This is a genomic window from Pseudomonas sp. GW531-T4 (assembly GCF_017349615.1).
In the GTDB taxonomy this organism is placed as follows: Bacteria; Pseudomonadota; Gammaproteobacteria; order Pseudomonadales; family Pseudomonadaceae; genus Aquipseudomonas; species Aquipseudomonas chlororaphis_I.
The window spans coordinates 1-56,558 of sequence record NZ_JACMZT010000020.1; the positions used below are offsets into that span (position 1 = coordinate 1).

49 protein-coding genes and 2 pseudogenes (1 of these 51 running past the window's edge) are annotated in these 56,558 nt (G+C 65.3%); 27 read left to right on the top strand and 24 right to left on the bottom strand.

The annotated features are described in order from the left end of the window. The 5 genes from J4D28_RS17160 to J4D28_RS17180 form a co-directional block, all read left to right on the top strand. The coding region (locus J4D28_RS17160) for a sugar ABC transporter ATP-binding protein (protein ID WP_207246432.1) at positions 1–1,474 on the top strand (1,474 nt) is incomplete at its 5' end. A gap of 70 nt (positions 1,475–1,544) precedes the next feature. Then, positions 1,545–2,567, top strand: a complete 1,023-nt coding sequence (locus tag J4D28_RS17165) for an ABC transporter permease (RefSeq protein ID WP_207246433.1) — start codon at positions 1,545–1,547, stop codon at positions 2,565–2,567. Positions 2,568–3,009: 442 nt separating this feature from the next. Next, positions 3,010–3,414 carry a TraR/DksA family transcriptional regulator gene (locus tag J4D28_RS17170; protein ID WP_007923643.1) on the top strand — a complete coding sequence of 135 codons (405 nt, stop codon included), beginning with the start codon at positions 3,010–3,012 and terminating at the stop codon, positions 3,412–3,414. Positions 3,415–4,018: 604 nt separating this feature from the next. Then, on the top strand, positions 4,019–5,257 hold the full coding sequence (locus tag J4D28_RS17175) for a methyl-accepting chemotaxis protein (protein WP_404940523.1): 1,239 nt from the start codon (positions 4,019–4,021) through the stop codon (positions 5,255–5,257). Between the two features lie 130 nt (positions 5,258–5,387). After that, positions 5,388–5,606, top strand: coding sequence for a hypothetical protein (locus J4D28_RS17180; protein ID WP_009048476.1), 219 nt, complete (start codon positions 5,388–5,390; stop codon positions 5,604–5,606). A 20-nt stretch (positions 5,607–5,626) separates the two neighbouring features. On the opposite strand, the gene J4D28_RS17185 is transcribed toward J4D28_RS17180, so the two are convergent. Both J4D28_RS17185 and J4D28_RS17190 read right to left on the bottom strand, forming a co-directional pair. Beyond that, the gene (locus J4D28_RS17185) at positions 5,627–6,019 is read right to left on the bottom strand and encodes a hypothetical protein (RefSeq protein WP_016701792.1); all 393 of its coding nucleotides are present in this window, start codon (positions 6,017–6,019) and stop codon (positions 5,627–5,629) included. A gap of 66 nt (positions 6,020–6,085) precedes the next feature. Continuing rightward, on the bottom strand, positions 6,086–6,316 hold the full coding sequence (locus J4D28_RS17190; protein WP_016701793.1) for a hypothetical protein: 231 nt from the start codon (positions 6,314–6,316) through the stop codon (positions 6,086–6,088). A gap of 544 nt (positions 6,317–6,860) precedes the next feature. Between J4D28_RS17190 and J4D28_RS17195 the strand changes: the two genes are divergently transcribed. The 3 genes from J4D28_RS17195 to J4D28_RS17205 all read left to right on the top strand — a co-directional run bounded on the left by J4D28_RS17195 (position 6,861) and on the right by J4D28_RS17205 (position 8,639). Beyond that, positions 6,861–7,310 carry a hypothetical protein gene (locus J4D28_RS17195; protein WP_031286381.1) on the top strand — a complete coding sequence of 150 codons (450 nt, stop codon included), beginning with the start codon at positions 6,861–6,863 and terminating at the stop codon, positions 7,308–7,310. Further along, entirely contained in the window at positions 7,307–7,504 is a 198-nt protein-coding gene (locus J4D28_RS17200) for a hypothetical protein (RefSeq protein ID WP_009048479.1), read from the top strand. The genes J4D28_RS17195 and J4D28_RS17200 overlap by 4 nt, the downstream gene beginning before the upstream one ends. A gap of 118 nt (positions 7,505–7,622) precedes the next feature. Beyond that, entirely contained in the window at positions 7,623–8,639 is a 1,017-nt protein-coding gene (locus tag J4D28_RS17205) for an ABC transporter substrate-binding protein (RefSeq protein ID WP_016701795.1), read from the top strand. 96 nt (positions 8,640–8,735) lie between these two features. On the opposite strand, the gene J4D28_RS17210 is transcribed toward J4D28_RS17205, so the two are convergent. Both J4D28_RS17210 and J4D28_RS17215 read right to left on the bottom strand, forming a co-directional pair. Beyond that, complete coding sequence (locus J4D28_RS17210; RefSeq protein WP_103331376.1) at positions 8,736–10,871, bottom strand: TonB-dependent siderophore receptor; 2,136 nt, start codon at positions 10,869–10,871, stop codon at positions 8,736–8,738. A 201-nt stretch (positions 10,872–11,072) separates the two neighbouring features. Beyond that, positions 11,073–11,462: a DUF2946 domain-containing protein gene (locus tag J4D28_RS17215; protein ID WP_041986627.1), complete on the bottom strand. Its 390-nt coding sequence runs from the start codon at positions 11,460–11,462 to the stop codon at positions 11,073–11,075. A 97-nt stretch (positions 11,463–11,559) separates the two neighbouring features. Here J4D28_RS17215 and J4D28_RS17220 point away from each other — a divergent pair, with 97 nt between their 5' ends. Beyond that, positions 11,560–11,997, top strand: a complete 438-nt coding sequence (locus tag J4D28_RS17220) for a DUF3995 domain-containing protein (protein WP_009048483.1) — start codon at positions 11,560–11,562, stop codon at positions 11,995–11,997. Positions 11,998–12,133: 136 nt separating this feature from the next. Here J4D28_RS17220 and J4D28_RS17225 read toward each other — a convergent pair whose 3' ends face one another. From J4D28_RS17225 to J4D28_RS17250, 6 genes are read right to left on the bottom strand one after another with little or no spacing between them, the layout of a single operon-like run. Continuing rightward, positions 12,134–12,502 carry a Na+/H+ antiporter subunit G gene (locus J4D28_RS17225; protein ID WP_028682678.1) on the bottom strand — a complete coding sequence of 123 codons (369 nt, stop codon included), beginning with the start codon at positions 12,500–12,502 and terminating at the stop codon, positions 12,134–12,136. Continuing rightward, complete coding sequence (locus tag J4D28_RS17230) at positions 12,499–12,777, bottom strand: K+/H+ antiporter subunit F (protein ID WP_009048485.1); 279 nt, start codon at positions 12,775–12,777, stop codon at positions 12,499–12,501. The genes J4D28_RS17225 and J4D28_RS17230 overlap by 4 nt, the downstream gene beginning before the upstream one ends. After that, positions 12,774–13,262 (bottom strand): Na+/H+ antiporter subunit E, encoded by a 489-nt coding sequence (locus J4D28_RS17235; RefSeq protein ID WP_009048486.1) that lies wholly within the window; start codon positions 13,260–13,262, stop codon positions 12,774–12,776. The genes J4D28_RS17230 and J4D28_RS17235 overlap by 4 nt, the downstream gene beginning before the upstream one ends. Then, a complete protein-coding gene (locus J4D28_RS17240; RefSeq protein WP_103331375.1) occupies positions 13,259–14,944 on the bottom strand; it encodes a monovalent cation/H+ antiporter subunit D in 1,686 nt (561 codons plus the stop codon). The genes J4D28_RS17235 and J4D28_RS17240 overlap by 4 nt, the downstream gene beginning before the upstream one ends. After that, a complete protein-coding gene (locus tag J4D28_RS17245; RefSeq protein WP_003202835.1) occupies positions 14,941–15,285 on the bottom strand; it encodes a Na+/H+ antiporter subunit C in 345 nt (114 codons plus the stop codon). Before J4D28_RS17245 ends, J4D28_RS17240 begins: the two co-directional genes overlap by 4 nt. Beyond that, positions 15,285–18,203 (bottom strand): monovalent cation/H+ antiporter subunit A, encoded by a 2,919-nt coding sequence (locus J4D28_RS17250; protein ID WP_009048488.1) that lies wholly within the window; start codon positions 18,201–18,203, stop codon positions 15,285–15,287. The genes J4D28_RS17245 and J4D28_RS17250 overlap by 1 nt, the downstream gene beginning before the upstream one ends. A 245-nt stretch (positions 18,204–18,448) precedes the next feature. On the opposite strand from J4D28_RS17250, the gene J4D28_RS17255 reads away from it, so the two are divergent. After that, complete coding sequence (locus J4D28_RS17255) at positions 18,449–18,892, top strand: hypothetical protein (protein WP_103331374.1); 444 nt, start codon at positions 18,449–18,451, stop codon at positions 18,890–18,892. A gap of 1 nt (position 18,893) precedes the next feature. On the opposite strand, the pseudogene J4D28_RS17260 reads toward J4D28_RS17255, so the two are convergent. Beyond that, positions 18,894–19,911: pseudogene (locus J4D28_RS17260) on the bottom strand (DMT family transporter). Between the two features lie 15 nt (positions 19,912–19,926). On the opposite strand from J4D28_RS17260, the gene J4D28_RS17265 reads away from it, so the two are divergent. The 11 genes from J4D28_RS17265 to J4D28_RS17315 all read left to right on the top strand — a co-directional run bounded on the left by J4D28_RS17265 (position 19,927) and on the right by J4D28_RS17315 (position 31,220). Next, complete coding sequence (locus tag J4D28_RS17265) at positions 19,927–20,490, top strand: helix-turn-helix domain-containing protein (protein ID WP_103331379.1); 564 nt, start codon at positions 19,927–19,929, stop codon at positions 20,488–20,490. Positions 20,491–20,662: 172 nt separating this feature from the next. Next, complete coding sequence (locus J4D28_RS17270) at positions 20,663–21,865, top strand: SfnB family sulfur acquisition oxidoreductase (RefSeq protein WP_016701804.1); 1,203 nt, start codon at positions 20,663–20,665, stop codon at positions 21,863–21,865. 10 nt (positions 21,866–21,875) lie between these two features. Next, entirely contained in the window at positions 21,876–22,352 is a 477-nt protein-coding gene (locus tag J4D28_RS17275) for an acyl-CoA dehydrogenase (protein WP_103331373.1), read from the top strand. Continuing rightward, the gene (locus J4D28_RS17280; RefSeq protein ID WP_103331372.1) at positions 22,352–23,770 is read left to right on the top strand and encodes an LLM class flavin-dependent oxidoreductase; all 1,419 of its coding nucleotides are present in this window, start codon (positions 22,352–22,354) and stop codon (positions 23,768–23,770) included. The genes J4D28_RS17275 and J4D28_RS17280 overlap by 1 nt, the downstream gene beginning before the upstream one ends. A 166-nt stretch (positions 23,771–23,936) precedes the next feature. After that, complete coding sequence (locus tag J4D28_RS17285) at positions 23,937–24,926, top strand: AMP-binding protein (RefSeq protein WP_103331371.1); 990 nt, start codon at positions 23,937–23,939, stop codon at positions 24,924–24,926. Continuing rightward, entirely contained in the window at positions 24,923–25,699 is a 777-nt protein-coding gene (locus J4D28_RS17290; protein ID WP_103331370.1) for an ABC transporter ATP-binding protein, read from the top strand. Before J4D28_RS17285 ends, J4D28_RS17290 begins: the two co-directional genes overlap by 4 nt. Next, complete coding sequence (locus J4D28_RS17295; RefSeq protein WP_009048497.1) at positions 25,699–26,580, top strand: branched-chain amino acid ABC transporter permease; 882 nt, start codon at positions 25,699–25,701, stop codon at positions 26,578–26,580. Before J4D28_RS17290 ends, J4D28_RS17295 begins: the two co-directional genes overlap by 1 nt. A 4-nt stretch (positions 26,581–26,584) precedes the next feature. Further along, entirely contained in the window at positions 26,585–27,634 is a 1,050-nt protein-coding gene (locus J4D28_RS17300; RefSeq protein ID WP_016701810.1) for a branched-chain amino acid ABC transporter permease, read from the top strand. A gap of 26 nt (positions 27,635–27,660) precedes the next feature. Continuing rightward, positions 27,661–29,001 (top strand): ABC transporter substrate-binding protein, encoded by a 1,341-nt coding sequence (locus J4D28_RS17305; protein WP_103331369.1) that lies wholly within the window; start codon positions 27,661–27,663, stop codon positions 28,999–29,001. A 3-nt stretch (positions 29,002–29,004) separates the two neighbouring features. After that, positions 29,005–29,772, top strand: coding sequence for an ABC transporter ATP-binding protein (locus J4D28_RS17310; RefSeq protein ID WP_081361879.1), 768 nt, complete (start codon positions 29,005–29,007; stop codon positions 29,770–29,772). 14 nt (positions 29,773–29,786) lie between these two features. Beyond that, positions 29,787–31,220, top strand: a complete 1,434-nt coding sequence (locus J4D28_RS17315; protein WP_103331368.1) for an FAD/NAD(P)-binding protein — start codon at positions 29,787–29,789, stop codon at positions 31,218–31,220. A gap of 107 nt (positions 31,221–31,327) precedes the next feature. Here J4D28_RS17315 and J4D28_RS17320 read toward each other — a convergent pair whose 3' ends face one another. From J4D28_RS17320 to J4D28_RS17330, 3 genes are all read right to left on the bottom strand, one after another. Continuing rightward, positions 31,328–32,443, bottom strand: coding sequence for a Gfo/Idh/MocA family protein (locus tag J4D28_RS17320; RefSeq protein WP_103331367.1), 1,116 nt, complete (start codon positions 32,441–32,443; stop codon positions 31,328–31,330). A gap of 39 nt (positions 32,444–32,482) precedes the next feature. Further along, positions 32,483–32,632 carry a hypothetical protein gene (locus J4D28_RS17325; RefSeq protein WP_158250323.1) on the bottom strand — a complete coding sequence of 50 codons (150 nt, stop codon included), beginning with the start codon at positions 32,630–32,632 and terminating at the stop codon, positions 32,483–32,485. Positions 32,633–32,741: 109 nt separating this feature from the next. Next, a complete protein-coding gene (locus J4D28_RS17330) occupies positions 32,742–34,343 on the bottom strand; it encodes a serine/threonine-protein kinase (RefSeq protein ID WP_103331366.1) in 1,602 nt (533 codons plus the stop codon). A 411-nt stretch (positions 34,344–34,754) separates the two neighbouring features. Here J4D28_RS17330 and J4D28_RS17335 point away from each other — a divergent pair, with 411 nt between their 5' ends. Further along, complete coding sequence (locus J4D28_RS17335) at positions 34,755–35,516, top strand: alpha/beta hydrolase (RefSeq protein WP_103331364.1); 762 nt, start codon at positions 34,755–34,757, stop codon at positions 35,514–35,516. Positions 35,517–35,526: 10 nt separating this feature from the next. Here J4D28_RS17335 and J4D28_RS17340 read toward each other — a convergent pair. The 6 genes and pseudogenes from J4D28_RS17340 to J4D28_RS17365 all read right to left on the bottom strand — a co-directional run. Continuing rightward, positions 35,527–35,688 (bottom strand): annotated as a pseudogene (locus tag J4D28_RS17340) (hypothetical protein); the annotation flags it as partial. 311 nt (positions 35,689–35,999) lie between these two features. Further along, positions 36,000–39,731 (bottom strand): autotransporter domain-containing protein, encoded by a 3,732-nt coding sequence (locus J4D28_RS17345; protein WP_103331363.1) that lies wholly within the window; start codon positions 39,729–39,731, stop codon positions 36,000–36,002. 502 nt (positions 39,732–40,233) lie between these two features. Continuing rightward, positions 40,234–41,001, bottom strand: a complete 768-nt coding sequence (locus J4D28_RS17350) for an SDR family oxidoreductase (RefSeq protein ID WP_009048507.1) — start codon at positions 40,999–41,001, stop codon at positions 40,234–40,236. Between the two features lie 35 nt (positions 41,002–41,036). Then, positions 41,037–42,104, bottom strand: a complete 1,068-nt coding sequence (locus tag J4D28_RS17355; protein WP_028682694.1) for a phosphotransferase family protein — start codon at positions 42,102–42,104, stop codon at positions 41,037–41,039. A gap of 273 nt (positions 42,105–42,377) precedes the next feature. Continuing rightward, complete coding sequence (locus J4D28_RS17360) at positions 42,378–43,328, bottom strand: 2-hydroxyacid dehydrogenase (RefSeq protein WP_009048509.1); 951 nt, start codon at positions 43,326–43,328, stop codon at positions 42,378–42,380. Between the two features lie 328 nt (positions 43,329–43,656). Then, entirely contained in the window at positions 43,657–44,196 is a 540-nt protein-coding gene (locus tag J4D28_RS17365; protein WP_041986584.1) for a cysteine hydrolase family protein, read from the bottom strand. Positions 44,197–44,819: 623 nt separating this feature from the next. Here J4D28_RS17365 and J4D28_RS17370 point away from each other — a divergent pair. The 5 genes from J4D28_RS17370 to J4D28_RS17390 all read left to right on the top strand — a co-directional run bounded on the left by J4D28_RS17370 (position 44,820) and on the right by J4D28_RS17390 (position 51,567). Next, positions 44,820–45,302 (top strand): formate dehydrogenase subunit gamma, encoded by a 483-nt coding sequence (locus J4D28_RS17370; protein ID WP_009048511.1) that lies wholly within the window; start codon positions 44,820–44,822, stop codon positions 45,300–45,302. Next, a complete protein-coding gene (locus J4D28_RS17375; RefSeq protein WP_103331362.1) occupies positions 45,296–46,855 on the top strand; it encodes an NADH-quinone oxidoreductase subunit NuoF in 1,560 nt (519 codons plus the stop codon). Before J4D28_RS17370 ends, J4D28_RS17375 begins: the two co-directional genes overlap by 7 nt. Next, entirely contained in the window at positions 46,852–49,728 is a 2,877-nt protein-coding gene (gene fdhF, locus J4D28_RS17380) for a formate dehydrogenase subunit alpha (protein WP_103331361.1), read from the top strand. The genes J4D28_RS17375 and fdhF overlap by 4 nt, the downstream gene beginning before the upstream one ends. Further along, the gene (locus J4D28_RS17385) at positions 49,725–49,952 is read left to right on the top strand and encodes a formate dehydrogenase subunit delta (RefSeq protein WP_103331360.1); all 228 of its coding nucleotides are present in this window, start codon (positions 49,725–49,727) and stop codon (positions 49,950–49,952) included. The genes fdhF and J4D28_RS17385 overlap by 4 nt, the downstream gene beginning before the upstream one ends. Positions 49,953–50,286: 334 nt before the next feature. Next, a complete protein-coding gene (locus J4D28_RS17390) occupies positions 50,287–51,567 on the top strand; it encodes a serine/threonine transporter (RefSeq protein ID WP_009048515.1) in 1,281 nt (426 codons plus the stop codon). On the opposite strand, the gene J4D28_RS17395 is transcribed toward J4D28_RS17390, so the two are convergent. From J4D28_RS17395 to acnB, 4 genes are all read right to left on the bottom strand, one after another. Beyond that, the gene (locus tag J4D28_RS17395) at positions 51,549–52,208 is read right to left on the bottom strand and encodes an acyl-homoserine-lactone synthase (protein WP_038631835.1); all 660 of its coding nucleotides are present in this window, start codon (positions 52,206–52,208) and stop codon (positions 51,549–51,551) included. The genes J4D28_RS17390 and J4D28_RS17395 overlap by 19 nt on opposite strands. A 30-nt stretch (positions 52,209–52,238) precedes the next feature. Next, positions 52,239–52,964 (bottom strand): autoinducer binding domain-containing protein, encoded by a 726-nt coding sequence (locus J4D28_RS17400; protein ID WP_016701827.1) that lies wholly within the window; start codon positions 52,962–52,964, stop codon positions 52,239–52,241. 340 nt (positions 52,965–53,304) lie between these two features. Continuing rightward, on the bottom strand, positions 53,305–54,186 hold the full coding sequence (locus J4D28_RS17405; RefSeq protein ID WP_009048518.1) for an alpha/beta fold hydrolase: 882 nt from the start codon (positions 54,184–54,186) through the stop codon (positions 53,305–53,307). 358 nt (positions 54,187–54,544) lie between these two features. Beyond that, positions 54,545–56,558, bottom strand: the 3' portion of a protein-coding gene (acnB, locus tag J4D28_RS17410) for a bifunctional aconitate hydratase 2/2-methylisocitrate dehydratase (protein ID WP_009048519.1). The gene runs 587 nt beyond the window's last position; only the last 2,014 of its 2,601 coding nucleotides appear in the window; its start codon lies off the right edge, out of view; the stop codon is at positions 54,545–54,547.

Below are 56,558 nucleotides of genomic sequence, written 5' to 3' on the forward strand. Positions count from 1 at the left end.
CAACGTCAGCAAGGGCTTTCCCGGGGTTGTCGCCCTGTCCGATGTACAGCTGCGGGTGCGTCCCGGCACGGTGCTGGCGCTGATGGGGGAGAACGGCGCGGGCAAGTCGACCCTGATGAAAATCATCGCCGGGATCTACCAGCCGGACGCCGGCGAGCTGCGGCTCAAGGGCCGGCGGGTGAATTTCGAGACGCCGCTGGCGGCCTTGCAGGCGGGGATCGCGATGATCCACCAGGAGCTCAACCTGATGCCGCACATGAGCATTGCCGAGAACATCTGGATCGGCCGCGAGCAGCTCAACGGCCTGCATATGATCGATCACCGCGAGATGCACCGCTGCACCACGCTGTTGCTGGAACGCCTGCGCATCAACCTCGACCCCGAGGAACAGGTGGGCAACCTGAGCATCGCCGAGCGGCAGATGGTCGAGATCGCCAAGGCGGTGTCCTACGACTCCGACATCCTGATCATGGACGAGCCGACCTCGGCCATTACCGAGAAAGAGGTGGCGCACCTGTTCTCGATCATCGCCGACCTCAAGGCCCAGGGTAAGGGCATCATCTATATCACCCACAAGATGAACGAAGTGTTCGCCATCGCCGATGAAGTGGCGGTGTTCCGCGACGGCGCCTACATCGGCCTGCAACGGGCCGACAGCATGGACGGCGACAGCCTGATCTCGATGATGGTCGGCCGCGAACTCAGCCAGTTGTTCCCGGTGCGCGAGAAGCCCATCGGCGAGCTGCTGATGTCGGTGCGCGACCTGCGCCTGGACGGGGTGTTCGAGGGCGTGTCCTTCGACCTGCACGCCGGGGAGATTCTCGGCATCGCCGGGCTGATGGGCTCGGGCCGCACCAACGTGGCCGAGACGATTTTCGGCATCACCCCCAGCGACGGCGGCGAGATCCGCCTCGACGGCCAGCCGGTGCGCATCAGCGACCCGCACATGGCCATCGAAAAGGGTTTTGCCCTGCTGACCGAGGACCGCAAGCTCAGCGGCCTGTTCCCCTGCCTGTCGGTCCTGGAAAACATGGAGATGGCGGTGCTGCCGCACTACGCCGGCAACGGCTTCATCCAGCAGAAGGCCCTGCGCGCCCTGTGCGAGGACATGTGCAAGAAGCTGCGGGTCAAGACCCCGTCCCTGGAGCAGTGCATCGACACCCTGTCCGGCGGCAACCAGCAGAAGGCCTTACTCGCCCGCTGGCTGATGACCAACCCGCGGGTGCTGATCCTCGACGAACCGACCCGCGGCATCGACGTCGGCGCCAAGGCCGAGATCTACCGGCTGATCGCCTACCTCGCCGGTGAGGGCATGGCGGTGATCATGATTTCTTCGGAGCTGCCGGAAGTGCTGGGCATGAGCGATCGGGTGATGGTCATGCACGAGGGCGAGCTGATGGGCACCCTCGACCGCGGCGAAGCGACCCAGGAGAAGGTCATGCAACTGGCTTCCGGGATGTCCCTGGTCCACTAGCCGGCAAACGTATCAAGGCCATCGGCGAGCTGTGTTCGCCGCCGGCCATACAAGAAGAAGGTGAAGGCTTATGAACGCGATACTGGAAAACAAACCCGCGGCGGCGCCAGCCAGAACGCGCCGGCGCCTGCCCACCGAACTGAGCATCTTCCTGGTGCTGATCGGCATCGGCCTGGTGTTCGAACTGTTCGGCTGGATCGTGCGCGACCAGAGCTTCCTGATGAACTCCCAGCGCCTGGTGCTGATGATCCTGCAGGTGTCGATCATCGGCCTGCTGGCCATCGGCGTGACCCAGGTGATCATCACCACCGGCATCGACCTGTCGTCCGGCTCGGTGCTGGCGCTGTCGGCAATGATTGCCGCCAGCCTGGCGCAGACCTCGGACTTCACCCGCGCGGTGTTCCCGTCGCTGACCGACCTGCCGGTGTGGATCCGGGTGGTGGCCGGGCTGGGGGTAGGGCTGCTGGCGGGGGCGATCAACGGCAGCATCATCGCCATCACCGGGATCCCGCCCTTTATCGCCACCCTCGGCATGATGGTCTCGGCGCGCGGCCTGGCGCGTTACTACACTGAGGGCCAGCCGATCAGCATGCTCTCGGATTCCTACACGGCCATCGGCCACGGTGCGATGCCGGTGATCATCTTCCTGGTGGTGGCGGTGATCTTCCATATCGCCCTGCGCTACACCAAGTACGGCAAGTACACCTACGCCATCGGCGGCAACATGCAGGCGGCGCGGACCTCGGGGATCAACGTCAAGCGCCACCTGGTGATCGTCTACAGCATCGCCGGGCTGCTGGCGGGGCTGGCCGGGGTGGTGGCCTCGGCGCGGGCGGCGACCGGGCAGGCGGGCATGGGCATGTCCTACGAGCTGGACGCCATCGCCGCCGCGGTGATCGGCGGCACCAGCCTGGCCGGCGGCGTGGGGCGCATCACCGGCACCGTGATCGGCGCGCTGATCCTCGGGGTGATGGCCAGCGGTTTCACCTTCGTCGGTGTCGATGCCTACATCCAGGATATCATCAAGGGCCTGATCATCGTGGTGGCGGTGGTCATCGACCAGTACCGCAACAAGCGCAAGCTCAAGCGCTGAGCCCTGTGCTTCTGTAGGAGCGAAGCTTGCTCGCGATGGACTTCAACGATAACGCTTAGCATCTGATGCACCGCGGCGTATTGACGATTATCGCGGGCAAGCCTCGCTCCTACAGAAGCCTTGCACCACGGCAGCGGCAGGCCTTTTTCGGGCCTGCCGTTGCCGTTTGTCTTCTAAAAGACCCCGGCCGATGGAATTTCTTGTTATAAACGCACTCCGATAACCGCCGCCAAAGCCAGCCCTGGCGGGCTTTCAGGGCTTGTCGGACAAATTCGATGTCATTTCAGTTGCTGAGGCCTCAAACGGGCCTTAGACTGCCGCCCCTCGTAAATTGAGTGCCGGGTGGCGCTTGGAATGTATGGCGCCTTTCCGATGCCCCGAAAGGGGGCACGGAAAACAGCTTTAATTCGCCTTAATGCACGTATTTTTTATAGAGAAATCAATGACAAAGGAAAAGTTGCTGGCCATGCCGGCGGATGACTACATGAACGCCGAGCAGCTGGCTTTTTTCACTGAGCTGTTGCAGGCCATGAAGGTCGAAACCCACGAGCGCATCGAACAGAACCGAATCGCCATTGAGAGCCTGGACACCCCGGCCGACCCTGCCGACGCGGCTTCCGTAGAGGAAGAGCGGACCTGGCTGGTCAACGCTATCGACCGCGACCAGCGCATGCTGCCGCAGCTGGAGCAGGCCCTGGGCCGTATCGGCGACGACAGCTTCGGCTGGTGCGACGACAGCGGCGAGCCGATCGGCCTGAAACGCCTGCTGATCAGCCCGACCACCAAGTACTGCATCGAAGCTCAGGAACGTCACGAGCAGATCGACAAGCACCAGCGTCAGGCCTGATCGCCAAGACTTCTCCCCTCGCGGGCAAGCCCCACCCCAAGGTCGCCACTGCACCTGGGCTGGCAGGCTTGCCCGCGAGTCGTTTGTGGGCGCCCTGAAAGCCCCTCGCGCATTTCTATTGATCTGCTGCAAACCTGCGACTAATGGACCATGGATAATGGCTTTTTAGTGGCGTTCAATGCAGAGCAAATAATTAGAAAAACGTGGGGTAATCCAGATGACGCAAGACGGATCTTTGTCGGCTGCCACTGCGCAACCGCTGCCAACAGCCCAAGCCACCCGGCGCTGGCAGGTTCCAGCCCTGCAAAGCGGCGCCTTGCTGCTAGTGTTGTATGCCCTGTCCCAGGGGCTGCTTTCCTTCTACCTTGCCGTGCCGCTGATGCTGCTGATCGTCTGGCTGCCGCGCCTGGCCAGGCCCAAGGCCGCAGCGCCGGCGAGCAGCGTCGACAACGGCGAGATCGCCGCGCTGACTCGCGACCTGTCCTACAGCACCAGCCATAACGCACTGTCGGCCGCCGGCGTGGCCTATTCGGTCCGGCAACTGGCCGGGCGGGTGCAGTCGCAACTGGACTCGGCGGCGCGCATCGTCAGCAGCGCCGAGGCGATGATCCACACCGAGCAACTGGCCGCGCAGCTCAGCCAGCAGGCCCTGAGCGCCGCCAGCGAAGCCCATCGCAGCAGCGCCGAAGGCAGCGTGGTGCTGGGCGAGTCGATCACCCGCATGCACCGCCTCAGCCAAAGCGCCAACGACAGCCGGGAACTGATCGAGGCCTTGAGCCAGCGCAGCGAAGACATCCAGCGGGTGGCGCTGGTGATCCAGTCGATCGCCAGCCAGACCAACCTGCTGGCGCTGAATGCCGCCATCGAGGCGGCGCGGGCCGGGGAGCACGGGCGCGGGTTCGCCGTGGTGGCCGATGAAGTGCGCGGCCTGGCCGGGCGCACGGCCACCGCCACCGACGAGGTCGGGGTGATGGTCGGCGATATCCAGCAGCGCACTGCCCAGGTGGTGGAGCAGATCCGCCAGCTGTCCAGCGACCTGAACACCGGGGTGGAGCAGGTCGAGTCCACCGGCCAGCATTTGCAGAACATCGCCCGGCTGTCGGCGGGGGTGGAAAGCCAGGTCGGCGAGATCGCCCGCGGCGCCGAGACCAATCGCCAGCAACTGGACAGCCTGTTCCATGCCGTGGAGCAGGTGCGCGGCGACCTGGCGGTGAGCGACCAGCAGACCCGGAGCCTGGCCGAGGCGGCGGTGCAGATGGAAGGGCAGGCGGAGATCATCAGCGAGCGCCTGGCGGCAGTCGGCCTGGACGACTATCACCAGCGCATCTACGACCTGGCCCAGGAAGGCGCCCGACGCATCGCCGAGCAGTTCGAGGCGGACCTGGACGCCAGCCGCATCAGCCTCGACGACCTGTTCGACCGCAGCTACCAGCCGATCGCCAATACCCAGCCGGTGAAATACCAGACCCGCTTCGACCGCTACGCCGATCAGGTGCTGCCGGCGATCCAGGAGCCGTTGCTGGCGCGTCACGAAGGCCTGGTGTTCGCCATCGCCTGCACGCCCCAGGGCTACGTGCCGACCCACAACCAGGTGTTCTCGCAGCCGCTGACCGGCGACCCGCAGGTGGATACCCTGCACAACCGCACCAAGCGCAAGTTCGAGGACCGCACCGGCATCCGCTGCGGCAGCCACCAGCAGCCGCTGTTGCTGCAAACCTACACCCGCGATACCGGCGAACTGATGCACGATTTGTCGGTGCCGATCAGGGTCAAGGGCCGGCATTGGGGCGGCCTGCGCCTGGGCTACAAACCGGAGCAGGCTGTCGAGGCCGCGCGCGGCTGAGCCCGAGCGGGCCGGTCATTGTTACCGGCCCTGCAACGAAGCTGTGCAAGAGATGGCTTTTTCCCAGCATGGGAACTCATTAGTATGGCGACATTGTTAGCTAGCTAACTAGTTGCCAGGAGAAGTCCTCATGCAAAGCAAAGTCGATGTCGCAGTGATGATTGGTAGCGGTGTACCGGCCACCTTTCGCGCGGTCGGGCTGAATGTGTGCTGGGTCGTGCTGGTCAATGGCGAGCGCCGCGGCGCGCCGTTCGCCAGCCGGGAGGAGGCCGTGGAATGCCAGGCGTCCTGGCTGGCCCAGCTGGCGCGGGACAAGGCCGGACACCCGCTGTTCAGCCGTTCGGCCTGAGGGCGCAGGCATCCGCGCCTTCAGACCTCGCTGCCGATCACCGCGCTTTCGGCCTGGAACAGTGCCACCTGGGCCATCGACAAGGCGCTGCTGGCGGCCTGCGCCTGGGCCCGGGCGGCGGACAAGGCCTGCATGTGCGCGTCGGTGGCGCGATGCCGGGCGGCGCTTTGCACCATCGCCAGGCGCTCGTTGGCCTTGCGCAGCCGCTGCTGCAATTGCTCGATCTGTTTGCGCAGCAGCCTGATGCGTTTCTTTTTCGCTTCGAGCACGCCGTCGGGAGCAGCGTTGGTCGCCCGGGTGATCGCGGTGCGCAGGTCAAACGGATCGCTCGCCGGGCTTTCGCTGCCCGCCGCGCCTGGCAGGGCGAACTCGGCCAGGGACGGGAGGCGGGCAGGTGGGTTGAGGTCGATCATCATGGCGCTCTTTACAGGAAGGCTCGCCAATATGTCGGTCGGGCGCGGCAATCCTTTACCGCGGGCTCAGAGGTTCAGGGCGCCCTGGTCGACGGCCTGCTTGAGGGCGCGGGCGGCGTCCTTGGCGGCAGCTTCGGCCAGTTCCGCGGTCTTGAACCAACGGTCCTTTTCCACCTGGTGGTAGCGCACGGTGCGCAGCGGTGGCTTGGCGCGCATCACGATCACGGCCTGGAACTCGCCCTCGACGTCCCGGGCTTCGCCATGAATGAAAAACTCGCCTATATCGAATTCCGTCACGTCCGACTTTCCCCTGGAAAATATGCTGGTGAAGCTGGCCGGTGGCTGGCTTCAAGGTCGCGGCAGTATGGCAGTTGTTGCCCGTCGATGGCTGAGTTAAGTCACGCAAGTGGCTGACCGGCAGGATAAAAGAGGTTTTTTCAGCGATTTGCTCACGCATGGGTTGCTCTGAATACATAAAGTTGCTCTAGAATTGCCCCGGCAGTCAGAGATTGATGTTTACCTGCAGCACTCCCGTCCCATTAAGGGTGACGAAAGGATCGTGAGGTTTTCCGATCGACAGTGAGTGCGCAGCTTTCTCGGCGGGTCGGAACCACTTCTTCTGCGCTTGATGCGGGCCAAACGGTCCGGTAGTCCTTCCGGTTGTCCTGGGGAGGGGCGCACCGGTGTTTGCGCCTACGCGTTGGCGAGTGGTGCTTTTTCGGATTGTTTTCATGTGGAGTCACGGCGCCGGTTCGGCCGCCTTTTTCTGCTGTCCGTCGTTTACGCGGGCAGAGTCATTTTCAGTTTCGGGGATCTTTCCTTGGCAGTCAGTAATCTTGATATGCACGCGTTGTTCGTCCTGGGCGATTTGCGCGCAAAGTTGGTCAAACAGTTCCAGTCACGTTTCGTCTACATCACCGAACAGACGCCGGAAGGCATTTACGTCGCCGAAATCGACACCGAGACAGCGCTGGTCGTGGACGACAAGCCGCGCCTGGAACTCAAGGTCGGCGATCATTTCCGTGCGGCGGTCCTGCCCAGCCGTGAAGGCGGCAAGTTCGAAATCCGTTTTCGCGAGATCAAGCTGACCGTCTACGGCCTGGGCGAATACGCCTTTGTCAGCACCGCCGACGGCCACGCCATCCTGTTCAAGGAAGGCCACAGCGTAGTGACGGTGTTCGCCGCCAACCAGCAGTTGCAGGAAGGCCTGACCAAGACCCTGAAAGCCGTGACCGGCAAGGCCGCCAAATGGCGCAAGGGTGAACTGGTGAGCTTCAAGGCCAGCGAGTGAGCCGCGCCGAATTCCATCAGCAGCATCTTGCGCGCGCCCGCGCCGAGGCCCAGCGCCTGTTCGAACAGAAAGCCGTGTTGCAAGGCGCCTGGCTGGCCTGGGTGGCTTCGCAGCTGTATGTCCTGAAGCCTGCGGCATACGCCAGCATGGTGCGCCGCGAGTTGCAGCGCCTGCAGGAGCAGGGCGCAGACTGAAGTCCCCGTCGAAAGCAGGAACCTCTACTACAGTCAGATGACTTAAATAATCAGAGGCTTGCGGTCCCCGATCGCGAGACCATCCTGCAACGCTGTGAACGGCACAAGGGGCACAGGCATGAAAGGACTGCGGACACTGCTGGGCGGCGCGCTGCTCGGCCTGGGTATTTTGCTGGCGCCCGCCGGCGCTTGGGCGGCACCGGCGCCGATCCACTTCGCCGACCTGAACTGGGAAAGCGGCAGCCTGATCACCGATATCCTGCGCACCATCGTCGAGAAGGGTTACGACCTGCCGACCGACACCTTGCCGGGCACCACCATCACCCTGGAAACCGCGCTGGCCAACAACGATATCCAGGTCATCGGCGAAGAGTGGGCCGGACGCAGCCCGGTGTGGGTCAAGGCCGAGGCCGAGGGCAAGGTGGCGGCCCTGGGCGACACGGTGAAGGGCGCGACCGAAGGCTGGTGGGTGCCGGAATACGTGGTCAAGGGCGACCCGGCCAAGGGCATCAAGCCGCTGGCACCGGGCCTGCGCAGCGTCACGGACCTTGCGCGCTACAAGGATGTGTTCAAGGACCCGGAAAGCCCGGGCAAGGGGCGTTTTCTCAACAGCCCCATCGGCTGGACCTCGGAAGTGGTGAACAAGCAGAAGCTCAAGGCCTATGGCCTGACCGACAGCTATGTGAATTTCCGCAGCGGTTCCGGTGCGGCGCTGGACGCCGAGATCACTTCATCGATCCGTCGCGGCCAGCCGGTCCTGTTCTACTACTGGTCGCCGACCCCCTTGCTCGGCCGCTTCAAGCTGATCCAGCTGGAAGAGCCGCCGTTCGATGCCGAGGCCTGGAAAACCCTGACCGATCCCGAGCACCCCAACCCACGTCCCACGCGTTCGCTGGCCTCGAAGCTGTCGATTGGCGTGTCCACGCCGTTCCAGAAGCAGTACCCGCAGATCGCCGAGTTCTTCAGCAAGGTCGATTTGCCGATCGATCCGCTGAACAAGGCCCTGGCCGAGATGAGCGAGAAGCACACGCCGCCCCGGGAAGCGGCGCGGGCCTTTCTCAAGGCGCATCCGCAGGTGTGGCGGGCGTGGTTGCCCGGGGATGTGGCGGATAAGGTCAGTGCCAGTCTCGATTGAGAGATTGCGGTGAGAGTGAGATCGCTATCGCGGGCAAGCCTCGCTCCTACAGAAGTTTGCGTAACCCTGTAGGAGCGAGGCTTGCCCGCGATGTTTTTAGAAGCGGGTCTGCACCGCCAGTTCGAAGGTCCGTGGCGTACCCAGGTAGTAAGCCGGCGAGACATGGGCGAACCTGGCGTAGACCTCGTCGGTCAGGTTGCGCACCCGCCCGGTGATTGAGGTGTGGTTGTCGAGCTTGTAGGTGAGGAAGGTGCCGTACAGGGTGTAGGAGGGCACGGTCAGGGTGTTGGCCGTGTCGGCGTACACCGAGGCCACATAACGCGCATCGACCCCGGTCTGCCACTGCGGCGCCAGGTCATAGGTCAGCCACAGGTTGCCGACCCGGTCCGGCACGTTGGTCGGGGTATTGCCCTTGCGTGACACCACCACGCCCGCGGCGTTCTTCTCGGTGAACTCGTCGTACTGCGCATCGACCCAGGCGAAGTTGCCCTCGAGCAGCAGCTTCGGGGTGACCCGCAGCGAGCTGGCCACCTCGATGCCCTTGGAGGTCTGCTGGCCCACCGGGATGCTCAGGGTCGGGTCCAGCGGGTCGGTCACCGCGAAGTCCTTGCGCTCGATGCGGTAGGCCGCCAGGGTCGCCGAGCCGCGGCCGTCCAGATAATCGAACTTGCTGCCCACTTCCCATTGCTTGCCCGTGGAGACATCGAAGGCCTGGGTGCTGTTGTTGGGCTGCTCGGCGGCGGTGCTGTACTGCACATAGACATTGGCACTCGGGAGAAACTGATAGCTCAGGCCGACCCGGCCGGTGACCGGTTCCCAACGGCGCTTGAGGTGTCGTGGATTGCTCGCCGTCACCAATCGGTGGTTGGTCACGTCCAGGTCGATGTTGTCGTAGCGCAGGCCGGTGAGCAGCGCCAGCCGGTCGGTCAGGGCCAGGCGATTCTCGACGAACAACGCCTGGGTGGTGACCTCGTTGGTCTTGTCGGCGACAAAGCCCTGGCGGGTGCCCGGCAGGTCGTAGAAATGCCCCGGCTGGTAATCGTTCGGGTCGACGCTGTTGGCCGCCTTGACGTTCAGCGGCGAGTTGGTGGTGCGGTTGACCTTGTACTCGAAGCCACCGGACCAGGTGCTGTCCAGGCCGAAGATCGAGGTGTCGTGGCGCAGCTCGAACTGGTTGCCGTTCTGCTCACCCTGGTGCCGCACCTGATAGGCCGTGGAGCGGTTCACCGCGCTGTTGTCGGCGTTGTACTGGTAGGTCTCCAGGTTGCGGTAGTCGCGCTGGCTGTCCAGGTGATAGAGGGTGTTGCGCAGGCTGGTGCTGTCGTTGATCCGGTAGTCGACGATCGAGCGCACCCAGATCGTGCGCTGCTCGTAGCGGCCGTCCTCGACGTTGTAGTTGTTGAAGCGGTTGTGCTTGTCGATCTTCAGCTCGCCGGCCTTGGGGTTGAGCACCGGGGTGCCCCAGTACGGGCTGTCCTCGTGTTCGTCCTGGTATTCCACGGCCAGGGTGTGGGACAGGTCCGGCGTCAGGTCGCTGAGCAGGGAGAACGCCAGGCTCCAGGCATCCCGTTCCTGGCGGTCGATGTAGCCGTTGCTGGTGTTGTGGCTGACGTCGAGGCGGGCGTAGTGCTGCACCTCGTCGCCGGCTTCGCTGAGGGCGTGGTTGAGGCCGAAGGCGGTTTGCGTGGTGTCGTAGCTGCCGTAGCTGACCCGGCCCTCGATGGCCCGCTCCTGGCGGTCGGCCAGCTTGGTCACGTAGTTCAGCGAACCGCCCACGGAGCCGGCGCCGTTGACCAGCGAGGAGGGGCCGCCGAGCAGTTCGACCCGGTCATAGATCCACGAATCCACCGGCCGTGCCAGGCCGCTGGACACGTTGATGCCGTTGAACATCTGGGTGATCTGGCTGTTGCTGAAACCCCGGTAGGAGACGAAGCCGCCGAACCCCGGCGGGGCGCTGGCATTGACCCCGGGCAGGCTGTTGGCGGCGTCCTGGAAGTTCTGCGCGCCGCGCAGCTCGATGTCGTTGCGGTTGGCCACCGCCACCGAGGCCGGGGTCTCACGGACGCTCAGGCCCAGGCGCGAGGCCATGCCGCTGGACTGGTCGAGGGCCAGGCCGGGTTCGACGGGCTGGTCGCCGTCGATGGTGATCGGTGCCAGGTCGACGCTGGATTGCGCCCAGGCGCTGACGGACAGGCAGCCGCACAGGCTGGCCAGCAGGGGAATGTGTTTCATCGGTAGATCCTGAATTCTTGGCTAGGAAGCAGCCCGGGGTTCAGGGTCCGTACGAAAAGTCGGCGAGCGAAGGTCAGGCGAGCCTGCTTTTAACGCAGCATGGCCTGCATAGCGCGAAGGTGCTTAGCGCACAGTGACTTTCCGTACAGACCCTGACGCCGTGCATTGGCACGGGGCGGGCTGATGACAGGGGCAGAAGACTCAGGCGAAGGCGGGCGGCGCGCGCGGGTGGGCCGCGGGCCAGGTGAAGCGGGTGGGAATGTCAGCGGTGGCGCGGGGCGCCAGCGGCGGGCTGTGGTGCTGCGGCAGGATCGCCAGGGTCAGGCTGGAGTTGAACGCCGGGCCCATGCCGCCGGTGGAACACAGCGGGCAACCGAAGGCCTTGGACAGGGTCGGCAGCGATTCGTCGACCGGGTTGGAGGAGGCCGGTGCCTGGGTGCGCGAGTCCACCGTACAGAACTGGCCGCCGATCCCGTTGAGCTGCTGGCCGACCATTTGCCCGTGGCCGATGCTGCAGGCGAACACATTGAACAGGACGCAGCAATAGAGCATCCAGGCAATGAGCGAGCGATCGGTTCGGGCGAATTTCATGGGGCGGCACTTTACCATCGCAGGCGACGAACGTACTTACAAAAACGCGCGAGCGGGTCCATTCTTCAGCAACATTTTTTGCCATGGACGTTTGCATATGAATGTTTTGATCGCGCAATGGATGGCAGGAGCCTTCCTGCTGATCAGCCTGATCCACCTGTACTGGGCCGCCGGCGGCAAGCGCGGTAGCGAGGCGGCGATCCCCCAGGTGCCGGGCAGGACGCCGGGTGAGCTGGAGCCGGCGTTCAAACCCTCGGGGTTCGCCACCTTGCTGGTGGCGGTGGGCCTGCTGCTGATCGCGATGCTGGTGTGCCTGCGGGTGGGCCTGTACCTGCCGACGGTGAGCCACCCGGCGCTGCAATGGGTGATCAGCGCGATGGCCTTGCTGATGTTCGCCCGGGCCATTGGCGATTCGAACCTGGTGGGGTTCTTCAAGGAAGTCAGCGAGTCCAGGTTCGCCCGGCTGGACACCTTGTTCTATTCGCCGCTGTGCGTGGTGCTGGGGGCGGGGTTGCTGGTGGTGGCCTGGAACTGAGTGCCTCCCTCTTGTAGGAGCGAGCTTGCTCGCGAAAAAAGCCGGTTCAACGGATTCCCGCAGATGGTCCGCGTCATCGTTGACGTTCATCGCGAGCAAGCTCGCTCCTACAAAGGGCGCGTGTGGCGGGCATCCCTCAACTGCCGCTTTCGCGACGCCGGCTGCTGACCTCCGCCGGCACATCGTCGCCGGCCATGCGCTTGCGGAACAGCGCCGCCCGCGCCAGCAGCAGGGTGGTCACCGGCACGGTGATCGACAGCAGGATCGGAATCAGCCAGGCGTGCAGCACAGGCGCGGACTTCATCCCCGAGAAATACAGGATCGACGCCAGGGCCACGCACCAGGCGCCCAGGGTCGAGGCCAGGGCCGGTGGGTGCATGCGCTGGAAGTAGTCCTTCATGCGCAGCATGCCGATGGCGCCGATCAGGGCGAAGGCGCTGCTGAGCACCAGCAGGATCGCCACCGGTATCTCGATCCACCACGACAGTTCACTGACGGCATTCATTCGATCACCTCGCCACGCAGGAGGAATTTGGCCAGGGCGAAGGAGCCGACGAAGCCGAACAGGGCGATCAGCAGCGCCGCCTCGAAGTAGGTGTCGCTGGCATAACGGATGCCCAGCACCAGCATCATCAGCATCGCCAGGATGTACAGGTAGTCCAGGGCCAGGACCCGGTCCTGGGCCGAGGGGCCCTTGAACAGCCGGACCAGGGTCAGGACCATGGCCACGGAAAACAGGAACAGGCTGAGCAGGATCGCGTTCGTGAGCAGGGCACTCATTCGAAGATCTCCATCAACGGACGCTCGTAGGTCGTCTTGAAGTGCTGGATGAAAGCCGCTTCGTCGTCCAGGTCGAACACATGCAGCAGCAGGATGCTGCGGTCCAGGGACAGCTCGGACCACACCGTGCCCGGCACCACCGTGGTGATGGTCGAGAGCGCGGCCAGGCCGTTGGCGTCGCGCAGGTCCAGGGGGATCTTGACGAAGCGCGAGCGCGGCGGGCGGCGCCCGGCGTTGAGCACACCCCAGGCCACGGCCAGGTTCGACAGCAGCACATCGCGGCCGACCAGCAGGAACAGGCGCAGGATGGTCGCGGGGCGGCGGATGCGGATCGGCAGCGGGCGCAACGGCCGCATCATCAACGGCGCGCAGAAGCCCAGGAGCGCGCCGAGCAGCAGGTTGCCGGGGCTGACGGACAGGTTCAGCACCAGCCACAGCAGCCACAGCGCCAGCGACAACCAGGGCGCGGGGAACAGGCGCTTCATGGCCGCACCTCCTGCAACGCCGCCTGGGCCTCGGGGCTGGGGACCGCCCGGGTGCCGAGCACGGCCATCACATATCGCTGCGGGTCGTTGAGGCTGTCGGCGGCGGCCTGGGTAAAGCGCAGCAGCGGCTCGGCCTTGACGGTCAGCAGCATGCACAGCCCGAGCAGGGCGATGATCGGCACGCACTCGAAGCGCCGCAGCAGCGGCGACGGCCGTTCTTCCGGGCTCCAGAAACGCTGGATGCCCAGGCGCGAAAAGGCGATCAGCGACGCCAGGCCGGAGAGGATCAGCAAGGCCAGCAGGCCCCAGGCGGCGCCGGACAGCGGCGCATCGCTGGCCTGGCCCAGCCCGGCAGGGTTGAGCAGGGCGCCGATCAGGCTCAGCTTGCCGATGAAACCCGACAGCGGCGGCATGCCGATGATCAGCAGCGCGCAGGCAATGAAGCTCAGGCCGAGGAAGGCCATGGTCCAGGGAATCACCTGGCCGACCACGGCTTTGCGCTCGTCGTCGAGGTTGGTGCCCGGTGGCGGTTGCAGCGACTCCTGAGGCCGGGGCAGGGCTTCGGCCTCGTCGTCCAGGGGGATTTCGTTGGCCGAGCGCGAGCGCTCGATCAGCTCCGCCAGGAGGAACAGCGCGCTCAGGGCCAGGGTCGAGCTGACCAGGTAGAACAGCGCGCCGGCGATCAGCCTGGGCTGGGCGAAGCCAATCGCTGCCAGGAGGATCCCGGCCGAGACCAGGATGCTCAGGCTGGCCATGCGTTCCAGGCGCTGCGCGGCGAGGATCGCCAGGGCCGCGCAGACGATGGTCGCCATGCCGCCGTAGATCAGCCAGTCGCCGCCGAAGTAGGCCGAGGCCCCGGCCTGCCCGGAGAACAGCAGGGTCCACAGGCGCAGCAGGGTGTAGACGCCGACCTTGGTCATGATCGCGAACATCGCCGCCACCGGCGCGCTGGCCGCGGAATAGGCCGGCACCAGCCAGAAGTTCAGCGGCCAGATGCCGGCCTTGGCCAGGAACGCGGTGGCGAGGATCGCCGCGCCGGCGTGCAGCAGGCCGCGGTCGGCTTCCGGCACCAGCGGGATCTTCAGCGCCAGGTCGGCCATGTTCAGGGTGCCGGTGACGCCGTAGATCAGCGCCGCGCCGATCAGGAACAGCGACGAGGCCAGCAGGTTGATCGCCACGTAGTGCAGGCCGGCGGACACCCGCGCGCGGCCGGAGCCGTGGAGCATCAGGCCGTAGGAGGCGGCCAGCAGCACTTCGAAGAACACGAACAGGTTGAACAGGTCGGCGGTCAGGAAGGCGCCGTACAGGCCCATCAGCTGGATCTGGAACAGCGCGTGGAAGCTGGCCCCGGCGCGGTCCCAGCGGGCCATGGCGAACAGCAGGGCGCTGACGCCGATGATCCCGGTGAGTACCAGCATCAGCGCCGACAGGCGATCGACCACCAGCACGATGCCGAACGGCACCTGCCAGTTGCCCGGCAGGTACACGCCGACGGAGCCGGGCACGCCGGTCTGCTGGGTCCAGTACAGCAACAGCACGGAGATGCCCAGGCCGAGCATGCTGGAGAACAGATTGATCTTGGCTTTGAGCGGGCGATGTTTCTCGCCGAGCATCAGCATCACCGCGGCGGTCAGCAGCGGCAGCAGGATAGGCGCGACGATCAGGTGCGGCATCAGGCTCATTCCTTGGGCTCCCGGCCATCCACATGGTCGGTGCCGGTCAGGCCCCTGGACGCCAGCAGCACCACCAGGAACAGCGCGGTCATGGCGAAGCTGATGACGATCGCCGTGAGCACCAGCGCCTGGGGCAGCGGGTCGGTGTAGTGCAGCAGGTCCTGGGGCACGCCGTCCTTGATGATCGGCTCCTTGCCGATGAACAGGCTGCCCATGCTGAAGATGAACAGGTTGACCCCGTAGGACAGCAGGCACAGGCCCATCACCACCTGGAAGGTCCGTGGCCGCAGCACCAGCCAGACGCCGGAGGCCGCCAGCACACCAATGGCAATTGCAATGACTTCTTCCATCAGGCAGTGGCTCCTGTCTTGGCAAGGGATTTGGACGGGCTCGGCTTGTGCGCCCGCACCGACTGGTGCGCCAGCGCGGTGAGGATCAGCAGGGTCGAGCCGACCACCACGGCATACACGCCGATGTCGAAGAACAGCGCGCTGGCGATATGGATATCACCGAGCAGCGGCAGGTCCAGGTGCAGGGTGTGGGTGGTCAGGAACGGGTAGCCGAACGCCAGGGCGCCGAGCCCGGTCAGGGTGGCGAACAGCAGGCCGGTGCCCATCCAGCGCAGCGGTCGCAGGCTCATCTGGGCCTCGACCCACTGGGTGCCGGCGACCATGTATTGCAGGATGAACGCCACCGACATCACCAGGCCGGCGACGAAACCGCCGCCCGGCAGGTTGTGGCCGCGCATGAACAGGTAGAACGACACCACCAGGGCGATCGGCAGCAGCAGGCGCACCAGCACCGCCGGCACCATCATGAAGCCCAGGGCGGTGTCGCTGGCCTGGCGCGGGTTGACCAGGTCGGTGACCACGTCGGGCGCCAGCAGGCGCTGCTGGGCTGGCAGCTGCATGCTTTCCTTCGGTGGGCGGAAGCGTCGCAGCAGGGCGAATACGGTCAGGGCCACGGCCGCCAGCACGGTGATCTCGCCCAGGGTGTCGAAGCCGCGGAAGTCCACCAGCATCACGTTTACCACATTGCTGCCACCGCCTTCCGGCAGGGCGCGGCTGAGGTAGAACGAAGAAATGTCGTTGGGGGTCTGGCGGGTCAGCATGGCGTAGGACAGCACGGCCATGCCCAGGCCGACGGCGATCGACAGCAGCAGGTCGCGCAGGCGGCGGGCACGGGCCTTGGGCACGCTGCTCGGCAGTGGCGAGACGTCCTCGATCCGCCGTGGCAGCCAGCGCAGGCCGAGCAGGATCAGCACTGTGGTCACCACTTCCACCACCAGCTGGGTCAGGGCCAGGTCCGGCGCGGAGAACCAGACGAAGGTCACGCAGGTCATCAGGCCGCAGACGCTGACCATGGTCAGGGCCGCCAGGCGGTGGTACTTGGCTTGCCAGGCGGCGCCCAGGGCGCAGGCGATGGCCAGCAGCCAGAGGGTGACGAAGACGATGGAGCCCGGGATCTTCGGCCGGTCGCCCCAGCTCAGGCTGCTGTAGAGCATCGGGATCAGGCCGGCCAGCACCGCCACCAGCACCAGCAGGAACAGCTGGGTCTGCAGGCGCTTGGTGCTGATGTGCCGCTCCAGGCGCCGGGCCAGGCGCATCATGCTCACCAGGCTGCGCTCGAACAGGCGCTTGCCGTTGAAGCGGCCAATGAGCGGTGGGTAGGCGAAGTGGCCGCGCACCAGCGGGGCGCGCAGCAGCAGGTAGAGCACGATGCCAGCGGACATGGCGATCAGGCTCATGATGATCGGCGCATTCAGGCCGTGCCAGATCGCCAGGCTGTACTCCGGCAGGGTGCCGCCGACCACTGGCTGGGCGGCCGCGGCCAGCAGCGGGCCGACCATCTGCGCCGGGAAGATCCCCACCAGCAGGCAGGTGAACACCAGCAGCTCCACCGGCGCGCGCATCCAGCGCGGTGGCTCGTGGGGCGTATGCGGCAGGTCTTCGGCCGGTTTACCGAAGAACACATCCACGGTGAAGCGCAGGGAGTAGGCGACGCTGAAGGTCCCGGCGATGGTGGCGATCACCGGCAGGGCGGCCTCGACCCAGGCGGTGGAATTGATGAACACCGTCTCGGCGAAGAACATCTCTTTTGACAGGAAACCGTTGAGCAGCGGCACGCCGGCCATGGAGGCGCTGGCGACCATGGCCAGGGTCGCGGTGAACGGCATCAGCTTGATCAGGCCGTTGAGCTTGCGGATGTCGCGGGTGCCGCTTTCGTGGTCGATGATGCCGGCGGCCATGAACAGCGAGGCCTTGAAGGTGGCGTGGTTGAGGATATGGAACACCGCGGCCACCGCGGCCAGCGGGCTGTTCAGGCCCAGCAGCAGGGTGATCAGGCCCAGGTGGCTGATGGTCGAGTAGGCCAGCAGGCCCTTGAGGTCGTTCTGGAACATCGCGCAGTAGGCGCCCAGCACCAGGGTCGCGGCACCGGCGCCGCCGACGATCCAGAACCATTCTTCGCTGCCGGACAGCGACGGCCAGAGGCGGGCAAGGAGGAAGACCCCGGCCTTGACCATGGTCGCCGAGTGCAGGTAGGCCGAGACCGGTGTCGGCGCGGCCATGGCGTGGGGTAGCCAGAAGTGGAAGGGGAACTGCGCGCTTTTGCTGAGGGCGCCGATCAGGATCAGGGGCAGGAGGATGGGGTAGAGGGCGTGGGCTCGGATGAGATCTCCGGCAGCCAGGACCTGGTCCAGGTCGTAGCTGCCGACCACATGGCCGAGCAGCATGACCCCCGCCAGCAGGCACAAGCCCCCCGCGCCGGTGACCATCAGCGCCATGTAGGCGCCGCGCCGGGCATCGGAGCGGTGGTGCCAGTAGCCGATCAACAGGAAGGAGAACAGGCTGGTCAGTTCCCAGAAGAACACGATCTGGATCAGGTTGCCGGAAATCACCAGGCCGAGCATGGCGCCCATGAAGGCCAGGAAAAACGCGAAGAAGCGCGGCACCGGGTCTTCCGGCGACATGTAGTAGCGCGCGTAGAGCGACACCAGGGTGCCGATGGCCAGCACCAGCATGGAGAATAGCCAGGCGAAGCCGTCCATGCGCAGGACGAAGTTCAGGCCGAGGCTGGGCAGCCAGTTGAATTCTTCACGGATCACGCCGCCATGGGCGATCTGCGGGTACATCGAGGCCACCGCCACGGTACCGGCCAAGGCGACCAGGCCGGCCAGCAGGGACTCGGTGTTACGCGCGTTGTGCGGCAGCAGGGCCGCCAGACAGCTGCCGATAAAAGGCAGAAGCAGTAGAACTATCAGGGACATAGGCTTCTAATCTGCGGGAAATTGTGATGCATCATACGTGCCGACTCTGTGATCACCAACCTTGAAGCTGTGGCAGGATCCTACAAAACCCCTTCGAACGGCGTTCAAGACAGGGAACGAAAAGCCAGCCGGCACCAAAGTCATGGCAGTTTGCCCAGCATGAATGACAACAAAGCGCTGCGCGCGGTGCTATGGTCGCGCCCCTTGGCAACGGACCCGCTTGAACGGAAGCAGACAGGCCCTTTATGACCCTCGGAACCTTTACCCGCAAAACCCTCGCCAGCCTGCTGCTGATGGCCTTCGGCGGCTGGATTGTCTGGCTGTGGCTGACCCTGGCCGGGCCCACTGCCGGCATGAGCCGCTTCAAGACCCTGGAGCCCTTGTCGATCGAAGGGCCAGCGGCGGCGGCCTTGCCCGCCGGCACGGTGCTCTATTACGACACCGGCTTTGCCGAGGGCCATAGCCGCTACCTGGCGTACTTCTATCACAAGGGCGTCATCGCTCAGGAAGCCTTGCCCAAGGCCTTCTGGCCGGGGCAGGAGCGGATCAGCCCCCTGTGGTTATGGAATGTCGATGCCGAGCAGGCCCCGGCTCAAACCATGACGCGAGAAGACATTGTTGCTGCCGTAAAGGCTGGCCAGCTGTCCCGGCAGGAACTGGCGGCCATTGTCGAGTCGTTGCCGCGCTGACTCAGCGTTGCGAATCCGCCGTCTCATCCAGCCGATCCGCCTCGACCACCTCGCTACTCTTACCCTTGGTCTTCAACTCGCTGACGATCACCGCCGCGACGATCAGCGCGCCGCCCAGCAGGGCCAGGGCCGGCAGGCGCTCGCCGGCGATGCGCCCGACCAGCCCGGCCCACACCGGTTCGCCGGCGTAGATCAGGGTGGCGCGGGTCGGCGAGACGCTTTTCTGCGCCCAGTTCATCGCCACCTGGATCGCCGCGCTGGCGGCGCCCAGGCCCAGGGCACTGGCCAGCAGCAGCCAGGAAAAGTCCGGGATGGCTTCCTGGGTCGGCACCACCATCAGGAACGACAGCACCGAGGTGGCAGCCAGTTGTACTACGGTGACCCGGCGCACATCGACCTGGCCGGCGTAGGTGCTGATCAGGATGATTTCCGCGGCGATGGCCACGGTGCTGATCAGGGTGGCGATTTCGCCCGGGCTGAAGTCCAGCGCGGCGCCGCTCGGCCCTGAGAGCAGCATCAGGCCGGTGAAGGCCAGCATGATGCCGATGCTCGGCATCAGCCCCGGGCGCTTGCCCATGAACAGCCATTGCAGCAGCGGCACGAAGGGCACGTACAGCGCGGTGATAAAGGCCGACTGGCTGCTGGGAATGCTTTGCAGGCCCACGGTCTGCAGGCCGTAGCCGAGCATGATGGCGGTGCCGATGAAGACCCCGGCCTTGAGTTCGAACAGGGTCAGCCCGCGCAGGCTGCGCAGGGAGAACAGCCCGACGATGCAGGCCGCCGCGGCGAACCGCAGGCCGACGAAGAACATCGGGCCGCTGACGGTCATGGCGTGCTGCACGGTGAGAAAGGTCCCGCCCCAGACCATGGTGATCAGCACCAGCACGCACTCGGCTTTGCTCAGTTTGAGGAAGAAGGAGGAAGGTTTGGAGGAGTTCACCGACGTCATGCCCTTGCGCGCTACCCGGGGCGGCCGCACAATGCGCCGCGAAGTTGGGCAGTATACTGCGCAAATCCATACAGTGAGCAATATAGTGCACAAAGATCCTGGGCAGCGCGCATCCGTGCTGCAGCATGTCAGTCACAACGTCCGGCGCCTGCGCCACGCCGCCGAGCTGAGCCAGAGCGCCCTGGCGGAAAGGTCCGGGGTCAGCCGACGGATGCTGGTGGCCATCGAGGCCGGTGAGAAGAATGTCAGCCTCAGCACCCTGGACCGGGTGGCCGAGGCCCTGGACGTGGCCTTCAGCGACCTGATCCAGGCCCCCGATGCCCGCGACCCGAGCCGCATCAACGAGCTGGCCTGGGCCGGGCTGCTTCCCGGGAGCAAGGCGGTGCTGCTGGCCAAGGCCAACGCCTGCCGCGAAGTGGAGCTGTGGGAGTGGCGCCTGGAACCGGGCGAGCAATACCTGTCGGAGCCGGACGCCGAAGGCTGGAGCGAGCAGCTGTATGTCTGCGAAGGTTGCCTGACCCTGGTCCTGGGCGAGCAGGAGCGGCGCCTGGACAGCGGCGAGTTCTTCATGTTCGCCAGCAACCTGCCACATGCCTATCGCAACGATGGGACGGTGGCGGTGCGTTTCGTGCGCAACGTGGTGATCTGAGCACTGTTGCCTGGGCAACAGTGCTTGAACATTTTGCCTGTTTTAAGTTGATTTTATTTCTTATGAGTTCGATTCAACTTACTGATTCATAAGCTTTATAGGCTTCGGCACGACTCCTGCAATCTCCCGGTCAGAACGGATCTTCCGCATTCGACAGGACCTGGAGTCGGCCATGACAGCCACCGCTCAACCCACCCGAACCGCCCACATCATCCGCTCCGATGCCGAGGCAATCGCCGTCGCCCGGACCCTGGCCGAACGTTTCGCCGTCGAGGCCAGCGTGCGCGATCGCGAGCGGCGCCTGCCGTTCGCCGAGCTCGACGAGTTCTCCGCCAGCGGCCTGTGGGGCATCACCATTCCCAAGGCCTACGGCGGCGCCGGGGTGTCCTACGTGACGGTGGCGGAGGTGATCAAGATCATTTCCGCCGCCGACTCGTCCCTCGGCCAGCTGCCGCAGAACCACCTGGGCGTGCTCGACATCCTGCTGCAGACCGCCAGCGAAGAGCAGAAGCGCTACTACTTCGCCAAGGTGCTGCAGGGGTATCGCTTCGGCAACGCGTTCTCCGAAGCCGGCAGCAAGCACGCAGGCGCCTTCGAGACCCGCATCCGCTTCAACGCCGACGGCGCGCGGATCGACGGCGAGAAGTTCTACTGCACCGGTGCCTTGTTCGCCCATATCGTGCCGGCGGTGGCGGTCGACGAAGAGAACAAGGCGTTCATCGCCTTTATCGAACGGGATAACCCCGGCCTGACGGTGATCGACAGCTGGGACGGTTTCGGCCAGCGCACCACCGCCAGCGGCGGCGTCACCCTCGAGGCGGTGCAGGTGCCGCTGAGCGCGGTGATCCCGGCCCATCGCGCGTTCGACGAGCCCACCGCCGACGGGCCGATCTCGCAGATCATCCAGGCGGCGGTGGACACCGGCCTGGCAGTCGGCGCCCTGGAAGAAGCCAAGCGCCACGCCCGCCAGTCGCGGCCCTGGATCGACAGCGGCCAGGACCATGGCTGGCAGGACCCGTTCACCATCGCCGCCATTGGCGACCTGGAATGGCGGGTCCACGGCAGCGAAGCGATCCTGGAAAAAGCCGGCCTGGCCATCGACCAGGCGCTGCGCGAGCCCAACGAAGACACAGTGGCCCAGGCCTCGGTGGTGGTGGCGCAAGCCAAGGTGCTGTCGACGGAAAGCGCCTTGCTCGCCAGCAGCAAGCTGTTCGAGCTGGCCGGCACCCGCTCGGTGCTCGGCAAGTACAACCTCGACCGCTACTGGCGCAACGCGCGGACCCACACCCTGCATGATCCGGCGCGCTGGAAATACCACCTGATCGGCAACTTCCTGCTCAACGGCGTCAAGCCGGCCCGCCACGCCTGGAACTGAGGAACCGCCCATGAACGCATTGAGCCAAGCCAGCGCCCGGCAAAAGCACTCCGATACACAGCACGAGCCAAGCCACGACGACCTGCGCCGCGCCCGCGAGCTGCTGCAATCGACCCTCACCTTTGTCCGCGAACAGGCCAAGCCCTGGCCCGGCAGCGGCCTGGCCAGGGCCAGCGACGACCCTTATGTGATCAGCCGCTTTGGCGACCTGCTGATCCGCATCGAAGTCGCCGCCGCCTTGCAGGAGCGGGCGCAGGCCTTGCTCGCCAGGGAACAGGATGTCGCCGAGGTCGGCGTGGCCCAGGCCGAGGCGGCCATCGCCAGCCGCGAGGCCTTGCTCGCGGTGAGCCACGCCGAGTTCGAGCTGACCGGCCAGCGCAGCCCGCTGCCCGCCGCGCTGGATGAGCCGTTGCGCTGGAAATACCCGTTGATCGGCAACTACCGCCTCAATGGCGTGGTGCCGCCCAGTTTCAGGAGTGCGGTTTGATGCCCCGTGAAATCCGTCTCAACGCCTTCGACATGAACTGTGTCGGCCATCAGTCGCCGGGCCTGTGGGCCCACCCCCGGGACCGTTCCTGGCAGTACAAGGACCTCGAATACTGGACCGACCTGGCGCGGATCCTCGAGCGCGGCAAGTTCGACGGCCTGTTCATTGCCGATGTGCTGGGCATCTATGACGTCTACCAGGGCAACGGCGAGGCGGCGATCCGCCAGGCGGCCCAGGTGCCGGTGAACGACCCGCTGCAACTGATCCCGCCCATGGCCCTGGTCACCGAGCACCTGGGCTTCGGCCTGACCGCGTCGCTGTCGTTCGAGCATCCCTATCCCTTCGCCCGGCGTCTTTCCACCCTCGATCACCTGACCAAGGGCCGCGCCGGCTGGAACATCGTCACCTCCTACCTGGAAAGCGGGGCGAAGAACCTAGGGCAGAAAGCCCAGACCGAGCACGACGCCCGCTACGACTACGCCGAGGAATACCTGCAGGTTTGCTACAAGCTCTGGGAAGGCAGCTGGGAAGAGGGCGCGGTGCTGCGCGACCGGGAACGGCGGATCTTCAGCGACCCGAGCAAGATCCATGAGATCCGCCACTTCGGCCAACACTTCCAGGTGCCGGGCATCCACCTCTGCGAGCCTTCGCCGCAACGCACCCCGGTGCTCTACCAGGCCGGTGCGTCGAGCCGTGGCAAGCAGTTCGCCGCCGAGCAGGCCGAGTGCGTGTTTGTCGCCGCGCCGTCCAAGGTGCTGCTGAAGAAGACCGTGGCCGATATCCGCCGCCGCGCCGCCGAGGCCGGGCGCGATCCGGCGAAGATCCTGATCTTCAACCTGCAGACGGTGATCCTCGGCGAGACCGACGCCAAGGCCAGGGCCAAGTTCGAGGAGTACAAGTCCTGGGTCAGCTACGAGGGCGCCATGGCGCTGATTTCCGGCTGGACCGGCATCGACTTCAGCCAGTTCAAGCCCGATGAGCCGCTCAAGCATGTGCACACCAACGCCATCCAGTCGGCGGTGGAAGCCTTCTCCACGGCCGACCCGAACAAGGTCTGGACGCCCCATGAGCTGGCGGACTGGGTCGGCATCGGCGGCTTCGGCCCGCTGTTCGTCGGCAGCCCGGAAACCGTGGCCGACCTGCTCCAGGAGTGGGTCGAGGACACCGATGTGGACGGCTTCAACCTGGCCTATGCGCTGACCCACGAAACCTTTGTCGACGCCGTCGAGCTGCTGGTCCCCGAGTTGCAGAAGCGCGGCGTGTACAAGACCGACTACGCCCCCGGCACCTTGCGCGAGAAGCTGTTCGGCGCCGGGCCGCGCTTGCCGGAGAGTCATCCGGGCAGCGCTTATCGCGACCTGGCGGCCTTGCAGCGCCAGGAGCAGCAGGTGGCCTCCATCCGCGTACCTGCCCTGTAGCCGCTGCCGAAGGCTGCGATAGGTCCGGAGGACCTCCGGCGTGAGTGCAATCGCCGCGACCGTTCCGGTCGATCGCAGCCTTCGGCAGCGGCTACTGGTGCAGTGCAAACCAAAAAACCAGCCAGCGGACCACCGCACGCTTTTGCCCAAGGAACGAGGTCAGTCCATGAGCGTGCATGAACTCAAGCGTTCGCCCCCGGCGGATGCACGAACACCGGAAAACAGCGTGCTGCTGCCCGCGGCCCTGGAGCTGTTGCAGCACTGGGCGCAGGTCAGCCCGCTGGCCAGTGCGTTGCGCCACAAGCGCCACGGCCATTGGTACAACTGGCGCTGGATCGATGCCGCGCGCGATGTCGAGCGCCTGGCCGACGGCTTGCGGCAACAGGGTTTCGACGAAGGCTCGCGACTGGCGTTGAGCGGTCTGTTCGAGCCCAACCTGCTGCTTCTGGCCCTGGCCGCGCAACGGGTGGGCGGCCAGGTGCTGACCCTGAGCGACGAACTCGACCCGCAAGCCCTGCGCCAGGCCCTGTGGAACCTGCACCCCAGCCATGCCTTCGTGCATTCGCGCCAGCAACTGCTGCGCTGGGTCGCGGCCGGCGAAAACAGCATCGCCCCGCAATTGTTGATCGCCCATCAGACCGTTCCGCGCCTGCCAGAGGGTTCGCGCCAGCCGGTGCTGGCCTTCAGCGACCTGCTGGGCAGCCGGGAAAAGCCCCAGCGCCAGAACCACTGGCGGCATCCGGCCCATGCCGCGCAGCTGTGGAGCGAGGAGGGCACGCACTGGCCGGAAGGCCTGAGGGTCTTGCTGCACCAGTGGCTGCACAGCGGCCATAGCCTGGCCTTCCCGGAAAGCCGCGGTTCGGCCAGCCGCGACCGCCGCGATGTCGCTCCCAGCGGCCTGCTGCTCTCGGGCCCTTGCCTGCAACGCCTGGCCGACGATATCGAAAGCCGCCTGGCGCCCCCCGGCAGTTGGCGCCGCCGCCTGTGCGACTGGGCCATTGCCCAGCCGCACCGCCCCCTGCAACGGCTGCTGAAGAACCGGGTGCGCCGGCTCCTGGGGTTCCAGCGCCTGGATTACATCTGGCAGGCCCCCGGCACGCCCTCGAAACCTTCAGCGCCGGTGTGGCTGGCCGAATTCAAACGGAACATTGCATGAGCGCCGCCGACCCCATCCTGCAAGTCAATGCCATCTCCCTGTCGTTCAAGGGGGTGAAGGCGATCAACCAGCTGTCCTTCGCGGTCGCGCGCGGCGAGATCTGCGCGCTGATCGGGCCCAACGGTGCCGGCAAGAGTTCCTTGCTCAATATCCTCAATGGCGTCTATCGCTTCGACGCCGGCTCGATTGTCTTCGACCGCGAGGCGTTCCAGCGTATCGACCCCTTGCAGGCCGCGCGCCGGGGCATCGGCCGCACCTTCCAGAACAACGCGCTGTTCAAGCAGATGAGCGTGATCGACAACCTGCTCAGCGGCCTGTCGCGGCATACCCGCGCCAGCTTTATCGAGCAGGCCCTGGGGTTGCCCCGGGCACGGCGCGAGGCCGAGGCCCATCGGCAGCTGGCCCAGGGCGTTCTCGAGTTCCTCGAGTTGCAGGCGCAGCGCGACGTGCCGGTGGGCAACCTGTCCTACGGCCTGCAAAAGCGCGTCGAGCTGGGCCGGGCCTTGATCGCCGGGCCCAGCCTGTTGCTGCTGGACGAGCCCATGGCCGGGATGAACGCCGAGGAAAAGCAGGACATGGCGCGCTTCATCGCCGATATCAACCGCGACCTCGGCACCACGGTGGTGCTGATCGAACACGATATGAGCGTGGTCATGGAGCTGTCCGATCATGTGGTGGTGCTGGACTACGGGCGCAAGGTCGGCGACGGCACCCCGGCCGAAGTGCAGGCCGACCCCGAGGTGATCGCCGCCTACCTGGGGGTGGTGCACTGATGGGCTTTTTCTTCGAAACCCTGCTCGGCGGCCTGTTGGCCGGCACTATGTATTCGCTGGTGGCCATCGGCTTCGTGCTGATCTACAAGGCCAGCGGCGTGTTCAATTTCGCCCAGGGCGCGATGCTGCTGTTCGCCGCGCTGACCTTCGTCAGCCTGCACGACCAGGGCGTGCCCTTTGTCCTGGCGCTGCTGGCGACGGTGCTGGTGATGATCGCCGGCGCCTGGCTGATCGAGCGGCTGGTGTTGCGGCCGCTGGTCAATCGTTCGCAGATCACCCTGTTCATGGCCACCCTGGGCCTGTCGTTCATCATCGAGGGCCTGGCCCAGGGGCTGATGGGCTCCCAGGTCAGGGCGCTGGACCTGGGCATCGACGACGTGCCGCTGTTGCTCGGGCCGTTGATGCTCAGCCAGTTCGACCTGATCGCCGCGGCCACCGCGGTGGTGCTGGTGACAGTGCTGGCGCTGCTGTTCAACAAGACCCGCATCGGCGTGTCGCTGCGCGCGGTGGCCGACGACACCACGGCCGCGCTGTCGATCGGCATCAACCTCAACCGCATCTGGCAGATCGTCTGGGCCGTGGCCGGCATCGTCGGGCTGGTGGCCGGGCTGCTCTGGGGCGCGCGCCAGGGTGTGCAGTTCTCGCTGTCGCTGGTGGTGCTCAAGGCCCTGCCGGTGCTGATCATCGGCGGCTTCACCTCGATCGGCGGGGCGATTGTCGGCGGGCTGATCGTCGGCGCCGCCGAGAACCTGGCCGAGGTCTATATCGGCCCGCTGATCGGCGGCGGCATCACCCCGTGGTTCGCCTATGTGCTGGCCCTGGCCTTCCTTTATATCCGTCCCGCCGGCCTGTTCGGCGAGCGCGCCATCGAGCGAGTCTGAATCCATGTCCATTCCCTTGACCCAGGCCACCGCGCCTGTGCTGTTGGTCCCGCGCCGCCTGCCCTGGGGCCTGGGCGGCCTGTTGCTCCTGGCCTTCGTCGGCGTGCCGCTGGTGGGCAACGACTATTGGCTCAACGCCATTTTGATTCCGTTCCTGGTGCTGTCCCTGGCCGGGCTCGGCCTCAACCTGCTCACCGGCTACACCGGCCAGACCTCGGTCGGCGCCGCCGGCTTCATGGCGGTCGGCGCCTTTGCCACCTACGGGTTCCTGCTGCGCCTGCCGGAGCTGGGGCTGCCCCTGGCCTTGCTCGGCGGCGGGTTGGTCAGCGCGGCGGTGGGCTGGCTGTTCGGCCTGCCCAGTTCGCGGATCAAGGGCTTCTACCTGATGGTCACCACCCTGGCGGCGCAGTTCTTCCTGGAGTGGCTGTTCGTCAAGTTTCCCTGGTTCTACAACTACGGCTCCTCGGGGACCATCTCGGCGCCCCGTCTGAGCCTGTTCGGCCACGACCTCAATACCCCGGTCGGGCGTTACCTGCTGACCCTGGCCTGCGTGCTGCTGTTGACCTGGGTCGCGCTGAACCTGGTGCGCAGCCAGGTCGGGCGCAACTGGATGGCGATCCGCGACATGGACACCGCGGCGGCGGTGATCGGCATTCCGGTGGCACGCTACAAGCGCCTGGCATTCGCCGTCAGCTCCTTCTACCTGGGCATCGCCGGCGCCCTGTGGGCGTTCGCCTACCTGGGCACGGCCAGCGCCAGCAGCTTCGATATCAATCGTTCGTTCCAGATCCTGTTCATCATCATTATCGGCGGCATGGGCAGCGTGGCCGGCAACTTCGTCGGCGCGGCCTTTATCAGCCTGCTGCCGATCCTGCTCAGCCACGTCGGGCAAGCGCTGTCGGGCGGTGCGGTGGATGCCGGGCAGTTGCAGAACCTGCAGAAAATCATCTTCGGCGTGCTGATCATCCTGTTCCTGATCAAGGAACCGGAGGGGCTGATCCGCCTGCTGGGCAATCTCCGGCAACGGCTGGGCCACTGGCCGCTGCGTTTCTGAATTCCACTGCTGAGTAGAGAGAAAATATGCGTGCATCCTTGAAACGTTCCCTGGCCGGCGCCGTGGTGGCGCTGGCGATCCTCGGCGGTGCGGCGCCCGTGGCGCAGGCCGCGGCGGACCAGCAGTTCTTTCCGCTGGCCACCTACCGGGTCGGTGCCTATGCCTCCAGCGGGGTGCAGGTGTGGGCCGGCATGATCGACTACCTGAACTACATCAATCAGGTGGAAGGCGGGATCAACGGGGTCAAGCTGGTCTGGCAGGAGTGCGAGACCGAGTGGACGGCGGAGAAGGGCATCGAGTGCTACGAGCGCTTCAAGAACGGCCTGGACGGCGCGCCGGTGGCGGTCTACCAGCCCAACGGCGCCCCGGCGGCCTATGCCCTGAGCGAGCGCGCCGAGGTCGACAAGATCCCGCTGATCACCCTGGGCTACGGCCGTACCGAGGCCACCGACGGCACGGTGTTTCCCTATAACTTTCCGGTGATGCTGACCTTCTACAGCGAGGCCTCGACCCTGGTGAACTACATCGCCGAGCGCGAGGGCGGCTTCGACAAGCTCAAGGGCAAGAAGATCGCCACGGTCTACCACGACTCGGCCTATGGCCGGGAAACCCTCGGCCCGCTGAAGCTGCTGGCGGAGAAATACGGCTTCGAGAACATCCAGATCCCGGTGGCCGATCCGGGTAACGAGCAGTCGGCGCAATGGCGCCAGGTGCGCCAGCAGAACCCCGACTGGGTGTTCCTGCGCACCTGGGGCGTCTCGACCCCGGTGGCGGTGAAGACCGCCGCGCGCTTCGGCTTCCCGGTGGACCACATCATCGGCGACATCTGGGCCAGCTCCAGCGAAGACGTATTGCCGGCCGGCGCCGCGGCCAAAGGCTATCTGGCGCTGACGCCGTATCCGGCAGGAAGCGATTTCGAGATCCACCGGCGCCTCAAGCAACACATCCTCGACCAGGGCAAGAGCGACCTCAAGGACCTGAAGAACTTCGGCAGCGTGTACTACAACTCCGGGCTGGTGAACGCCGCGGTGGCGGTCGAAGCGATCCGCACCGCCCAGGGCAAGTTCGGCAAGCGCCCGCTCAATGGCGAAGAAGGGCGCTGGGGCCTGGAGCACCTGAATATCGACGATGCCCGGCTCAAAGACATGGGTTACCTGGGGTTGATGCAGAACCTCAAGCTGTCCTGCCGCGATCACGAGGGCGGCGGTTCGGCGCGGGTGCAGCAGTGGGACGGCGCCCACTGGACCCTGATCAGCGACTGGATCGCCGCCGACCGCGCCTTGCTGCGGCCGCTGATCGACGAGAAGTCGGCGGCCTTCGCCAAGGAGAAGAACCTCACGCCACGCAGCTGCGCCGGGGATGAATGACACATGAGCCAGACCGCCCCGGCCGCCACGGCCGATGACCTGTTGCAGGTGCGCGATATCGAGGTGATCTACGACGGGGCGATCCTCGCGGTGGCCGGGGTTTCCCTGGGCGTGCCCGAGGGCGGCATCGTCGCCTTGCTGGGGGCCAACGGCGCCGGCAAGAGCACCACCCTCAAGGCCATCTCCGGGCTGCTGCGCGCCGAGCGGGCCGAGGTCAGCCGGGGCTCGATCGCCTTTCTCGGCCAGGACAGCGCCGGCGTCGACCCGAGCCAGCGGGTGCGCCAGGGCATGGTCCATGTGCTGGAGGGGCGCCATGTGTTCCCGCAGCTGACGGTGGAGGACAACCTGCGCAGCGGCGGTTTTGTCCGTGGCCTGAGCCGCCGGGAGCTGGCCGCCGACCTGGAGCGCATCTACGCCTGGTTCCCGCGCCTGAAAACCAAGCGCGGCACCCGCGCCGGGCTGACCTCGGGCGGCGAGCAGCAGATGGTCGCCCTCGGCCGCGCGCTGATGACCCGGCCGCGCCTGGTGCTGCTGGACGAGCCGTCCATGGGCCTGGCGCCGATCATCGTCCAGGAGATTTTCGAAATCGTCGCGCAACTCAATCGCGAGGCGCGGGTGAGCTTCCTGATCGCCGAACAAAACATTAATGTGGCGCTCAAGTACGCCTCCAGGGCCTACGTGCTCGACACCGGGCGCGTGGCCTGGTCCGGCACGGCCGATGAACTGCTGGCCCGAGGCGATCTGCAGGACTTCTACCTAGGCAGGCACTGACCCGTGAGAACCCCATGAGCCAAACACCCAACGGACAGGCGAGCGGCGCCACCCGTGATGCCGATGTATTGATCGTCGGCGGCGGCCTGAGCGGCGCCTTGCTCGCCGCCCAACTGCTGCGCCTGCCGGGCCGCCGCCAGGTGCGGGTGATCGAGCCGCGCAGCGAGCTGGGGCGCGGCGAAGCCTACAGCGCCGTCGAGCTGGGCCACACCCTGAACGGCAACGCCGCGCGCATGAGCGTCGACCCGGACAACGCCGACGACCTGACCCAGTGGCTGAGCGACTACCTCGCCGCCGGCGGCTGGCCCGAGTCGGAGCAGCAGCCGGTGCCGGTCAGCGAGCTGTTCCCGCCTCGCGGGATCTTCGGCCTCTATGTGCAGCAGCGGCTGGCCGAAGCCCAGGCGATCGGCGCCTTGCAGGGCTCGACGGTGACGCATGTGCGCGCCGAGGCGGTGGATTTGCAGGCCGACGCCGAGGGTGCCTTGTTGACCCTCAACGACGGCCAGCGACTACGCGGCGCCTTTGCCGTGCTGGCCACCGGCATGTTCCCGGCGGCGCGCACGCCGCAGACCGAATCCAGCGGCCTCAACGCCGCCGCGCTGGACCCCTGGGATGTCTCGGCCATGAGCCGGCTCGACCCGCAGGCAACGGTGCTGATCATTGGCTCCGGGCTGACCATGGTCGACGCCGTGGTGTCCCTGGAGCAGGCCGGGCATCGCGGGCCGATCGAGGTGTTCTCGCGCCACGGCCTGTTGCCCCATGTGCGGCGCCAGCCACCGGCCTGGGTCGATTTTCTCGCCGAGGACCCGAGCATCCGCACCCCGCGCCAGCTGTTGCACGAGCTGCGTCGCCAGTGCCGCCAGGCACTGGCGGACGGCGTGGACTGGCAGGCGCCGCTGGACACGGTGCGCGGGCATATCGGGCGCTTGTGGAGCCAGGCCACGGATGGGCAGCGCCGGCAGTTCGTGCGCCATGTACGGCCCTGGTGGGAAAGCCATCACCACCGTTCGCCGCCGCTGAGCGCCGAGCTGGTGGCGCGTTTGCACGGGGAAGGGCGGCTGCGCATCCATGCTGCCTCGTTCAAGGGCTTGGAGCCTTCGGCGGATGGGCGCCTGGCGATTGGCATCCGTCGCCGCGGCGAGACGCAAACCAGCTGGGTCGCGGGGGATGCGCTGATCAACTCCAGCGGCATCGAGTACGACTGGCGCCGGGTGGCCCGACCATTGCCGCAGCAGCTGCTGGCCCGTGGCCTGATCCAGCCGGGACCGCTGGCCCTGGGGATCCGGGCCGACGCCGGCGGCGCGGTGGTGGATGCCCAGGGGCAGGTGGCCAGCCGGCTGTTCGCCATGGGCCCGCCGTTGCGCGGCATGTGGTGGGAAAGCACCGCGGTGACCGATGTGGCCAGCCAGGCCAAGGCGTTGGCGGCGCGGTTGGTTGCATTGGCATAACAACGCCAACCCCCTGTAGGAGCGAGCTTGCTCGCGAAGCGTTGTGTCAGACACACCGCGTTGTTTCTATCGCGAGCAAGCTTGCTCCTACAGGCATGGCGGTGGTTTTAAAGCGGCTCGACATCCACCCAACGCTGCTCCCGCGCCGCGACCCGGATCGCCGCCGCCAGCCGCTCCACCTGCCAGGCCTCGGCGAAATCCGTCCCGCCTTGCCCCTGGCCGCTCAGCGCCATGATCAGTTCATGCACCTCCAGGGTCTTCAGCTCGTTGTAGCCCAGCTGATGCCCCGGGGCCGGGCTGAAGGCGGCGTAGCCGGGCAGGGCGGGCCCGGCCAGCAGGCGCTGGAAGCCGCTGTCGCCGGCACGGTACAGGCGCAGTTCGTTGAGGCGCTCCTGGTCGAAGGCCAGGGTGCCGCGGGTGCCGCTGATCTCGAAACTCAGGTGGTTCTTGTAGCCGTGCTTGAGCCAGCTGCTGCTGAAGGTCCCGCGGGCGCCGCTGGCGAAACGCAGCAGGGCGTGGGCCTGGTCGTCCACGGCAATCGGACGCTGTTCCTGGCTGCCGGCGCTGGCCGGGCGCTGGTGGTGCACGGTCTGGCTGTCGGCGCAGACCGCCTCGACCTCGCCCAGCAGATAACGCGCCATGGCCAGCAGATGGCTGCCCAGGTCGGCCAGGGCGCCACCGGCATGCTGCGGATCGCAGCGCCAGGAGAAGGGCGAGGCCGGGTCGGCCATGAAGTCTTCGCTGAACTCGCCCTGGAAGCTGACGATCTGCCCCAGTTCGCCGCTGTCGATCAGCGCCTTGGCCTGCACGATCATCGGGTTGTGCTGATAGTTGTAGCCGACCCGGGTGACCACCCCGGCGGCCTGGGCCGCGTGTTGCATCTGCTGCGCCTGCTCGACGCTGACCGCCAGGGGTTTTTCGCAGTACACCGCCTTGCCGGCCTTCAGCGCGGCCATGGCCATGGGGAAGTGCAGGTGATTGGGCGTGGTGATTGCCACCAGGTCGACCCTGGGGTCATCGATCAGCCGTTGCCAGTCGCTGTGGGCCCGGGCAAAACCCCAGGCCGTCGCGCAGTGTTCGGCGCGCTGGCTGTCGGCATCGGCCAGCGCCGCCAGGTGCAGGCGCACCGGCAACTCGAACACCGCACTGACATTACGAAACGCCAGCGCATGGGCCCGGCCCATGAAGCCAGTGCCGATCAAGCCTATTCCAAGTTCACTCATAGCCGGACCTTTCAGAATTCTTATTGTAAGGAGTGCTCTTTATGGAATAAAAATTCTGTAATTGCAATCTATAGAATAAATTTTCAGTGGCGCGCCGCTGACGGCCAGGGCTTGGTTGAGCGTGGTTCTCTGCTGGGTGCTGAGTTGCTTCAATTGAGCCAGCCAGTGGTGAAAGGCTGGCGTATCCATGATCGGTAGACCTCCTGGGTGGATGCCTACCTTTCAGACGTGTTCTGGCAACAGGCTATTGAGGCATAGTTTTTATGTCTCGGCCTCGGCTCCGCATGCCCTGGTCACATCAAAAGAGCCTGTTCCACAGGCGTTTGGCCGCATTCGGCTGTTCCGCCCGCTCGCCGGTCGATTGAGGTGCCGAGGGCGGCGGTGAAGGCCGCGCAGCGGACGGGCGCGGCGCTTGGCCACTGCGTTTGCGCTGCTCATGCTGGTCCCTGAGTGCGAGTAGTTCGGGGCTGTCCGGACGGGCTTCCAGGCCATGCTTGATATAGGCCCGCGCCAGGTCGCGATCGCCCTTGGCATACGCGCTTTCGCTCATCTCGGCGTAGAGCAGCGCCACCTGGTTCAACCCGGCCAGCGCCTGGGCGTTCCCCGGCTCCAGGCCGAGCATCTGCCGGTAATAGAACACCGCGCTGTCATCCTCGGGCTCCAGCAGGTGTTCTTCGGCGATGCGCTGCTCGGCCAGTTGCCGGTAGCCGGCGATCCGCGCCGCGGCTACCCGCTGCAGTCCTTGCCGGGCCTGCGCGCTGGCTTCGTCGAGCTGCAAGGCCTGGTTGAAGAAATACTCGGCATTGTCCTGCGCCGGCTCGACCAGCTGGCCCGCCGCCAGGCGCTGTTCGCCACGTGCCAGCAGCTCGGCGATCTCGAACCGCTGCTGCAGGTACAGGCCGGTGCCGCTGGCAGCGCCGAGCAGCAGCAGGCCGCCGAGTGCCCACAGCGCCAGGCGCCTGTTCGGGCTGCGCCGGCGGGCGGGCTCGGGTTCGGGCTCGGGCTCGGCCTGGGGCGGCGCAGGATCGACCAGGGCCGGCGCGAAGCGGGTAGATTCCAGCGCCACCTCGCTGGGCTCGTCCGGTTCGTCCGGTTGCTCTGGCTGGTCCAGCTCATCGAGTGCCTGCAGCAGCGCCCGACAGTCGGCGAAGCGCTGGTTGGGGTCCTTCGCCAGCATCCGCTCGAGCACCGCCTTGTACGGGCTGATGTGCGCCGGCAAGCTCGGCGCCGGCATCTGCACGTGGTTCATCACGGTCTGGGTATAGCTGGCGCCGCGGAACGGGTTGGTGCCGATGAGCATCTCCAGGAAGATCACGCCCAGGCTGTAGATGTCGGTGCGGATATCCAGCGGCTGGCACTGCGTCTGTTCCGGGCTGCTGTAGGCCGGGCTGCCGACCGCGATGCCGAGCCCGGTGAGCTCGCTGTCCATCTCCAGCGCCTTGGCGATGCCGAAATCGGTGATCACCACCGTGCCGTCGCTGCGAAAGAGGATGTTCGCCGGCTTGATATCGCGGTGGATCAGGCCCTGCTCATGCACCACGGCGAGGCCGGTGGCGATCTGCCGGACGATATCCAGGGCGCGTCTCGACTCGAACACCTCGCCCTTGTGCCGGGCCAGGTCGCCGCCGCCGACGAACTCCATGGCCAGGTAGTAGCGGCCATCGGCCAGTCTGTTGATGTCGTGGATGGTGATGATCGAGGGGTGATGCAACGAGGCGACGATATGCCCCTCGCGGATGAAGCGCTTGCTGAACGCCTCGTCATTGGCGTTGAGCAGTACCTTCACCGCCACCTTGCGGTGCAGCGACTCCTGGGTTGCCAGGTAGACTTCGGCCATCCCGCCTTGGCCAAGCCGGCTATGCACGCTGTAGCCGGGTATCTCGGGTAATCGTTCGTCCATGAAAGAATCCGTGCGCAGCCGCTGATTGAGGTATCACCGATACTGTCGGGCCGGATGTCACCCGTCGGATCAGGTCTCTATGAATTAAGAGCGGGGAACTTTTCCGATAGTTCCCGGCTCGCTGTCTGCTGCCGTCCTGGCGTTTTGCACTGCGCCGGGCTGGGCAGAACCCCGGCCTGTCGGGCCGAATGTCACCCGTCGGGGCTCTAATTGATAAGAGCGGGGAACTTTTCCGATAGTTCCCGGCTCGCCGGCTGCCGCCGTCCTGGCGTTTCGCGCTGCGCCTGGCTGGGCAGGACCCCGGGCGCCGGGTCGAGTGCGCAATGCCGGCATATGAGCCTATCCTGGGGCGCTGCAAGCGCCCGCCGGCGGTCGTTCAGCGGCGCTTCGTAGCCCACGGAGGTGAGCCACATGTCACGAATGGTTTCGCTCCTGGCGTTGCTCGGCGCCTTGTACCTGGCGCTCTGCGTCGCGGCGTGGGGGTTGCAGCGTTCGCTCATCTACTTCCCTCAGCCCCGCGCCATCGCCAGCCCCGCCACGCTGCTCAGGCTGCCGGTCGCCGACGCCGAGGTGCTGGTTTCCGTGAGGCCCCACGACGGCCCGAACGCGTTGCTCTACTTCGGCGGCAACGCCGAGGACGTGTCCCTCAACCTGCCGGAGTTTGCCCGGGCCTTTCCCGAGCATGCACTCTACCTGCTGCACTACCGAGGCTATGGCGGCAGTTCCGGATCGCCCTCCGAGGCGGCCATCGCGGGCGATGCCATGGCCTTGTTCGACAAGGTGCAAGCCGCCCACCCGCGTATCGTGGTGGTCGGGCGCAGCCTCGGCGCGGCTGTCGCCGTGCGCCTGGCCAGCCAGCGTCCGGCATCGCGCCTGGTGCTGATCACGCCGTTCCACAGCCTGCAGGAGTTCGCCGCCAGCCAGTTTCCCTTTCTTCCGGTGAGGTGGCTGCTGCGGGACAAGTTCGAATCCTGGAAATACGCACCGCGCATCGCCGTGCCGACTTTGCTGATCGCCGCCGAACACGACGAAGTCATCCCGCGTTCGAGCACCGAGACGCTCTATGCGCATTTCGCCCCCGGCGTGGCCAGGCTCGAGGTCATCCCGGACGCGGGGCATAATTCGATAGACGCGAGCCCGCGGTTCCTGGAACTGCTCCGCAGCGGGCTGTGAGCGCGCCGGCTTATGCCGGCTCCTCGCGCCTGTCCATGGCCACCTGGCGGATCGGCAGGCGGATCTGCGCCGACAGCACGCGCTTGGCGGCGCCTTCGGCCAGCTCGCCGAGCTGCGGGTGCTGGCTGAGCTTGCCGGCTTCGTCCTGGCGCGGCACGCGCTGGTCGAGCAGGCCCCGCGACCATCCCCAAGACGCTCAGCTTTGGCTTGGCAATGCGGGCAGAGCTGCAAGGCCGGCAAGCCATCCAGCGCTGCTGACGGCCGCGAACTCTGCAGGGCTTGGTTGAGTGGTTCTCTGCCGGGTGTTGAGTTGGCTCAATTGAGCCAGTCAGTGGTGAAAAGCTTGCGTATCCATGATCGGTAGACCTCCTGGGTGGATGCCTACCTTTCAAACTGGTTCTTGCAACAGGCTATTGAGACATCGCCAATAAAAAGGGTGCAATGAACAGTCATTGCACCCATGGGCCGATCACCCGAGCAGGGTCAGAACTGGAAGGTGAACCCCAGGTTGACCGCGCTGCCACCGCCATGGCCGGACACCAGCCCGGTGTAGTTCAGCGACACCAGGGTGTCTTTGCTCATGGCCATTTCCGCAGCGGCCTTGACCACCGCGCCATCGCGAGACACCGGCACGCCGTTCACCGCAAAGGCCGTCGCACTGCCGGCAAATTTCAATGAGGTTTCACGATCCAGGTCGCCGTACTGGTGTTCCCAGCCCAGCTCGCCACGCAAGGTCACCGAGCGGGTGGCGCTCACCGGCAATTGCGTATGACCTCGCAGGCCAAGGGTCGAGAGCGTGGCGTCCTGGCTTTGCTTGCTGCCATGCAAGGCTGCTGCACCGCCGCGTTCCTTGAACGAGTCGTTCTGGAAGTTGATGTAGCTGAGGTTGGCGAAGGGCTCGAAAGCCGCCCACCGGGTGTAGCCGATTTCGCCGAACACCTGATCGGTACGCGCGTTGTAGTTGGCTTTTTCATGGCTCGACTGGTTGCCGTACTTCACGTCACGGGAAGTGTCGAAGCGGTGCCAGGTGGTGGCTCCGCCGAGGCGCAGGGCGATGCTGTCGAAACGTTTGCCGCCATAGATCGACAGGTGATAGTTGTCGCTGTCGGCGGAAGTCCTGGAGGCTCCGTTCAGATCGGTTCGGGTGTAGCCGGTTGCCGCCCCGACGCGCCAGCCATCGCCGACCTCGGTGTCCAGGCCGAGCAGGACGCCGGTGGTGGAAGTGCTGTAGCGCGTGGCGTTGTGATCGGCGTCGACTTGCCTGTGGCCGCCGAGCAATTGCACCCAGCCACCATTGCTGCTGGCCTGGACATCCCTATCGGTATCCAGGGCCTGAGCCTGTTGCAGGCGGCCGTTGACTGCGTCACGCAGGTAACGGCTGTCAGCGATCTGCGCAGCGGCGATGTCGGCGTGCACCTGGCCATCGAGCTGGTTGAAGGCTTGTCGCGCCAGCTCCGCCGAGTCGGAGGCCAGGATGCTCTCGTACACCGGATTACCTGCGCTCAATGTGTCGATGGCGCTGGCGACGGCACGCTCGTTACGGGTCAAGGCTACGCTGGCGAACGCGGTCTGGTTGCGGTAGATGCCCAGGTTCAACTGGTTCGGCTGGTAGTTCAGGCGGGTGTCGAGGAACAAGAAGCCGGGGGCGACGGCAGCGAACTGGCCGTTGATACCCTGGCTGGCGCTGAGGATGTTGAACTGCTGGCCCAGGTAGCTGCTGGCCTGGGCCGCAGACAGCAGGTTGGGGCTGTTTTCCATCGAGAGGGTGACCTGTCCGCCGTTGAGAGTCGCCACGCCCGTGCTCTGGAGGGTGTCGGTCTGCCCGTTGGCGGCGATTTCCACCGCGTACACCGAACCCGGGTTGAACGTGACGTCGCCGGTGTGCAGGGTGCCGACCGAATGGCCGGGGGCCACGGTACCGCCGTTGTTCACCAGCAGGGTGCCGATGCTGCCGTTACCCGCCAGGGTGCCGCCGATACGGGTGATCACCTGGTTATTGGCATCGACGGTGCCCACGGCGCTGCCATCGACCGTCACGCTGGAGGTCAAGCTGCCGTCCACCGAGAGCTTGCCGCCACGGACCCAGGTACTGCCCGAATAGCGGCTCTGCCCGTCGAGTACCAGTTCCCCATCCCCGGACTTTGTCAGGCTGCCGACATAGGTCTGGCCGGTCAGCGGGTCCAGGCCGCGGGTCAGCGTTGCCTGTTCCCGGGCCATGCCGATCTCGTACTGGAACTGATCGTCCGCCGAGGCCCCGGCCGGCAGACCGTTGACCCAGCCTTTGTGCTGCTTGATCGCGCTCCAGGTGGCCTGTTCGGCAGCGTCTTCGCTGCGTCGGGCACGGATCGCTTCGTCGGAGATGTCGTTGGCCCAGATATCGCGGGTGCCGGCGGGCAGCGCCACGGCCAGTGCACCGACGAACTGTCCCGGGCCCTGCATGGCCTTTTTCAGGTTGGGCAGGCCCCAGCCGTTGACCACGCCTGGCACCTGCGGGGTGCCGGGAGCGGCGTCGTGCACCGGTTGCAGGTTGTCGTAGGTGCGTCCTCCCGTCCGGTCGCCGACCGGGGTGTCCGGGCCGTCCGGGGTTTGCAGGGTGGAGGTGGTCAGCAAGACATCGCGGGCCTGGCTCGCGGTCATGTAGGGAAAGCGCTGGATCACCAGGGCCAGGGCGCCGGAAACGCTGGGGGCGGCCGCCGAGGTGCCGTTGGCGTTGGGGATGATCTCGCCTTCCGGTCCTGCGGACGGAATGCCGGAAACCCCCATGACGCACCACCACTTGGAGGTGCCGCAGCGGTTGTAGACCTGGGCGCCGCTCTCGTCATAACCGGTGATGGACAGCCACTTGGATTCCAGGTCCGGCTTGAAATAGGGGAGGTTGGCGTTGGTGTCCGGGTTGGCGCCATGGCTGTCGTTGCCGGCGGAGATGATCTGGATGAACGAGTACTGCCGGCCGGCGTCGGCCATGGCATCCATCCAGGTCTTCTGGCCCGCGTGGGCCTTGTCCCAGAACGGCCGGTAGGCGGCGGTCATGTCCCTGAGGATAGCCTGCGGGCTGTCGCCGACCGTGCCGAAGTGGTTCTCTACGTCATTACGCGAGTTCTGCCCCCAGCTCTGGTTGACGATCGACACTTTTTTCGCCGCCAGCGCGTCGTAGCTGGCCATGAAGGCGTTGTAGTCGAGGTCGTTGGAGCCTTGATAACGGTCGTTGTCGCTGCCGCCGGTGTTGGCCACGAACAGATTGGCGTCGAAGGCGATGCCGTGCATGCCGGTACCATTGCGACTGGCCGCCAGTACTCCGGACATTTCCGTGCCGTGGCCGTCGTTGAAGCTCGGGTCGTACTCACCCGGGATACTGAAGTGCTCACCTTTGTGGAACTCGCCGGCAGGCACCTCCAGCCGATAGCGCGGATGGGTTGCGTAGTATTCGCCGGTAGAGGTGACCGCCTGCACACGGTTTTCGCCTGCGGCGTTCTTGCCCTGGAATTCCGAATGTTCACTGAGGATGCCCGAGTCCAGCACGCCGACGTTTACCCCTTTCCCGGTGATACCCAGGGCATAGGCGTAATAGGCGTTGGTCCGGTCCAGGCCGGAGTTGACCTGGGCTTCCGGAGTCTTCCAGGTTTGCGCGTTATTGCTCCAGTTGCCGGTCGCGGCGGACCATGACTGTCCGGTATTGAGTTGTTTATGCAGGTCCGTGGCCACACCCGGCTCTATATAGGTATAAGGTTGGGCCGCCGGCAGGTTGGTAATAATCGCTTGGGCGAAGTCGAATATGTTCTGGGTATAACGGCCAGAGTTGCTGAACAGGCGACTTTTATAGCGATCCAGATTTTTGTTGTAATCAAGTGGCTTGCTCGTATCGCCGAGCATTGCACTGATCGACAGGTTTTCCGCCTGCAATTCGTAGTTCTGCTGGAGCAACGAGTCGAACTTTGTCGATTGTGCGGCAAACTCTTTGGCTGCCAGGTCCAGGGTATTGCCTACACCAAAACGCAAGTTGGTATACACGGCGCTGCCCGGCGCGAATGACGCAGCGGCGTTCCTGAACGCAGCCTCCAATACCTGGGGTGTATAGGGCGAACCGGTGGGCGGATTATCTGCCAGAGCCATCTGGCCCTGACCCAGCCACAAGGCGATGGCCATTGCGACAGGGCTCAGGGAAGCCGGTTTTAAACGGTTGCTGCGTTTTCCTGAATCGATACCTGCTACGTCCATGTTCCTTTTCCTTGAGATATGTCCTTGGTCGAAACTGATGTTTCGATCTCTTGTAATAGGCAGGGTGTAAATGATGGGCTGAAACAAAGGTGCTGCTTGGAAGCACGTGGTGTGTTTATTGTTTTTACTGAGCAATAGGGAATTCAGTCGCGGTTATCGTTACTGTATCGCTTGATACTCACTAGGTGGTACATATTAAGAAGTCGACAATCAACGAGTTGTCAGTTGTTGATCCTCAAGTTGTTTTTCTTTAAGGCGCACATCGGCCTCCGCTGTTTTCAAACAATGGTTTTTCACATGAGTGGTGTTGCAGAAAACTAACTGCGAGAGGGTTATAGCATGACAAATGAGCTTGTAACAAAATATTTATAGAGTGCTACGAACTTGATACCAGAACTGTGACAGGTTTGGTTTTCTGTTTGAGAAAGGTTGGGGCGAGGTATGGGGGGCGGGCACTAAAAAGGCAGCCCGCAGGCTGCCTTTGTTGTACGGCGAGGATCGCTCAGGACAGGAAACCGCCGTCCACATTCAGCGATACGCCCGTGGTGTAGCTCGAGGCGTCGCTGGCCAGGTAGAGCACGGCGCCGGCCATTTCGCTCGGGTCGGCCACGCGCTTGAGGGGGATCTGCGCCAGGGCGGTCTTGAGGATCGCATCGTTCTTCACCAGCGCCGAGGCGAACTTGGTGTCGGTCAGGCCCGGCAGCAGGGCATTGCAGCGGATGCCGAACTGCGCGCATTCCTTGGCGAAGACCTTGGTCATGTTGATCACCGCCGCCTTGGTCACCGAGTAGATGCCCTGGAAGATGCCGGGGGATACGCCGTTGATCGAGGCCACGTTGATGATGCTGCCGCCGCCGTTGTCGCGCATCAGCTTGCCGGCTTCCACCGACATGAAGAAGTAGCCGCGGATGTTGACGTCGACGGTCTTCTGGAAGGCGCCGAGGTCGGTGTCCAGCACGTTGCAGAACTGCGGGTTGGTGGCGGCGTTGTTGACCAGGATGTCCAGGCGCCCGAACTGTTCGCGGATGCCGGCGAACACCTGGCTGATCTGCTCCATCTCGCCGATATGGCAGGCGATGGCGGTGGCCTTGCCGCCAGCGGCGATGATGGCGTCGGCCACATGCTGGCAGCCTTCGAGCTTGCGGCTCGAGACGATCACATGGGCGCCTTGCTGGGCCAGCAGCTTGGCGATGGCTTCACCGATGCCGCGGCTGGCGCCGGAGACGAAAGCGATCTTGCCGTCGAGGTCGAACAACTGAGTCTTGGACATGGTTTTTCCTTATTGTGTGCCTGGCGCCGGGACGATCAGAGGCTGGATTTTTGGATGACCTGCAGGCTCATCTGCTCCAGCAGCTTGTTCATGTGGATGAACTGCGCGAAGCGTTTGTCCTGGGTCTGGCCATGGAAGAAGCGGTAGTAGATCTGCTGCACGATGCCGGCCAGGCGGAACAGGCCGTAGGTGTAGTAGAAGTCGAAATTGCCGATCTGGATGCCGGCGCGCTCGGCGTAATAGTCGACGAACTGCTGGCGGGTCAGCATGCCCGGGGCGTTGCTCGGCTGGCGGCGCATCAGTTGCACCGGCGCCGGGTCGCTGGCTTCGATCCAGTAGGCCAGGGTGTTGCCCAGGTCCATCAGCGGGTCGCCCAGGGTGGTCAGCTCCCAGTCCAGCACGCCGATGATCTGCATCGGGTTGGCCGGGTCGAGGATCACGTTGTCGAAGCGGTAGTCGTTGTGCACGATGCTGGAGGTCGGGTGATCGGCCGGCATCTTGTCGTTGAGCCAGGCCTTGACCGCTTCCCACTTGGGCGCGTCGGGGGTCAGGGCTTTCTCGTAGCGGTCGCTCCAGCCCTTGATCTGGCGTTGTACATAACCTTCGGGCTTGCCCAGGTCGCTCAGGCCGCAGGCCTTGTAGTCGACGCGGTGCAGCTCGACGAGCTTGTCGATGAAGCTCTTGCACAGGGCTTCGGTCCTGGCCGCGTCGAAACCCAGCTCCGGCGGCAGGTCGGAGCGCAGGATGATGCCCTTGACCCGCTCCATCACATAGAACTCGGCGCCGATCACCGATTCGTCGGTGCAGTGCACATAGGCTTTCGGGCAATACGGAAAGCCGTCCTTGAGCTGGTTGAGAATGCGGTATTCGCGGCCCATGTCGTGGGCCGACTTGGCCTTGTGGCCAAAGGGCGGGCGGCGCAGGACGAATTCCTGCTCCGGGTATTCCAGCAGGTAGGTCAGGTTCGAAGCGCCGCCCGGAAACTGGCTGATCTGCGGGGTGCCGGTCAGGCCCGGAATATGTGCCTTGAGGTACGGATCGATCAGGTTGGCATCGAGTTCCTCGCCGGAGCGAGTACGGGTGGACTGGTCAGTAAGCGCCATGCTTATCCCTTCTGCTTATTCTGGAGGCCAGAGATTATTGACTAATCTAATGCGCCCACCTGAGCGCCACAATCGCCGAAGGGCTTTATAGGTGAGCGTGTTGCCGGACAATCATTGCTTTTGATACAAGCGTTTGAATGTGCCCGGCTTCACTCTAGTCCAGATCGCGGGGCCTGAATGAGCATTCCGACCGGGCTCGTGCATCGGCAGCCGGTTGCTGCGCTGCGGCATGACCTGCACAGCGCGGCGGGCGCCTTTCGTACCGAGCCTGGTTCAGTTCGGGGCAGGCAGGGCGATGGGGGTCAACAGCGGCTGGCCGCTGAAATGGGCGACGAGGTTCTTGCCCACCAGCTCCACCGTGGCCTGGGTCGCTTCCGGCGACAGCCCGGCGACGTGCGGCGTCAGCACCACATTGTTCAGGGTCTTCAAGGCATCCGGCACCCGCGGCTCGTCGTCGAACACGTCCAGGGCCGCGCCGGCGATGCTGCGTTGCTCCAGGGCCTGCAGCAGGTCGGCGGTATTGACCACGCTGGCGCGGGCGATGTTCACCAGGAACCCCTCCGGGCCCAAGGCCTGGAGCACGGCTTTGTCGATCAGCTGGCGAGTGCCCAGGCCGCCGGGTGTGGCGACCACCAGGAAGTCCGAATGCCGCGCCAGTTCGGTCGGGGTCGGGCAGAAACTGTAGGGCACGTCGCTGCGGATCTGCCGGTTGTGGTAGCTGACGCTCATGTCGAAGCCGTTGGCGCAGCGTTTGGCGATGGCCAGGCCGACGGCGCCAAGGCCCAGGATGCCCAGGCGCTTGCCGGCCAGGGAAGGGCGCATGACTTTCGGCCATTCGCCGCGCCGCACGGCGGCATCGGCGCGGGGAATGTCACGCACCAGGGACAGCAACAGGGCCATGGCGTGGTCGGCCACCGACGAGGCGTTGACCCCGGCGCCGTTGCTCACCGCGATCCCGCGGTTGCTCGCCGCTTGCAGGTCGACCTGCTCGTAGCCGGCGCCGATCACGCAGATGATTTCCAGGTGCGGCAGGGCGGCGATTTCTTCGGCGGTCAGGCCCAGCGGGCCACGGGTGAGCACGGCGTTGATCTGCCCGGCATGGGCCTTGATGGCGGCCGCCCGTTCGCTGGGCGTCGGCGCGAGGATCAGGTGGAAGCCCTGGTTTTCCAGGATCCACAGGTAGTCATTGATGGTTTCGACGAGGACCAGAACGGTGGCGGGCATGCGTGTCTCCTGAAGGACTGAAGAGGGACGGACGGCGTACGGCACATCGACGACAACCGGCGTACAGCTCCTGGAGCTGCTGTACCGTGATAAACCACTCAAGCGCTCAAGATTGCGGATTGCAGGGCACTTTGGCAAGGCGCAGTCGCGGGTTTTTCCCGCGGCTGCGGCCTGGAGAATGTCGCCGCTCTCGAGTGCCTTATCGCCAGCAAGCTTGGCTCCTACAGAAGCAGCGGCGATCACGGTCTCGCGCCTGACATGGCTTCTGTAGGAGCGAGGCTTGCCCGCGATAACGGACTGGAGGGCACCACTCCTTCAGGGTGAATGCTCAGAAGCGAATATCAGCAGTTTTCACTCGCCGGACAAAGGCGCCGTCCAGGGTCGCGTTGTGGTGCTCGATGATCGCCCGGGCCGGCAGCGCCGGGGTGTCCATGCAGGTATGGGCATCCTCCACCAGCACGGCGGCGAACCCCAGGTCCAGGACGGCGCGGCAGGTCGCGTCGATGCAGTACTGGGTCTTCATGCCGACAATCACCAGCTCATCGATCTGCTCGGCCCGCAGCTGTTCGGCCAGCCCGGTGCCGACAAAACAATTGGGGCGGGTTTTGTCCAGCCGCAGGTCGCTGGCTTCGAGCTGCAATTGCGGCAGCAGTTGCCACGGCGCGCTGCCGGCGGCGATGGGCGAACCTTGCGGGCCGGTATGGCGCACGGCGATCACCGGCGCGCCGGCCTGCCGGGCGCGGTGGATCAACTGGTTGATGTTGTCGAGCACGCGCTGCCCCTCGAAGGGCTGCTCTGGTCCGTGAAACAGGCCGACCTGCATGTCGACGATCAGCAGGGCGGGGCGCTGGGCCTGGGGTGACGGCATGGTGTTTCTCCTTGTGAGCCAGCTGGACGGAGAAACAAAAGGCCCCGTCCATTGCTGGCGGGGCCTTGGGTTCGACTGCGCTGTTGTCAGCTCATGCAGCGACCACACGACCCGCCGGAAGCGGTCGTGGTGGTAGTGCGGGTGAGGCGGCGCGGGAAAGGATTCATGGCGCCGATCATGGGGCCGGGGTTCGCGCACTGTCAATCCGAGAGGGATGCTGGTTTGAGTGTCCGGGCATTGGCGGTTTTCAGCCGTCGGGCGAAGGCGCCGAAGGCCTGGTGCCGCTTTTTGCAGCGCTGCATCAGCGAGCCGGGCGGGCGGGTAATCGAAGGGCCCCGTGGGCTACGCTGAGCTTGCTTGAGTGTCTTGAGCGGATGCGGGTCAGCGCTCCTGACCAGCAGGTCGCTTTCAGGACACGATGGGTCGCCTGGGTGCAATCGCCGGGCTATGGTGATGGGCAAGCTTCCAGGATGCCCCGGACCCGGTGCGCCAAGACACTTGGCCGGAGAGCAAGAATGGCGACCGAGGATCCACGCCTCCGTGACGTGCTCGGGCGCTGCAGCCGAAGACTCCGGACGGCTGCCGCTATGCGGCGGTGGCGTTCGAGATGCCGAGGTACGTTTATGTCTGATGACACGCTTCACCTGCCTTTGATTCACAGCGTATTGGAGCGCGAAAAGGACACTCCCGGTGCCTTGCTGCCCATTCTCCACGCCATTCAGGACGGTTGTGGGTACATCCCCGACACCGCCATCCCCGAGATCGCCCATGCCCTCAACCTCAGCCTGGCTGAAGTGCACGGCGTGATCAGCTTCTACCACGATTTCCGTACCACACCGCCCGCGCGCCATACCCTGCGCCTGTGCCGGGCCGAGTCCTGCCAGAGCCGGGGCGCCGAACACCTGGCTGCGCAGCTGCGCGAACAACTGTTGCTGGACGACCATGGCACCACCGCCGACGGCAGTATCAACCTGCGTCCCGTCTATTGCCTGGGGGCCTGCGCCTGTTCGCCGGCCCTGGAACTGGACGGCGAGCTGCACGCCCGGATCACCCCCGAGCGCCTGCGCCAGCTGGTCAGTGGCTGCCTGGAGGATGGCGCATGCTGAAGCTCTATATCCCCCGCGATTCGGTGGCCCGTGCCGTGGGCGCGGACAAGGTGGCCGTGGCGCTGGTGCGTGAGGCCGAACGTCGACAACTGCCCTTGGAGCTGTGCCGCACCAGTTCCCGTGGCCTCTATTGGCTGGAGCCGCTGCTGGAAGTGGACAGCGCCGACGGCCGCCTGGGTTTCGGCCCCCTGACCGCGGAGGACGTACCGAGCCTGCTCGACGCCCTGGCGGCAGATCCTGTCAGCCATCCCTTGGCCCTGGGGCCGGTGGAAGAGATCCCCTATCTGAAGAGCCAGCAGCGCCTGCTGTTCGCTCGGGCCGGCATCACCCAGCCGCTGTCCCTGGACGATTACCGCGCCCAGGGCGGTTTCCGCGGCCTGGCCCGGGCCATCCAGATGGCGGGCGATGAGGTGGTCGCCAGCGTGCTCGACTCCGGCCTGCGCGGCCGGGGTGGCGCGGCCTTTCCGGCGGGTATCAAGTGGCGCACCGTGCGCGAAGCCGCGGGTGCCCAGAAATATGTGGTCTGTAACGCCGATGAAGGCGACTCCGGCACCTTCGCCGACCGCATGCTGATGGAGGGCGACCCCTTCCTGCTGATCGAAGGCATGATCATCGCCGGCATCGCCGTGGGCGCAAGCCAGGGCTATATCTACGTGCGCTCGGAATACCCGGACGCCATCGGCACCCTGAACGAGGCCCTGCGCATCGCCCGCGAGGCCGGTTACCTGGGGGCGAACGTGGGCGGTAGCGGCCGCCCCTTCGAGCTGGACGTGCGGGTGGGGGCCGGGGCCTACATCTGCGGTGAGGAAACGGCGCTGCTGGAGTCCCTCGAAGGCAAGCGCGGCACGGTTCGCGCCAAGCCGCCGCTGCCGGCGCTGCAGGGCCTGTTCGGCTTGCCAACGCTGGTGCACAACGTGCTGACCCTGGCCTCGGTACCGATCATCCTGGAGAAGGGCGCGCAGTTCTATCGCGACTTCGGCATGGGACGTTCCCTGGGCACCATGCCGTTCCAACTGGCCGGCAACGTCCGCCAGGCGGGCCTGGTCGAACGTGCCTTCGGCCTGAGCCTGCGCGAGCTGGTGGAAGGTTATGGCGGCGGTACCGCCAGCGGCCGGCCATTGAAGGCGGCGCAAGTGGGTGGGCCGCTGGGCGCCTGGGTGCCCCCCGCGCAGTTCGATACGCCGCTGGACTACGAGGCGTTCGCCGCCATGGGCGCGATGCTCGGCCACGGTGGCGTGGTGGTCGCCGACGACAGCCTGGACATGGCCCAGATGGCTCGTTTCGCCTTGCAGTTCTGCGCCGAGGAATCCTGCGGCAAGTGCACGCCGTGCCGGATCGGCTCGACCCGCGGGGTAGAGGTGGTGGACCGCTTGATCGCCAGCACCGACGCCGCGGCCCGCGAGGAACAGGCGCTGCTGCTGCAAGACCTCTGCGACACCCTGCAATACGGCTCGCTCTGTGCCCTGGGCGGGATGACTTCCTACCCTGTCGCCAGCGCCCTCAAGCACTTTCCCGCCGACTTCGGTCTGGCGACCACGGAGGCTGACCAATGATCAATATCTTCGACCCAACCAGTGATATCGACCTCGGCACCCCGGCCCGCGAAAGCGCGGTGCAGGTCAGCCTGACCATCGACGGCCGGGAAATCAGCGTGGCTTCCGGCACTTCGGTGATGCGCGCCGCGGCACTGCTCGGCACCACCATCCCCAAACTCTGTGCCACCGACAGCCTGGAAGCCTTCGGCTCCTGCCGCATGTGCCTGGTGGAGATCGAGGGCATGCGCGGCTATCCGGCCTCCTGCACCACGCCGGTGACCGAGGGCATGGTCGTCCACACCCAGACTTCCAAACTCGCCAGCCTGCGGCGCAACGTGATGGAGCTGTACATCTCCGACCACCCGCTGGACTGCCTGACGTGTTCGGCCAACGGCAACTGCGAGTTGCAGACGGTGGCGGGGCAGGTGGGCCTGCGGGAAGTGCGCTACGGCTACGAGGGCGCCAACCACCTGGACGAACAGAAGGACGTCTCCAACCCCTATTTCGACTACGACCCGAGCAAGTGCATCGTCTGCAACCGCTGCGTGCGCGCCTGCGAGGAAACCCAGGGCACCTTCGCCCTGACGATCAGCGGGCGCGGCTTCGATTCGCGAGTGGCGGCGGCCGGCGGCGACAATTTCCTCGACTCCGAGTGCGTGTCCTGCGGCGCCTGCGTGCAGGCCTGCCCGACCGCGACCCTGATGGAAAAGAGCGTGGTGGAAATCGGCCAGCCCGAGCGCAGCGTCATCACCACCTGCGCCTACTGTGGCGTGGGCTGCTCCTTCCGCGCCGAGATGAAAGGCGAGCAACTGGTGCGCATGGTCCCGGACAAGAACGGCCAGGCCAACCACGGCCACTCCTGCGTCAAAGGGCGCTTCGCCTGGGGCTACGCCACCCACCCGGACCGCATCACCAAGCCGATGATCCGTAAGCACATCAGCGATCCGTGGCAAGAGGTCAGCTGGGAAGAGGCGGTCACCTACGCGGCCAGCGAGTTGCGCCGCATCCAGTTGAAATACGGACGCGATTCCATCGGTGGCATCACCTCCAGCCGTTGCACCAACGAAGAGACGTACCTGGTGCAGAAGCTGGTGCGCACCGCCTTCGGCAACAACAACGTCGACACCTGCGCCCGGGTCTGCCATTCGCCCACCGGCTACGGCCTCAAGCAGACGCTGGGCGAGTCCGCCGGTACCCAGAGTTTCGACTCGGTGATGCAGGCCGACGTCATCCTGGTGATGGGCGCCAACCCCACCGACGCGCACCCGGTATTCGGCTCTCAGCTCAAGCGCCGCCTGCGCCAGGGCGCGCGGTTGATCGTCATCGACCCGCGGCGCATCGACCTGGTGGATTCGCCCCATGCCCGTGCCGACCTGCATTTGCAGCTGCGTCCGGGCACCAACGTGGCCATGCTCAACGCATTGGCCCATGTGATCGTCACCGAGGGCCTGGTCAACCAGACTTTCGTCGATCAGCGCTGCGAAGCGGCGGACTTCGCCCGCTGGCGCGATTTCGTCAGCCTGGCGGAGAATTCCCCCGAGGTCCTGGGGCCGATTTGCGGGGTGCCGGCCAAACAGATCCGCGAGGCCGCGCGGCTGTACGCCACCGGTGGCAACGCGGCCATCTACTACGGCCTGGGCGTCACCGAGCACAGCCAGGGCAGCACCTCGGTGATGGGCATCGCCAACCTGGCGATGGTCACCGGCAACATCGGCCGCGAGGGTGTCGGGGTCAACCCGCTGCGCGGGCAGAACAACGTCCAGGGCTCCTGCGACATGGGTTCCTTCCCCCATGAGCTGCCTGGCTATCGGCATATTTCCAACGAGGCGGTGCGCGCCGAGTTCGAACAGGCCTGGAACGTGACCCTGCAACCCGACCCGGGCCTGCGCATCCCCAACATGTTCGAGGCGGCCCTGGACGGCACCTTCAAGGCGCTCTATTGCCAGGGCGAGGACATCGCCCAGAGCGACCCCAACACCCAGCACGTGACCGCCGCCCTGACGGCCATGGAGTGCGTGGTGGTGCAGGACATCTTCCTCAACGAGACGGCCAAGTTCGCCCATGTGTTCCTGCCGGGCAGCTCCTTCCTCGAGAAGGACGGCACCTTCACCAACGCCGAACGCCGCATCTCGCGGGTGCGCAAGGTCATGGAACCGCTGGCCGGCAAGGCCGACTGGGAGGCCACCATCGCCCTGGCCGACGCCCTGGGCTACAAGATGCAGTACAGCCATCCATCGGAGATCATGGATGAGATCGCACGCCTGACCCCGACTTTCCACCGTGTCAGCTACGCCGAGCTGGACCGTCACGGCAGCCTGCAATGGCCGTGCAACGATGCCGCGCCGGACGGCACGCCGACCATGCACATCGATGAGTTCGTGCGCGGCAAGGGCCGCTTCATGCTCACCGGCTACGTGCCCACCGAGGAGAAGGTCAACAGCCGCTACCCGTTGCTGCTGACCACCGGGCGCATCCTCAGCCAGTACAACGTCGGCGCCCAGACCCGGCGCACCGACAACGTGGCCTGGCACGAGGAGGACCGCCTGGAAATCCACCCGACCGACGCCGAGAACCGCGGCATCGTCGATGGCGACTGGGTCGGCATCGGCAGCCGCGCCGGGCAGACGGTGTTGCGGGCCAAGGTCAGCGAGCGGGTGGCGCCGGGGGTGGTCTACACCACCTTCCACTTCCCGGAATCGGGCGCCAACGTGATCACCACCGACAACTCCGACTGGGCCACCAACTGCCCGGAATACAAGGTGACGGCGGTGGAGGTGGTGCGGGTCAACCAGCCTTCCGAATGGCAGAAACGCTATCAGGCGTTCAGCGATGAACAGGGGCGCCTGCTGCGGGAACGTCGTCATGCCGAGAAAGCCGAGGTACGCCGATGAGCAGCGAAAGCCTGATCAAGATGGCCAACCAGATTGCCCAGTTCTTCGCCAGCGAACCGGACAAGGCCCAGGCAGTGCGCAGCGTGCGCCAGCACCTGAAAAGCTTCTGGACGCCGGCCATGTGCAGAGAGTTGACCGCCTGGGAGGTGACACACCCCGGCGCGGTGCTGCACCCCCTGGTGCAGGCGGCGTTGAAGGAAGAGGAAACGCAAGGGCAGGCCTAGCGTCTGCCGATGGCGGGCAAACCTTGAACCGGACCGCCTTGTTGCAACCAACCAGAAGCCAGGGCCTTGCCCTGGCTTCTGCGTTACATCCAGCACGAAGGCCAGGCCTGGACCTGAATCCAGCGCTTGCCGCAGATCAATGAAAGGCTGCGCCTGACCCCGCAAAACCGCGCTCCAGACATCTGCACCGGCAAACCGTTCCTCAGCTAAGTCTTTGCTTCTGCCGAGTAATCCCGGACAATCGCGCCCCTGTTTCGGCGAGGGCTCTGTCTGTCGGGTATTCCGACGCGTCCTGGCCGAGTGGCAAATGACCGGAATGTGGAGATCCCACCGGATGAATGATCAGGCCAACAGCGTTGATCAACGCTTTGAAGCGGCAGCCCCAGCGACCCTCGCGAGCTGGAATCGCCAAGACACTACCTGGATGCTGGGCCTGTTCGGCACCGCCATCGGCGCAGGGACCCTGTTCTTGCCGATCAACGCCGGCCTGGGCGGCTTCTGGCCGCTGCTGATCCTGGCGCTGCTGGCGTTCCCGATGACCTTCTTCGCCCACCGTGGCCTGACCCGCTTCGTGCTCTCCGGGCGTGACGGCGCGGACATCACCGAAGTGGTGGAAGAGCATTTCGGGATCAAGGCCGGCGCCCTGATCACCTTGCTGTACTTCTTCGCCATCTTCCCGATCCTGCTGATCTACAGCGTGGCCCTGACCAACACCGTGGGCAGCTTCATGGAGCACCAGTTGCACATCATGCCGCCGCCGCGCGCCGTGCTGTCGCTGGTGCTGATCCTCGGCCTGCTGGCCGTGGTGCGCTGCGGCGAGCAGGTGATCGTCAAGGCCATGAGCCTGATGGTCTACCCGTTCATCGTCGCCTTGCTGTTCCTCGCGGTGTTCCTGGTTCCGCACTGGAACGGCGGCATCCTCAGCACCGCCAGCACCCTGCCTGAACCTTCGGCGTTCCTGCACACCCTGTGGCTGGCGATCCCGGTCATGGTGTTCTCGTTCAACCATTCGCCGATCATCTCGGCCTTTGCCGTGGACCAGAAGCGTCGTTATGGCGCACACGCCGAAGAGCGCAGCTCGCAGATCCTCTCCCGCGCGCACCTGCTGATGGTGGCGATGGTGCTGTTCTTCGTCTTCAGCTGCGTGCTGACCCTGTCGCCGGCCCAACTGGCCGAAGCCAAGGCGCAGAACCTGTCGATCCTGTCGTACCTGGCCAACCACTTCAGCAACCCGACCATCGCTTTCGCCGCGCCGCTGATCGCGTTCGTGGCCATCGCCAAGTCGTTCCTGGGCCATTACATCGGCGCCAGCGAAGGCCTCAAGGGGCTGATCGTGAAAAGCGGCCGCCGCCCGGGCGCCAAGGCCCTGGACCGCATGACCGCGGCCTTCATGCTGGTGGTGTGCTGGATAGTCGCCACGCTCAACCCGAGCATCCTCGGGATGATCGAGACCCTGGGCGGCCCGATCATCGCGGCCATCCTGTTCCTGATGCCGATGTACGCCATCCGCAAGGTGCCGGCCATGGCCCGCTACCGCGGCCAGGCCTCCAACGTGTTCGTCACCCTGGTCGGCCTGGTGGCGATCACCGCGCTGGTCTACTCCCTGAGCGCCTGACCCGCCGGCGGCCCACCGCGTGTTGGCGGTGGGTTGCTGCGCAGAAATGCCTGATTCAGCGAAGCCACGGCCGCTGACTGCGTGTAAAGCGCGGCGCGGCCGTTTTTCTGGTAGGCCGCAAAGTCCAGGGCCAGCAAGTGGTCGCGGTTGACCCGTTGCGGCTGGCCGAGCCGGCTCAGCGCCACGCCATGGCGCAGGAAGTAACGCTCCAGCGCCGGCGTGGTCACCGCCACCACCGAGTTCGCGCCCAGGGTCCAGGCGGTGTGCAGGGTGTGCCAGAACACCCGCATCGGCAGCTTGCCGTTTTCCAGGGCCGAGGCGGCGAAACGCGAGATTTCCCAGGTGTCGTGCTGCCGCGGCAAGGGCCGGTCGCAGAGAAAACCGAACACGTCCGCCAGCAGATAGGGCTGGGTGGTCGGCAGCAAGCGGGCGCAGCCGTGGATCTTTTCCTCGCTGTCCAGCGCCAGGGTGTAGCGGGTGTCGGCATGGTCGAACTGATCGACCTCGTGCCCGCACTCGCGGGTGCAGGCGGGTAGTCGCCAACCCAATTGCTTGATGAAGACCGCATGGCGATAGCGGCCGAGGTCGTCGCGCAGGGTCGGTGAAAGCTGGCTTTCATGCCGTGAAACCACAGTGATCATGGGTCGATATCCTTATCGTCGAATGAAGCATCAGATCAGCCCCAGGACGGCGGCATAGGCGGCGGCCAGGGTCTTGTTGGCCGCGCCGAATTTCTTCTGGATGACCTTGAGGTGGAAGTTCACGGTATTCACCGAGATGCCCAGGATCAGGGCAATCTCCCCGGAACTCTTGCCGTCGGCCGTCCATTGCAGGATTTCCCGCTCGCGCGCGCTCAGCTCCAGCTGTTCGACCTGGCTGCTGGGGTGCCCGAGTTCGCCGAGGCGCGTGGTCGCCAGTTCGATGATGCAGCGCAGGCGCAGGCGGATTTCGCCCAGTTCCACGGCGCTGATCGCCGTGCATTCGCGGGCCACCGACAACACGCTCAGGGCGCTGTCGGGCGTGTGGATGGGCAAGGTGGCGCCCACCCGCAAACCCCATTCCCGGGCCTCGCCCCACAGTACCGAGCCTTTGCCGAACAAGGCGTCGCTCCAGACCACCATTTCCGTGGAGCGCAGGCCGTTGAGGATCGTCGGGTCGATCGCGGCGTAGTTCTGTTGCTGGTAACGCTCTATCCAGGCTTGCGGATAGGAGCCATAGATATCGATTTTCGGGCGGGTGAAGGGGATCGAATGCCTGACTCCGTAAGCGTAGAAATCAAACCCCAGGGACCGGACTTCCCGTTCCAGCAGCGCGAATACCTGTGCGCTCTCCTGTTGCTTGAGCATCTCCATGCGCAGGTCGTTCCACCAGTGCATGAAATCCTGTCGTTTCTCCATGGCGTTTGCCTTGATTCCTTGCACGTCAGGGAATCTAGTCCAGGGCAATACGCTGTCAATATTCATGAAGTTCATAGAAAACCCCGCAACTGCCCTGATCCGGCGTCCTTCATCGGGCCGCCCGGGCGCGGGGCCGGCAATTCGGACGGTGGCACTCTGCAAGGGGGCTCATGGCCAAGGCTGGCCTGCGTCAATATGTCGCGCTTTGGCCGTGTGCCGTAAAGGCGCTGGCCAGGCCGATAAGGGCAAAAGACGTCCCCGGCAAAACCGCTGGCGATCATGCACATAACTCTTTTCCTTGAGTGTTCTGGCTGTTTCCGGCCAGGGGGATGGGGCAGTTTCAGGCAGAGCGCAGGCGGGTCATGGGTTCCACAGCGGTGGCCGGCTCGCGGGCGCTGGGCAGCAACTGGGCGAGCAGGGCGCGATGTACGCCGTCGGCGGCGGTTCTCGATTCCAGGTCGAGAAAGTGCCCGCTGCCCTCGACCACCGCGAAGCTGCAATCGCGCACATAACGGCGGAACTGCCGGGCGTCCTGCGCCGGGGTGTATTCGTCCCACGCGCCATTGATGAAATGCACATGGCTGTCGATCGCTGCCAGGCGCTGGACGAAGGTGCCCTGGTTGAGCCTGAGCGCCTGTTCGATATGAAAGCGCACCTGGTGCCGCTCGGCGTCCACCAGGGTGGCCATGTGCAACTGGTTGGCGGCCTTCAGGCGCGGTGGCAGGTGCTTGCCCAGGGTGTCGTTGAGCAGGTGGCCGATCCCGCCGCTGTCCTGCCGCTCCAGCAAGGCCTGGGCGCTGCTTATGTAATCGAGCATCGGCGGGTTGAGGAGGGGGGTGAAGGACATCACCACCGAGCTTTCCACGGTGCCCGGGTTGTGGGTCAGGGCCAGCAGGGTCGACAGGCCGCCCCAGGAGGTGGACACCACGTGGTTGACCTTGAAACGCTCGATCAGCGCCAGCAGGATCGCCACTTCGTCGTCCTTGGTCACCAGGCGCTGGTCCGGGTTGTGTGGCCGCGAGTTGCCGGAGAACGGCAGGTCGAACATCACCACATTGAAATGTTCGGCCAGGCAGCGGCTGGTGCGGGCGAAGGCGGTGGTGGTGGCCATGGCACCGTTGACCAGCAACACCGTCTTGCGTTGCGGGTCGCTGCCCAATTGTTCGACATGCACACAGTAGTCGTTGAACGCTTTCTCGATCACACAATGGTTACGCCACATAGCACACCTCCATTTGTTGCTTTTGACGGGGCGAAAGAGTCCGCGGCAGCTGAGATCCAGCTGTCGTGCGCGGGATGTTTTTATAGTCGTGTGAGCGCTTTGAGCGATCGGCGCGGGTTGACAGCTGTCATCCCAAGGCCGTGGCAAGCGGGCAGCGTTCGACGTTCGGGCGAGCGTCGGGTGCCGTTGGCAGTGGCGTGATTTTTAGCAAGGGCGGGGAGGGCTAACAACTACCAGATCTGGTAGGCAAAGACGCCTGGCGTTCTGCTGCCAGAGCGACTAGCGAGTCGATCGCCGGGATAAAAAAAACGCCGCGTATCGTCGTGGGATACGCGGCGTTCTTCATTGCCTTGCAGCGTTAGGCTTGAACCACCGGAATCTTGGCGTTCGCAGCAGCCTCACGGAACTCGGCGATCTGGTCGAAGCTCAGGTAGCGGTACACGTCCGCTGCCATGCTGTCGATCTTGCCGGCGTATTCCATGTATTCCTCGACGGTCGGCAGGCGACCCAGGATGGACGCAACGGACGCCAGCTCGGCCGAAGCCAGGTAGACGTTCGCGCCGTCACCCAGACGGTTCGGGAAGTTACGGGTCGAAGTCGAAACCACGGTGGAGTTCGGCTCTACACGTGCCTGGTTACCCATGCACAGCGAGCAGCCCGGCATTTCCATGCGCGCGCCAGCCTTGCCGTAGATGCCGTAGTAGCCTTCTTCGGTCAGCTGGTGAGCGTCCATCTTGGTCGGCGGCGACAGCCACAGGCGGGTTGGCAGCTGGCCCTTGACCTGATCCAGCAGTTTGCCGGCAGCGCGGAAGTGACCGATGTTGGTCATGCAGGAACCAATGAACACTTCGTCGATCTTCTCGCCAGCCACGCTGGAGAGCAGGCGAGCGTCGTCCGGGTCGTTCGGCGCGCAGAGCACAGGCTCCTTGACGTCGGCCAGGTCGATCTCGATGACTTCGGCGTATTCGGCGTCCTTGTCGGCTTCCAGCAGCTCAGGGTTGGCCAGCCAGGCTTCCATGGCCTGGGCGCGACGTTCCAGGGTACGGGCATCGCCGTAGCCTTCGCCGATCATCCAGCGCAGCAGGGTGATGTTCGACTGCAGGTATTCGGCGATCGACTCTTTGGACAGCTTGATGGTGCAACCGGCAGCCGAACGTTCGGCCGAGGCGTCGGACAGTTCGAAGGCTTGCTCGACGGTCAGGGTTTCCAGACCTTCGATCTCCAGGATGCGGCCGGAGAAGGCGTTCTTCTTGCCTTTCTTCTCGACGGTCAGCAGGCCTTTCTGGATCGCGTAGTAAGGGATGGCGTGGACCAGGTCACGCAGGGTGACGCCAGGCTGCAGCTTGCCCTTGAAGCGGACCAGGATCGATTCCGGCATGTCCAGCGGCATGACGCCAGTGGCGGCGGCGAAGGCCACCAGGCCGGAACCGGCCGGGAACGAGATGCCGATCGGGAAACGGGTGTGGGAGTCGCCACCGGTGCCGACGGTGTCCGGCAGCAGCATGCGGTTCAGCCAGCTGTGGATGATGCCGTCGCCCGGACGCAGGGACACGCCGCCACGGGTCATGATGAAGTCAGGCAGGGTGTGGTGGGTGGTGACGTCGATCGGCTTCGGATAGGCCGCGGTGTGGCAGAACGACTGCATCACCAGGTCGGTGGAGAAGCCCAGGCAAGCCAGGTCCTTCAGTTCGTCACGGGTCATCGGGCCAGTGGTGTCCTGGGAGCCGACGGTGGTCATCTTCGGTTCGCAGTAGGTGCCCGGACGCACGCCTTTGACGCCGCACGCCTTGCCGACCATTTTCTGCGCCAGGGTGAAGCCCTTGGTGCTTTCGGCCGGAGCTTCCGGCTTCTTGAACAGGTCCGAAGGTGGCAGGCCCAGTTCGGTGCGCGCCTTCTCGGTCAGGCCACGGCCGATGATCAGCGGGATACGGCCGCCGGCACGGACTTCGTCGAGCAGGACCGGGGTCTTCATTTCGAAGGTGGCCAGGACTTCGTCGCTGTTGTGCTTGGTGACTTTACCGGCGTGCGGGTACAGGTCGATCACGTCGCCCATGTTCATCTTCGACACATCGAATTCGATCGGCAGGGCGCCGGCGTCTTCCATGGTGTTGTAGAAGATCGGTGCGATCTTGCTGCCGAAGCAGAAGCCGCCCGCGCGCTTGTTCGGCACGTAAGGAACGTCGTCGCCGAAGAACCACAGTACGGAGTTGGTTGCCGATTTACGGGACGAACCGGTACCGACCACGTCGCCGACGTAGGCGATCGGGAAGCCGTCGTTGCGCATCTGCTCGATCTGTTTCATCGGGCCGATGGCGCCTTGCTGGTCCGGAACGATGCCGTCACGGGCCATTTTCAGCATGGCCAGGGCGTGC

Bases quoted from the DNA above. Each gene is read 5' to 3' on its own strand.
- J4D28_RS17205 (WP_016701795.1), top strand. From the start codon at position 7,623: ATGAAAGGACTGCGGACACTGCTGGGCGGCGCGCTGCTCGGCCTGGGT.
- J4D28_RS17385 (WP_103331360.1), top strand. From the start codon at position 49,725: ATGAGCAGCGAAAGCCTGATCAAGATGGCCAACCAGATTGCCCAGTTC.
- J4D28_RS17315 (WP_103331368.1), top strand. From the start codon at position 29,787: ATGAGCCAAACACCCAACGGACAGGCGAGCGGCGCCACCCGTGATGCC.
- J4D28_RS17170 (WP_007923643.1), top strand. From the start codon at position 3,010: ATGACAAAGGAAAAGTTGCTGGCCATGCCGGCGGATGACTACATGAAC.
- J4D28_RS17345 (WP_103331363.1), bottom strand. From the start codon at position 39,731: ATGGACGTAGCAGGTATCGATTCAGGAAAACGCAGCAACCGTTTAAAA.
- J4D28_RS17400 (WP_016701827.1), bottom strand. From the start codon at position 52,964: ATGGAGAAACGACAGGATTTCATGCACTGGTGGAACGACCTGCGCATG.
- J4D28_RS17275 (WP_103331373.1), top strand. From the start codon at position 21,876: ATGAACGCATTGAGCCAAGCCAGCGCCCGGCAAAAGCACTCCGATACA.
- J4D28_RS17390 (WP_009048515.1), top strand. From the start codon at position 50,287: ATGAATGATCAGGCCAACAGCGTTGATCAACGCTTTGAAGCGGCAGCC.
- J4D28_RS17355 (WP_028682694.1), bottom strand. From the start codon at position 42,104: ATGGCGCTTACTGACCAGTCCACCCGTACTCGCTCCGGCGAGGAACTC.
- J4D28_RS17165 (WP_207246433.1), top strand. From the start codon at position 1,545: ATGAACGCGATACTGGAAAACAAACCCGCGGCGGCGCCAGCCAGAACG.
- fdhF (WP_103331361.1), top strand. From the start codon at position 46,852: ATGATCAATATCTTCGACCCAACCAGTGATATCGACCTCGGCACCCCG.
- J4D28_RS17320 (WP_103331367.1), bottom strand. From the start codon at position 32,443: ATGAGTGAACTTGGAATAGGCTTGATCGGCACTGGCTTCATGGGCCGG.
- J4D28_RS17360 (WP_009048509.1), bottom strand. From the start codon at position 43,328: ATGCCCGCCACCGTTCTGGTCCTCGTCGAAACCATCAATGACTACCTG.
- J4D28_RS17305 (WP_103331369.1), top strand. From the start codon at position 27,661: ATGCGTGCATCCTTGAAACGTTCCCTGGCCGGCGCCGTGGTGGCGCTG.
- J4D28_RS17280 (WP_103331372.1), top strand. From the start codon at position 22,352: ATGCCCCGTGAAATCCGTCTCAACGCCTTCGACATGAACTGTGTCGGC.
- J4D28_RS17285 (WP_103331371.1), top strand. From the start codon at position 23,937: ATGAGCGTGCATGAACTCAAGCGTTCGCCCCCGGCGGATGCACGAACA.
- J4D28_RS17290 (WP_103331370.1), top strand. From the start codon at position 24,923: ATGAGCGCCGCCGACCCCATCCTGCAAGTCAATGCCATCTCCCTGTCG.
- J4D28_RS17240 (WP_103331375.1), bottom strand. From the start codon at position 14,944: ATGAGCCTGATGCCGCACCTGATCGTCGCGCCTATCCTGCTGCCGCTG.
- J4D28_RS17210 (WP_103331376.1), bottom strand. From the start codon at position 10,871: ATGAAACACATTCCCCTGCTGGCCAGCCTGTGCGGCTGCCTGTCCGTC.
- J4D28_RS17395 (WP_038631835.1), bottom strand. From the start codon at position 52,208: ATGATCACTGTGGTTTCACGGCATGAAAGCCAGCTTTCACCGACCCTG.
- J4D28_RS17230 (WP_009048485.1), bottom strand. From the start codon at position 12,777: ATGAGTGCCCTGCTCACGAACGCGATCCTGCTCAGCCTGTTCCTGTTT.
- J4D28_RS17310 (WP_081361879.1), top strand. From the start codon at position 29,005: ATGAGCCAGACCGCCCCGGCCGCCACGGCCGATGACCTGTTGCAGGTG.
- J4D28_RS17225 (WP_028682678.1), bottom strand. From the start codon at position 12,502: ATGAATGCCGTCAGTGAACTGTCGTGGTGGATCGAGATACCGGTGGCG.
- J4D28_RS17270 (WP_016701804.1), top strand. From the start codon at position 20,663: ATGACAGCCACCGCTCAACCCACCCGAACCGCCCACATCATCCGCTCC.
- J4D28_RS17245 (WP_003202835.1), bottom strand. From the start codon at position 15,285: ATGGAAGAAGTCATTGCAATTGCCATTGGTGTGCTGGCGGCCTCCGGC.
- J4D28_RS17325 (WP_158250323.1), bottom strand. From the start codon at position 32,632: ATGGATACGCCAGCCTTTCACCACTGGCTGGCTCAATTGAAGCAACTC.
- J4D28_RS17365 (WP_041986584.1), bottom strand. From the start codon at position 44,196: ATGCCGTCACCCCAGGCCCAGCGCCCCGCCCTGCTGATCGTCGACATG.
- J4D28_RS17405 (WP_009048518.1), bottom strand. From the start codon at position 54,186: ATGTGGCGTAACCATTGTGTGATCGAGAAAGCGTTCAACGACTACTGT.
- J4D28_RS17175 (WP_404940523.1), top strand. From the start codon at position 4,019: ATGATCCACACCGAGCAACTGGCCGCGCAGCTCAGCCAGCAGGCCCTG.
- J4D28_RS17375 (WP_103331362.1), top strand. From the start codon at position 45,296: ATGCTGAAGCTCTATATCCCCCGCGATTCGGTGGCCCGTGCCGTGGGC.
- J4D28_RS17220 (WP_009048483.1), top strand. From the start codon at position 11,560: ATGAATGTTTTGATCGCGCAATGGATGGCAGGAGCCTTCCTGCTGATC.
- J4D28_RS17255 (WP_103331374.1), top strand. From the start codon at position 18,449: ATGACCCTCGGAACCTTTACCCGCAAAACCCTCGCCAGCCTGCTGCTG.
- J4D28_RS17185 (WP_016701792.1), bottom strand. From the start codon at position 6,019: ATGATCGACCTCAACCCACCTGCCCGCCTCCCGTCCCTGGCCGAGTTC.
- J4D28_RS17300 (WP_016701810.1), top strand. From the start codon at position 26,585: ATGTCCATTCCCTTGACCCAGGCCACCGCGCCTGTGCTGTTGGTCCCG.
- J4D28_RS17295 (WP_009048497.1), top strand. From the start codon at position 25,699: ATGGGCTTTTTCTTCGAAACCCTGCTCGGCGGCCTGTTGGCCGGCACT.
- J4D28_RS17335 (WP_103331364.1), top strand. From the start codon at position 34,755: ATGTCACGAATGGTTTCGCTCCTGGCGTTGCTCGGCGCCTTGTACCTG.
- J4D28_RS17195 (WP_031286381.1), top strand. From the start codon at position 6,861: ATGCACGCGTTGTTCGTCCTGGGCGATTTGCGCGCAAAGTTGGTCAAA.
- J4D28_RS17235 (WP_009048486.1), bottom strand. From the start codon at position 13,262: ATGAAGCGCCTGTTCCCCGCGCCCTGGTTGTCGCTGGCGCTGTGGCTG.
- J4D28_RS17215 (WP_041986627.1), bottom strand. From the start codon at position 11,462: ATGAAATTCGCCCGAACCGATCGCTCGCTCATTGCCTGGATGCTCTAT.
- J4D28_RS17250 (WP_009048488.1), bottom strand. From the start codon at position 18,203: ATGTCCCTGATAGTTCTACTGCTTCTGCCTTTTATCGGCAGCTGTCTG.
- J4D28_RS17330 (WP_103331366.1), bottom strand. From the start codon at position 34,343: ATGGACGAACGATTACCCGAGATACCCGGCTACAGCGTGCATAGCCGG.
- J4D28_RS17370 (WP_009048511.1), top strand. From the start codon at position 44,820: ATGTCTGATGACACGCTTCACCTGCCTTTGATTCACAGCGTATTGGAG.
- J4D28_RS17350 (WP_009048507.1), bottom strand. From the start codon at position 41,001: ATGTCCAAGACTCAGTTGTTCGACCTCGACGGCAAGATCGCTTTCGTC.
- J4D28_RS17180 (WP_009048476.1), top strand. From the start codon at position 5,388: ATGCAAAGCAAAGTCGATGTCGCAGTGATGATTGGTAGCGGTGTACCG.